Source organism: Paracoccus lutimaris (genome assembly GCF_003337565.1).
In the GTDB taxonomy this organism is placed as follows: Bacteria; Pseudomonadota; Alphaproteobacteria; order Rhodobacterales; family Rhodobacteraceae; genus Paracoccus; species Paracoccus lutimaris.
Genome location: NZ_QPJL01000004.1, coordinates 1 through 54,876 on the forward strand (window position 1 = coordinate 1; position 54,876 = coordinate 54,876).

Sequence of the window (54,876 nt, forward strand, 5' to 3'; positions counted from 1 at the left end):
CCCCAGCTGGTTCAAGCCGGGGCAAGGTTGCACATGGGTCAATTCTCAATGACAATTTCCGCTGTTGCCGGGTCAAATCTCAGTGGCAATCAACAGCCGAGGCGGCTTCGATGGAGGTGATGAGGAGCCAGGCCGAGGCCAGCGAGAAGTTCCTTGCCGCCGAAGAAGCGCAGAACGCCAAGACGGCCGAGCGCCTGCAGCTTGAGCGCGAAATTGAAAGCGTGCGGCGCAGGGCAGCCGACAGCGGCGCGTATCTGACCGAGGCCGAACTGGAAGCGCAGGCGGGCCGCAACCTCGCTGCCGAAGCCGCCCGCAAGCCCTCTGGCGCTGCTCGCGGCGGTGGCCGGTCAAAGGGCGGGGGCGGATCGTCGCGTCAGTCGGATTTCCAGCGCGAGATCGACAGCACCCGCGAGCGGATCGCGCTGTGGGAAACCGAGGCGGCGGCAATGGTCGCGGCGGCGGCCAGCGGGCAGGAATATGGCGACGCGCTGGACTTCGCCCGCAAGCGCGCCGAACTGCTTCACGCGGCGCAGCAGGACGGCAAGACCATCACCCCGGAACTGTCTGCTGAAATCGACAAGCTGGCAGAAGCATATATGACGGCGGGCATGGAAGCCGAGGATGCGGCCGACCGGCTGGACAGGATCAAGGAGCAATCCGAGGCCGGCAAAGAGGCGCTGGAAGACATCTTCGGGGCTGTGCTGGAAGGTGCGGACAGCGCCAAGCAAGCAGTCGCCCGTCTGTTGATGGAGATCGCCAAGATCCAGCTCATGAAGGGCATCATGAGCCTGCCGGGCATGGGCGCTATCAGCGGCGCTATCGGCCGCGCGCTGATTCCCGGCTTTGCGTCAGGTGGCGATCATCGCGGCGGCTTGCGGATCGTAGGCGAGCGCGGCCCGGAACTTGAAGCCACTGGCCCGTCGCGAATCTGGAACGCGGATCAGACCCGGAACCTGTTGGCGGGGCGCCCGACCGGCGCAGGCAGCGGCGCAGCCATGCAAGCCGTCGGGACCACGACGATCAGGCTTGACCTGTCGCCCGACCTTGAGGCCCGCGTGCTGGACAAGGCCAGTGAGCAAAGTGTCCAGATCACCCGGCAGAGCGTCGCGGCCTATGACCGTCAGATGCCGAGCCGGATGCAACAGATTTCAGCACAGCCCCGGAGGCGCTGATGAGGCGGCTACAGAAACAGCTCTGTGCGGCGTTGGAAGGGCGCATGAAAGGCCGCAAGGTTCCGGTGCCCGAGGCCGGCGGCCCGCTTCTCGATGCGTTTCTTGCCCTGTCCCGCGCCCGGTCCTGCGGACCTGTCGGGCCGAACCCGATCAGCTGGCAGGATCTGGCCGCGTTGTCGCAGGTGATGCGGATGCCGATTGAGCCGCGCCACGCCAAAATCATCATGGCACTGGATGAGGTCTGGCTGCAGGAAACCTATCGCGACCGCCGCCAGCCGCCCGAGAGCGTGAAGACCCTGCCGCCGGTATCGCAGCACCCGATCAGTGCGGCCCTTCTGGACGTGATGATGGGATGAAGCATCACCAGGATCAGTTCGAGAAGGCCAATGAAAGGAAGCGGCTGCGGCGCGAGCGGGACGCCCGCCGGGATATGCTTGGGGCCGGCCGATTCGATGCATTGGTGAAGGAACTCGCGGCGGTGATCCGGCTGGCCTTCGAGGCCGGGGCGACCGCTTCACTGTTCGGCCTGGAAGGGCCGTTGCGCGCCGGGATCCGGGCCGACCTCTGCCGGCAAGGCTGGCGCTGGATCGGCGCTGACGACATGGCGCGCGAGATTTTGGCCGAGGCGTTCCGCCGCGTGAACGCTGTCAGGCCGAGCTGGGAAGAAGGACAACAGGAATGGGCCATTCACGCCGGAACCCTGATCGAACGGACCCGCTGCGTTCGCTGTCACAAGCCATTGCCCGAGGGACATTTCAAGTTCTGCAGCAACACCTGCGGAGCATCGCACCATCAGCGGATGGCGACCCGAAAGTGGGCGTCGGACGAAACCGCGGTGAGACTGGCGATCAACTCGATCTGACCGCGCGCTGTCTCTATTGCGGTGAACCTCTGCCTAAGGGGTCTATGATAACCCGCCTATACTGTTCCTCAGAATGCAAGGCTGACGAGTATACCGACCTTGAGCGATTGGCGCGCGGTCAGGAAAGAAAGCCCATGCGCAAACCTAAGGGCATGAGGCAATGCGATCATTGTGGCGGGGCGCTACCAATCGAGAAAGCGCAGCAGGCCCGGTTTTGCAGCGAGTCCTGCCAGATGAAGGCGGCCAATAGGAGGCGCAAGGCGGCGTCACCATTCATGCCCTGTTCCCATTGCGGCAAGCCGTTCGGCGCTGACAGGCCAGGGCGCAGGTTCTGCTGTGCAGAATGCAGCGCCCTTTCACAGCGGCGTCGCAAGGTGGTCAGGTGTGTCCAGTGTGGCAAAGCTTTTCATCAGCATTCCAGCACCGCCCGCTTCTGTTCCGCGTCCTGTGTAGCCAAGCACAAGCACGCAACCGGGGTGTTGCGGCACTTTCCCCGCAAGTTGACGGCGCGTGGCTTCGACCGGCTGCTGGAAAGGCAGCGACCCCGGCGCCCCTACCGGATGCGCCTGACCGCGCAGAGGTTCGATAAGATAGTTGCTGACTGGCTTATGGGGCGGCGCTGAACGAAGGGCGGGCGCTGTTTGCGCTCGATCTCGCCAGTGATAACTTCTACAGTTGCCGTGCTGCGGCTCTGCCAAGATCGGTCGGCCTAAAACCTGTTGCGCCGTGGTGGCGTCGGCTTTCGCCCCTTTCGATCAAACCTAAGTTTATTAGGCTGTCGAACGTCACGGCGCCGATCCCGCTGCCGAGCTTGCCGGGCACCTGAAAGTCCCCTTGAAGGAAATCACTTTCAAAGATGATGTTTTTCAGCGCCTTGATTTGGCGAGCACTCAACTGCATCCTTTCACCCTCTCAACAATTCGGCGGATCATTTCCGGCCGGGACGGCATTGAGTCCAACTTGGCGCGTTCAGTGTCCAGCCAGTCGAGAATGTCTGGCTGAAGGCGAACCATGACCGGCGTGCCCTTGCCTGTGGCGGGTCTGCCGCCGCGGTTTATGGTATCATTTTCTGGTTGTTTGCTCATGAGGTTTATGATACCACATAGGGCGAGCCGGGCAAGTGCTGTAACACAAGTCCGGCCCTAACCGAAACGCTGATCTATGGAGGATCACCGCATGGCTATTCATTGCCATAACACCCCCGGCTTGCCTGACGCCAGCCTGCACATCATCCGTGACATGATCCTGCTGGCGCTGGATGCAACCGAAAACCCGGCGATGACCGAACGCAACCGCATCGAGGCGCGCGCCACTCTGGCCGAGGCTCTGGACGCGATGGAGGGCCGGGCATGATTCCCTCATTCCCCATGACCACGGCCGAACGGATGGCCGCGTTCTGCAAGCGCTACGAGGTTGAACCGTGCAAGCTGCGCTACAGCCGCCGCGCGACCGACAGCATTGTCATGACCGACGAACTGCTGAATTGGCACATAACCAATGGTGCAAGTCTGGACTGGATTTGCCTTGGCAGCGTAAGCCCGATGATGACCGCCTATCGCAATGAGGTGCTGCGGACGAATCGCGATAGGCGCATCCTGCGAGACCTGACACCGGTCGAGCAAGAGGCGTTGACCTTCGTCCTGCGCGCTGTTCTGGACGGCGGCCTGAAATTGCAACCCGCGCTGGATTTGTGGACCGCCGAGTGCACCAAGCGCCACGAAGCCGGGGATGGTATCAGGGGTGAGTGCAACGCCCAAACGTTCCCAGAAGGCCCCGCTGGTTCGCAAGCCTGATGGGGGAACGTAGAGGGGAATGAATCCGGTCTGATCCGAATTTCCCTTTCATATCAACGCATTAAAAATGGATCTGGCGGACAGTGAGGGATTCGAACCCTCGAGACGGTTCCCCGCCTACACACTTTCCAGGCGTGCGCCTTCGACCACTCGGCCAACTGTCCGTGGCGGCCCGTCTAGCGTGGCGGCGCGCGCTGTGCAAGCCGCTGTTCGCTCAAAGCTTCGAAATCCGCTTCTGCAGCTCGGCCAGCTGCCGGCGGATCTCGGTCATGTCCTCGGGCTCCGTGGGCTTCCTGCCGGAACGCGGCGCCGGATTCGCCTCGCCCTGATCGTCGGGCTCGGGGCCGCTGCCGCCGCCGGTCCACCCCGCCGACATCGCCTTCAGAAACATCCTTTGCTGGCGCTGCAACGCCTCAAAGCCCGGCATCGACGACATCGGGTTGGGGAAGGTCGAGAGATTCTCCATCATCTTCGACTGCCCCTCGCGCAGCATCTCGAAGCTGGCGGCCAGGAATTGCGGGACCACCGATTGCGCCTGCGTGGTGTAGCTGCGCACCAGATCGACCAGAACCTCGATCGGCAGCACGCTTTCGCCCCGACCCTCGTGCTCGGCGATGATCTGCAAGAGATATTGCCGCGTCAGGTCGTCCCCGGTCTTCAGATCGACGATGCGGACCTGACGACCAGCGCGGATGAAACCAGCTATGTCGTCCAGAGTGACATAGTCGCTCGTCTCGGTGTTGTAGAGGCGACGACTTGCATAGCGCTTGATCAGAAGCGGGGTCGTGTTTTCGGCTTCAGCCATGGCTCCTCCGGCAATGCATTCGCAGCATGATGGAAAATACATCGCGGAAATGCAAAGAAAATCGCCCGGATGAACAACATCGCTGCAACGGATGCGGCGTCGCAGAAAAGCAGACATGAAAAAGGGGGACGGTTGCCCGTCCCCCTTTTCCGAATTCGACCAGTCCTGAAAATCAGGCTTTGGCGGTCGCCGCGGTCGCCGAGGTGGCAGCGGCGGTGGCTTTTTTCACGGCAGCCTGGGTGTCGCGGGTCGCTTTTTCAGCGGCTTTCTGCGCGTCCGAGGCCAGGTCCTTGCCAGCGGTCAGCATCAGGTCGACGGTGTCCATCTGGACTTTCTTCGCGACTTCAGCGAAGGCGGCCATGTGCTCGGCAGCCATTTCGGCAGCGGCAGTGGTGAAGTCGCTGACGGCTTTGGCGTATTCGGCCGGCTCTTCTTTCGAAGCGGTCAGCTCACCCATGCGGGCGATGGTGTCTTTGGCCCACTGCGACGAGATCTCGGTCGAACGCTCGGCGGCGGCCAGGGCAACCTTGGCCATTTTCTCGCCCAGAGCGGTTTGCGATTTGAAAGCGTCCTGGAACGACGAGGTGTCGACCGGGAATTTCGCCATCACTTCTTGCAGGGTCTTGGTGAAGTCGGGGGTCTTAGCCATTTGCTCTCTCCTTGGTCGGCGCGTAGCTTGAGCACCGGTTTAATTGAACTGACCCCGATATACTTTCTGCGCCGCAGCATTGCAAGAGGCTTTTGCTGCGGCGCAGAAAAATTTCTTCACTGCCTTTCGTGAACATACTCGCCCGGCGCCGGACCGAAGCCTTCGCCCGGATCGCGCGCAGCGACCATCGCGCCCGAGCGCCCGGCCAGCCAGTCGCCCCAGCGCCCCCACCAGCTGCCCTCGTGATGCTGGGCCTGGGCGCGCCAGGCCTGCCAGCCATCCGCGAACCCGGCATCCGAGGTGTAATGGCCGTATTTCTTCTTGCTGGGCGGGTTGATGATGCCGGCGATATGGCCTGATTCGGACAGGATGAAGGTCTTGTCGGCCGCGGCCATGCGGGCAATGCCGCGCCAGCTGTCGGCGGCGGGCGCGATATGGTCGGTTTCGCAGGCAATGGCGCATAGCGGCACATCCACGTCGCGCACATGCAGGCGATACCCCAACGCCTCGAATCCCTCGCCGACGAAGGTGTTCTGCTGGCACAGGCGGCGCAGGTATTCGATCGCCATGCGCCCGGGCAGGTTGGTGCCGTCGCCGTTCCAGAACAGCAGATCGAAGGCAGGCGGTGTTTCCCCCAGCATATAGCTGCGAATCGCCGGCCCCCAGACCAGATCATTGGCGCGCAGGAAACTGAAGGTCCGGGTCATCAGCTGGGCGCTCAGCATCCCGGCCCGCGCCACCTCGCTTTCGATGCCGGACACGAAATCGTCCTGCAGATAGGCGGTGAATTCCCCCTGATCCGAGAAATCCGTCAGCGTGGTGAAGAAGGTGGCCGAGTTCACCCGCTTGTCGCCGCGCTGCTTGAGCAGCGACAGCGTCAGCGACAGCGTGGTGCCGGCGATGCAATAGCCGACCACGTTCAGCTTTTCCTGATCGGTCAGGTCCAGCACCCGGTCCATGACCTCGACATAGGATTTGACGTAATCGTCCATGCCGGTATCGGCATAGCTGGAATCGGGGTTCTTCCACGCCACCACGAACAGCGTATAGCCCTGATCGACAATCCATTTGATCAGGCTGTTTTGCGGCTTCAGGTCCATGATGTAGAACTTGTTGATCCATGGCGGGAAGATCACCAGCGGCAGTTCATGAACCTGTTCGGTGGCGGGCTTGTACTGGATCAGTTCATAAAGGGGCGTCCGGGCAACGACGGTGCCCTCGGTCGTGCCGATATTCTCGCCGACGCGAAAGGCATCGCGATCGGCCAGCGAGACGATCAGATCGCCGCCACTGCCTTCAACGTCGCGGACAAGGTTCTCCAGCCCCTTGACGAGGCTTTCACCCTCGGTCTCCAGCGCCTTTTCCAGCGCGTCCGGGTTGGTGGCCAGAAAATTCGTCGGCGCCATCATATCGATGATCTGGCGGGTAAACCATTCGATCCGGCGGCGGTCCGACATTTCGGGCAGATCCAGCGCGCTGGCCGCGTCCTCCAGCGCCTGCGCATTGATCTGGTATTGCCGCTTGATAAAATTGAAAAAGGGATGGCTTTCCCAAAGCGGGTTCGCGAAGCGGCGGTCCTTGGGGCCTTCGCTGGGCGGCGCCTGCAGCCCGCCCCGCGCCAGAGCCGCCTGCGCCTCGGCGAAATGGCGCAGCGTTTCGCCCCAATAGCTGACCTGATGGCCGATCACCCGCTCGGGCTGCTCGGCCAGCAGCTTCATCCAGGCGGTGGCGGCCGTGGTGAACAGCTCGGCCCCCGGGGCCTCGACGCCCGGGCTGCGCTTGTCGCGCTGTGCCAAGGCGCTGATCAGGCGCTGGGTCAGCGATTCGATGCGCTCGATATTCATCGCCAATTGCTCGGGCAGACGGCTTTCGACACCAAAGGCGGCCTCAGCGAAGGCCGCGCTGCGCCCGCGATCCATGCCGGCCTGCGATTCGGGTGCCGGCGTCGGGATGGGCGCGGGTGTCGGCGCGGGCGCGGGGCTGGACGCGGCTTTGGCCACGCGGCGGCCTGCGGCGGGTGATGCCGCTTTCGTCGGCCGCGCGGGCTTCGTCCCCCCCGTCCCTGCCCCCACCGGGCGCAGCGCGGCATCGGCTGCGTCCAGTTCGGCCGGATCGGGTTTTGCGGCCGGCTTCGCCTTGGCGCTGGTCTTGCGATGGGTGCTGGTCCGGGTATCGCTGCGCGCCGCCGCCCGCGCCCGTGTCGCCGCATTGCGCGACGAGGCCTTGGCAGCGGGTTCGCGCCCGGCCGGCTTGCCCGCCGAGGCCCCCTTGGCCGTCTTGGCCGCAGCATCTGCGGGTTTCGCAGCAGGCTTGGGCGCGGCTTTGGCGGCAGGCTTCGCCTCGTTCGCCTTGGCAACACCGCCCTTGGCCAGGGATGCCCGGCGCGCGGGCTTGGCGGCATCTTTCGGCGGCGTCCCGGGCTTGGCGGCCTTGCCGGCGGCGGTTTCGTCCGCCTTGCGCCGCGCCGGTTTGGCTGGAGTTTCGGCAACAGGCCCGGGCCCAGACTTGTCGTTCTTGCGCGCCATAATTGACATTCCTTCGCTGACCGTAAAAGCATTATGCCCAGCACAACCCACAGGTAAAGCCGTGTCCTGCTCCGGCATGCCCAAAATGAGATAGGCTACAATGGCGACATACAAAGGCTTGAAGGGCATCATCTCCTACGACGCGATGGAGACGATCCGCAACACCAACGAATGGATGGGCGCCAGCGCCCGGGCCCTCGGCTCGTACCCGGCCTTCGCGCTGATCCCCAACCCGATGTTCAAGCTGATGTCCGCCTGGGGCCGGGTGACCGAGCGCAGCTTCGCGCGCATGGTCATCAAGCCGGACTGGGAAATCCCCGCCATCGTCTCCGAGGACGGACAAGACCACATCGTCTATATCGAACCCGAGATCAAACGCCCCTTTGGCGATCTGCTGCATTTCCGCGTCGCCCGCCGCGACCCGATGCCGCGCAAGGTGCTGCTGGTGGCGCCGATGTCGGGCCATTACGCGACGCTGCTGCGCTCGACGGTGACGTCGCTCCTGCCCGATTGCGACGTCTATATCACCGACTGGCACAATGCCCGCGACATCCCGGTCAGCTGCGGCAAGTTCGACATCGAGGATTACACCCAGTATGTGATGGATTTCATCCGTCATCTCGGCCCCGACACCAACGTGATCGCCGTCTGCCAGCCGGCCCCGCTGACGCTGGCCGCGACCGCGCTTCTGGCCGCCGAGGACCCCGAGGCCCAGCCGCGCTCGCTGATCCTGATCGGCGGCCCGATCGACCCCGACGCCGCCGCGACCGAGGTCACCGATTTCGGCAACCGCCTGACCATGGGCGAGCTGGACTACCTGATGATCCAGCAGGTCGGCTTCAAGTTCCGCGGCGCCGGGCGCATGGTCTATCCGGGGCTGGCGCAGCTGTCCTCCTTCATTGCCATGAACGCGGAAACCCATGCGAAAGCCTTCCTCGACAAGATCTTCGCCGAGGCCCGCGGCGAGGGCTCCGAGGGCGACAAGCACAACCGCTTCTATGACGAATATCTGGCGGTCATGGACATGACGGCAGAGTTCTACCTCTCGACGGTCGAGCGCATCTTCAAGGAACGCGAGATCGCCCAGAACCGCTTCACCGTGAACGGCAAGACCGTCGATATCGGCAAGATCACCAATGTCGCGGTGATGACGGTCGAGGGTGGCAATGACGACATCTCGGCCCCGGGCCAATGCGTCGCGGCGCTGGATCTGTGCACGGGCGTGCCGCCGAAGAAAAAGACCCAGCATCTGGAACCCGGCGCCGGCCATTACGGCATCTTTGCGGGCAAAAGCTGGCGGCTGAACATCCGCCCGCTGGTCCTCGACTTCATGGACGAGGCCGCGAACCCCGCCGCCCCCACGCGCCGCCGCCGCAAGGGTCCCCGGCCGATCGATTGCGATCCCAGCGCGGCGGGCGAATTGGACAGCAAGATCGCCGTCTGAGCCCCGGCCCTCTCAAACGCCCAAGGCGCGGTCCGACAGGCCGCGCCTTTTGTCCTTCAGGTCCGTTCCAGCACCTCTTCGACCGCGCTCGCGATCAGGCCCAGGCATTCATCCGTCGAAAAGCGGTGATCGGCGCCCTTGACCAGCAACAGGCGCATGTCCTCACCCTGCGCATGGGCCAGAAGATCGCTCGCCCAGGCGACCGGCACATCCCTATCCGCCGTGCCCTGCAAGAAGCGCACCGGGAACGGCAGGTTCAGCGGCGCCGCCATCACCAGATGGTCGCGCCCGTCCTCGATCAGGCGGCGGGTGATGACATAGGGCTCGCCATAATCGCTGGGTCGCAGGATGCGCCCCTCGCGCATCAGCTTCGCGCGCTCCAGATCGGAAAACCCGGGCCAGAAACCGCGTTCGGTGAAATCGGGGGCCGCCGCCACCGTCACCAGCCCGGCGACACGCTCGGGCAGCGCCCGCGCCAGCAGCAGGCTGATCCAGCCCCCCATGGACGAGCCGACCAGCACCTGCGGCCCCTCGGTCAGCGCCTCGATCGCCACCGCCGCATCCGCAAGCCAGTCGCCGATGCAGCCCGCCTCGAAATTGCCCGAGGATTCGCCATGCCCCGAATAGTCAAAGCGCAGAAAAGCCTGCCCGCGCGCCCGCGCCCAATCCTCCAGAAAGACCGCCTTGGTCCCCTGCATGTCGGATTTGAACCCGCCCAGAAACACCACGCCCGGCCCGTCGCCCGGCAACCGGTTATAGGCGATCCGCCGCCCCAGCGGCCCGTCCAGAAATTCTGTCATTCTTTCATGCCCAAATATCCTGCGGGGGAGTCGCCACAGGCGACGGGGGCGCAAAGCCCCCTTTATCCCTAGCCGCATTGACATTCAGCGGCAATCGGGTCACATCGCCGCCACATAACCCGCAACCGGGCGTTCCGTGGGCGCCAAACCGACGAGGAGGACGCATGTCCCTGATCTCCCTCACCTTCCCCGATGGCAACTCGCGCGACTATCCCGCCGGCATCACCGCCGCCGAGGTCGCAGCCTCCATCGCCCCCAGCCTTGCCAAAGCCGCCATCTCGGCCAACCTTGACGGCGCCCATATCGACCTGCAATGGCCGATCAACGCCTCGGGCAAGATCGCCATCAACACGATGAAGGACAGCGAACCGGCGCTGGAGCTGATCCGCCACGACCTCGCCCATATCATGGCCCGCGCGGTGCAGGAGCTCTGGCCCGACGTCAAGGTCACCATCGGCCCGGTCCGCGATTACGGCTGGTTCTACGACTTCGACCGCGCCGAGCCCTTCACCCCCGAAGACCTCGGCGCCATCGAACAACGCATGAAACAGATCATCGCCGCCCGCGACCCGGTCCGTACCGAGGTCTGGGACCGCGCCCGCGCCCGCGCCCATTACGAGGCCGCGAACGAACCCTTCAAGCTCGAACTCCTCGACCGCATTCCGGGCGATGAGCCGATCCGCATGTATTGGCATGGCGACTGGCAGGACCTCTGCCGCGGCCCGCATCTGCAAAATACCGGTCAGGTCCCCGCCGACGCCTTCAAGCTGACGCATGTCGCCGGCGCCTATTGGCTGGGCGATGCCTCGCGCCCGATGCTGCAGCGCATCTATGGCGTCGCCTTTCGCAATCGCGACGACCTCAAGGCGCATCTGACCATGCTCGAAGAGGCCGCCAAACGCGACCACCGCAAGCTGGGCCGGGAAATGGAGCTGTTCCATTTCCAGGAGGAAGCCCCCGGCATGGTCTTCTGGCATCCGAACGGCTGGTCGATCTATCGCGAGCTGGAGGCCTATATGCGCCGCCGCCTGATCCGCGCCGATTACAAGGAAATCAAGACGCCGCAGGTCGTGGACCGGGTGCTTTGGGAAAAATCCGGCCATTGGGAAAACTACCGCGAGAACATGTTCATCGTCGAAGTCGATGAGGAAGGCGCCAAGGAAAAGCGCATCAACGCGCTGAAGCCGATGAACTGCCCCTGCCATGTCCAGGTCTATAATCAGGGTATCAAATCCTATCGCGACCTGCCGCTGCGCCTTGCCGAATTCGGCTCCTGCCACCGCTACGAGCCTTCGGGCTCGATGCATGGGCTGATGCGGGTGCGCGGCTTCGTTCAGGACGACGCCCATATCTTCTGCACCGAGAACCAGATCGAATCGGAATGCGCGGGCTTCATCGGCCTTCTCTCCTCGGTCTATCGCGATCTGGGCTTCGAGAAATTCGACATCAAGCTGTCGACCCGCCCCGAGACCCGCGTCGGCTCGGACGAGATCTGGGACAAGGCCGAGGCCGCGTTGGCCGCCGCCATCGAACATCTGCGCCTGCCCTATGAGGTCAATCCCGGCGACGGCGCCTTCTACGGCCCGAAACTGGACTTCAAGCTGACCGACGCCATCGGCCGCGAATGGCAATGCGGCACCTTCCAATGCGACTTCAACCTGCCCCAGCGCCTCGAAGCCGAATATGTCGGCGAGGACGGCCACAAGCACATGCCGGTCATGCTGCACCGTGCGGTCCTGGGCAGTTTCGAGCGCTTCATCGGCATCCTGATCGAAAACTATGCCGGCAAGCTGCCGCTCTGGCTGGCGCCGCGTCAGATCGTCGTGGCCTCGATCGTCTCGGGCGCCGACGACTATGTCCATGAGGTGGTGGCGGCGCTGCGCGAAGCCGGCCTGCGCGCCGAAGCCGACACCCGCAACGAAAAGATCAATTACAAGGTCCGCGAGCATTCCGTGGGCAAGGTTCCCGTGATCATGGCCGTCGGCATGAAAGAGGTCGAGGAGCGCAGCGTCTCGATCCGCCGCCTCGACAGGCAAGGCAGCGAAAGCCAGCCGCTCGATGCCGCGACTCGGGCCCTGATCGCCGAGGCCACGCCGCCCGACCTGCACAGGGCCTGAAAATCCCGCAAAAACCAGCAATAATTCGCCGAAACGCCGCAGAAGCTGACCCAAGGTCAACTTTTGCGGCGCTTTGCGGCTTGCGTTTTTTAAGGAATCGTTCATCCTCCCGCGAGCGTGAGCACGACTTTCTACCGCCTCCCTTCACGGGGCAGCCGGACTTGACGGGGAAGGGCTGCACGGCCCGGGCGCAATCTCGCCCCGGGATTACTTGAAGGAGAGACGGTAATGGCTACCGGCACCGTAAAATGGTTCAATGCCACCAAAGGCTATGGCTTCATCGCGCCCGATGACGGCGGCAAGGACGTGTTCGTCCACATCTCGGCGGTCGAGCGCGCCGGTCTGACCGGCCTGAATGACAATCAGAAGATCGCGTATGAGCTGCAGTCGGGCCGCGATGGCCGCAACTCGGCCTCGGATCTGAAACTGCTCTGATCCGCGATTCCCGGAATCTGGAACCGGCCCGCCCCGTCGCGGGCCGTTTTCATTTCTGCCAGCCGTCCCCGCCGCGGCCGCCCCGTTCTTTCATGTCCAAATATCCTGCGGGGGAGTCGCCAAAGGCGACGGGGGCGCAAAGCCCCCTTCTGCGGCCCTACCGCCGGCACGCGGCCACCCTCGTCCCGAAACCGCTAGCGCAGCCCCATATCAGCCAGCGCCCGGGCAATCTCGGCGGGCAGATCGGGTTCGGCCTCGCGGCCCTGCCGCAGGTCGGGCGGCGCATCGCTGCCGGGCAGGTAGCGCCAGCCCTGAAAGGGCCGGCGGGGGACCGCCGCGACACGGATCAGCCCCGGCTCAAGGATGAGCGCGCAGCGGCGGATACCATCCTCGCCAAGCACTTCCTCAAGACCGATGATGCGCTGGCGGGCCTGCATCAGCCCCTTGAATACCCAGTAGATCGAGCCGCCTTCCAGCAGCTCGGCCTCGCGCTTGGGCCACATGCGCGTGACATGACGCGCCGGCCCGCCCTGATAGCGTTGCGCCTGCCAGGCGTCCAGTTCGGCCGGATCGTCGCAGCCGACGCAGAGTTTCATCAGGTTCAGGGACGCGCTCATGCGCCTGATATAGCCCAGCCATCGCCGGGCGCAACCGCGCAGGGGTTGAGTCTTGCCGGTAGCGGGACTAGGTCCGGGGGATCGCTTCCCAGAAAGCCCAGTCAAGCATCATGTCCGACCCGATTTCCCCAGCCGCTGGCAGGCAGCCCCTGCCGGAATTCATCGCCATGCTGGCGCTGATCTTCGCGGTCATCGCCTTTTCCATCGATTCCATGCTGCCGGCGCTGCCGCAGATCGCCGCCGAACTTTCGCCGGACAATGTCAACCGGGCCCAGCTCGTGCTGACCGCCTTTGTCGGCGGCATGGGGCTGGGCCTTCTGCTGGCGGGGCCGGTTTCGGACGCGCTGGGACGCAAGCCGGTCATCATCGCGGGCTTTGCCGTCTATGCGCTGGCCTCGGTGGCCGCGGTCTTTGCCAATTCGCTTGAGCTGCTCCTGGCGGCGCGCTTTGTGCAGGGGCTGGGGGCCGCCGCGCCGCGCATCGTCTCGCTGGCGCTGGTCCGCGACCTGTATCAGGGCCGCGAGATGGCGCGGATCACCAGCTTCGTGATGATGATCTTCATCCTGATCCCGGCCGTCGCGCCCTCGATCGGCGCGGTCATCATCCATTTCGTCGGCTGGCGCGGGGTCTTCGGGTCCTTCGTGGCGCTAGCCCTGACGGGCAGCCTGTGGCTGGGCCTGCGCCGGACCGAAACCCTGCCGCCCGCCGCCCGCCGCCCGCTGAACATGCCCAGCCTTGCCGCCTCGGCACGCGAGGTTCTGGCCAACCCGCAGGTGCGGCTGGTGACCGTGGTGGTCACGCTGGGATTCGGGCAGATGTTCGCATTGCTGAGCTCCGCCCAGCAGCTTTTCGTCGAAACCTATCACACCGGCGACAATTTCCCGCTGTGGTTCGCGGGCATGGCCTTGCTGTCGGGCAGCGGCACGGTGCTGAACGCGCGCTATGTGATGCGTCTGGGCATGCGCCGCATCGTGGCCTCGGCTTACCGGATGCAGGTGGTGGTGTCCGGGGTGATGGCCGTGCTGGTCCTTGGCGACCTGCTGCCCGAAGCACTGCGCTTTCCGGCCTTTTTCATCTGGGCGGTCAGCGTCTTCTTCATGGCCGGCGTAACCTTCGGCAATCTCAATGCCATGGCCTTGCAGCGCATGGGCCATGTGGCGGGAATGGCGGCCTCGGTCGTGGCGGCCGTCTCGACCATCGGCGCGGTGCTGATCGCGGCACCGGTCGGGCTGGCTTACGACGGCACGGCACGGCCGATCATTCTGGCAACGCTGGTCTGCTCAGGCCTCGCATTGTGGCTGATGCGGCGCGTCGAAGAGGTCTGAGCCCTCGGGGCGCCGGCTCGCATCTCCGCAACCGGCGCCGCATGAGGCCGGGACCGGGAACCCGTCGCCCCAAAGGTCACATCTGATGACTATCGCCCTGAAAAATACTAATTTTCAGCTTACCCCTGAGAAACCACCTCAAGGGAAGCTGACCTAGAGCTGCCAGCGCGGCTTGCGCTTGTCAAAGAAGGCCGCGATCCCTTCGGGGGCCTCGTCCCCCTCCCAGACGGCGACCAGCGCGTCGATGCTGGCCTCGATCTCGGTCGGGACGATGGCGGGGCCAAGCCGGCGGGCCAGCGCTTTGGCTGCGGCGACGGCGCCGGGCGCGCAGTCAAGATAGGGCGCGACCTCGGCCTCGATGGCGGCGTCCAATGCGTCCGCATCGGCAAGGCTGGCGATCAGGTTCAGCCGCATCGCCTCATCCGCGCCAAACAGCCGCGCCGACATGAAGACGCGCCGCGCCTTGTCCTCGCCCATGCGGGCCAGCACATAGGGGCCGATGGTGGCGGGGATCAGGCCCAGCCGGGTCTCGGTCAGGCCAAAGCGCGCCTCGGGCACCGAAATCGCCACATCACAGACCGAGATCATCCCGACGCCGCCGCCAAAGGCATTTCCCTGCACCCGGCCAATCAGCGGCTTCGGCAGCGTGTTCAGCGCATTCAGCATCATCGCCAGTTCCCGCGCCCCGGCGCGGCGGGTGGCGGCGTCGGCGCGCATCTGATCCTGCATCCAGCCCAGATCGCCGCCGGCGCAAAAGCTTTTCCCCGCAGCCGCCAGCACGACGACGCGGATGGCGGGATCGCCCGCCAACTGTTCGGCGGCCCGCGTCAGCTCGCGGATCATCTGCGCCGACAGCGCGTTATGCTTGCCCTCGCGCGCCAGCCACAGATGGGCCACGCCGCGGGCATCGGTTTCGATGCGGATCGTTTCATACATGGCGGTCATTCCCCATCATCGGATTTCAAAGACCCAGAACGGGCGCATCGAGCAGGTTTTTCCATCAAGCGTCTGCACGCTGAGGGGCGGGCTTTGCACCCGGTAGCTGCCGGGCAAAAGCTCTGCGCCCGGCAGGCCGATCACCGAGGCAAGGTCCAGAGGAACCGGCAGCGAGCCGCTCATCTCTCCCGCCGTAACCGCACGCTCGGTCGACGCCCCACGCCCGGCAGGTGCCATCGCCTGCCAGCCATTGCCGACGCGGCGTTCAATGCGCCATCCTGCGCCCGCCTCAGGCACCAGGATGCGATAGCTGGCATGGCGACCGGGCAGATAGGGCGAGATCTCCCACCAGACATTTTGCATGCGCGGATCGCGCGCGACATGCGACGGCACCAGCAGCTGCATGGAATAACCGTCGCAATTGCGATAGCCGACGCGGCGCAGACCGGGACGCTCGGCGCGAAACTGTGCGTCCGAGGCGCGCGGCATGGCGCCATTCGCCGCCCCGGATACCGGGGGCGGCACGGGCGTTTGCGCGGCACAGCCCGCCAGCATCAGCAGCAGCAAGACGGCCCGCGCGCTCATGCCGGACCCCGGAGCGCGCGGGCCATATCCGCCGCCTCGGCGATCACCGCCATATCAAGCCCGGTGTCATAGCCCAGCCGGGCCAGATGCGCCGCGACGCGCTCGGTCGCGACATTGCCCTTGGCCCCCGGCGCGTAGGGACAGCCGCCAAGACCGCCCACCGCCGCGTCAAAGACCCGCAAGCCCCGCGCAAGGCTCGCGTCGATATTCTCCAGCGCCCGGCCCGCCGTGTCATGGTAATGCCCGGCAAGTTTTTCCGCCGGCAGTTCGTTCAGCACGGCGCCCAGCATGGCGTCGATGGTCTCGGGCCGGCCCTGCCCGATCGTGTCGCCCAGACTGATTTCATAGCAGCCCATGTCGCGAAGCGCGGCGGCCACGCGGGCGACATTCGCGGGCGGCGTCGGCCCGTCATAGGGGCAGTCGGTGACCACGCTGACATAGCCCCGGACCGGGATGCCATCCGCCTGTGCGGCCTGCGCCACCGGGACAAAGCGTTCCAGACTTTCGGCAATCGTCGCGTTCAGATTGGCCCGGGAAAACCCTTCAGAAGCCGAGGCGAAGATCGCGATCTCATCGGCGCGGGCGGCGCGGGCGCCCTCATAGCCCTTCATGTTCGGGGTCAGGACCGCATAGCTGATGCCGGGGGCGCGGGTGATACCGGCCATGACCTCGGCTGCGTCCCCCATCTGCGGCACCCATTTCGGCGACACGAAGCTAGTGACCTCGATCCGGCGGAAACCGGCGCGGGACAGCAGATCGACCAGCGCGATCTTCTCCGCCGCCGGGATCAGGCGCTTTTCGTTCTGCAGCCCATCGCGCGGACCCATTTCAAAGATTTCAGCGCGGGGCATCGGGCACCTCATAGAAATCGCGGTCATAGATCAGCGCCTCGCCAGGTTGGGGCAGCGCGGCCTGAAAGGCGGGGCGGGCGGCAATGCGCGCGACATAGCCCGCCAGCACCGGACGGGTGTCAAAGCGCACAAAGCGCGCCGCCACCCAGACCGCCCAGCCGACCTGACAATCGACGCCCGAGAAATCGCCCAGAAGCCAGTCGCGGCCATCGCCCAGCCCGGCCTCGATCAGCGTCAGGGCGCGCGACAGCCGCGCCGCCTCAAGCTTCATCACCGTGGCCGAGCGCTGCCAGTCCTCGCGCAGCACGATATGATGCTGGCTGAGATTGGCCAGATGCTGGCCCAGCGTCTCGCCGAAATGCAGCCAGTCCAGCCAGGCGGCACGCTGGGAGGTTCCCGGCGCGCGGGTCAGATGCGGCGCGCGGGTCTCGCACAGCCATTCGGTGATCGCGCCGGATTCGTGCAAGGTGACAGCACCATCCTGCAAGGCCGGCACGCGGCCGACCGGATGGATGCCCACATAGGGCGGCTGACGCATTGAACCGTCAAAGAAATCCAGCGTCCTGACGCGGAAATCGGTGCCGATCTCGTGCAGAAGCCACAGCGCCCGCATCGAGCGCGACTGCGGCACATGCCAAAGCGTCAGCTCAGCCATCCTCCTCCTCCAGCCGGATCAGGGGCGCGCCGGCCTCGACCTGATCGCCGGCGCGGGCCAATACCTCGGCCACGCGCCCGTCACGGGCGGCGGTCAGGGTATGCTCCATCTTCATCGCCTCAAGGATGGCCAGCCGGTCACCCGCCACGACCTCTTGCCCCGATTCGACAAAGACCGCCTTCACAAGCCCGGGCATCGGCGACAGCGTCAGCCCGCCGCCGGTCTCATCCCCGCCGCGCGCCAGAGGGTCCAGCGGCACCAGCGTCAGCGAGCGGCCGCCAAAGACGCTGGTTCCTGCCGCGTGATTGACGATGCGCGAGCGGCGCGGGCTGCCATCGACCCACCAGCGTCCGCCCTCATAGCCGATCTGATGCGGGGTGCCGTCCAGCGTCACCCGCGCGGTGCCGGGGCCAAGGACCTCAAGCACCGCCTCGCCCCCCTCCCAAGAGATGGTGCGCCTGAGGGGCTGCCACAGGGTGACACCGCCCCGAATCATCGGATCGTCCAAGCCAGCCAGCCCCAGCACCGCCAAGGCCTTGGCGCGGGGATCGGGCTCGGACGCCTTGACCAAGGCATCAAGGTCGCGGGCGATCAGGCCGGTATCGACCTCGCCCTTGCCGAACCCCTCATGACGGGTCAGGGCAATCAGGAAATCGACATTGGTGACCGAGCCTGCGACCTCGGTATCGACCAGCGCCGATTCCAGCTCACGCAAGGCGATGGCGCGGGTGGCGCCATGGGTGACGATCTTGGCGATCATCGGGTCGTACCAGGGGCTGATCGTATCGCCGGGCCGCACGCCGGTCTCGACTCGGGCGTGATCGGGGAATTTCAGATGCGCCAGCGTGCCGGTGGCGGGCAGAAAGCCTGCGGGCACGTCCTCGGCGTAAAGCCGCGCCTCGAAGGCATGGCCGTTGATGGTCAGATCCTCTTGCCGGGCGGGCAAGGACTCGCCGCTGGCGACGCGAAGCTGCCATTCGACCAAATCGACGCCGGTGATCAGCTCCGTGACCGGATGTTCGACCTGAAGGCGGGTATTCATCTCCATGAACCAGAAGCCGTCGGCGCGCAGGCCATCGCGGCCATCGACGATGAATTCGATGGTGCCCGCGCCCGAGTAATTGATCGCCTCGGCGGCGCGGACGGCGGCTGCGCCCATGGCGGCGCGCATTTCGGGGGTCATGCCGGGGGCCGGGGCCTCCTCGATCACCTTCTGGTGGCGGCGCTGCAGCGAACAGTCGCGTTCGAACAGATGCACGGCGCGGCTGCCATCGCCAAAGACCTGCACCTCGATATGGCGGGGCTGCTGGATATATTTCTCGATCAGCACTGCGGGGTTGCCAAAGGCGGTCGCGGCCTCGCCCTGCGCAGATTGCAGGGCGGCGGCGAAATCGCGGTTGTGTTCGACCAGCCGCATCCCCTTGCCACCGCCGCCCGCCACGGCCTTGATCAGCACCGGATAGCCGATCTGATCGGCCTGCCGGGCAAGGTGGTCGGGGTCCTGGTTTTCGCCGTGATAGCCGGGCACGACCGGAACACCCGCCTGTTCCATCAGGGCTTTTGCCGCATCCTTGAGACCCATTTTGCGGATGGCGCTTGCCGAGGGGCCGATAAAGATCAGCCCCGCCGCCGCGACCGCATCGACGAAATCGGGGTTTTCGGACAGGAAACCATATCCCGGATGGATGGCTTGCGCGCCGGTGTCCAGCGCCGCCCGGATGATCGCATCGCCGCGCAGGTAGCTGTCGCGGGGCGCGGGGCCGCCGATATGGACAGCCTCGTCAGCCATGGCGACGTGGCGCGCGCCGCGATCGGCGTCGGAATAGACCGCGACCGTGCGCAGGCCCAGCTTGCGGGCCGTGTCGATGACGCGGCAGGCGATTTCGCCGCGATTGGCGATCAGGATTTTCTGAAACATGGCGGTCCCTTTCGCTGGCGGCAGCCGGGGGCTTCGCGCCCCCGGACCCCCGCGGGATATTTGGACATGGAAGAGTTCATGCAGGCCTGCCGGGACAGCGCGGTCATGTCAGCACCTCGACAAGCCGGAAGCGTTCGCAGACCAGTTCCATCTGCGGATCATAGCCGCCATTGCGGATGAAAAAGGCGATATGACCCCGTTTCCATTCCTCGAAATCGCCTTCGCGCTCGGCAAGGGCGAAATCCTCGGGCACGTCGCAGAAACGCCGGATGGTGACCTCGACCGTTTCGATGACAAGCGCAGGCTTGCCGTCCCAATCCAGCGCCACATCGCGCCGCCCGACCGCTGGCATCGGCTCGCCCGCCTCGAAATCACGCAGGGCACCACAGGTTGCGGTCTTGGCACCCGAACGCACCAAGGCCAGCGGCCGGTCACACAACTCGCGTGAATCGCCGAATTTGAAACCGACCTGCTCCATCTTCCATGGCGAAATATCCCCGCCGGAGGCACCTGTCATCGCCAACCTCACATCCGGAAGACGCCAAAGCGCGTCGGTTCAATCGGTGCATTCAGGCTGGCGCGCAGACTGAGCGCCAGCACGTCGCGGGTCTTGCGCGGATCGATGATGCCGTCATCCCAAAGCCGGGCCGAGGCGTAAAGCGGGTGGCTTTGGCGTTCGAACATCTCGATGGTGGGGCGCTTGAACTCGGCCTCTTCATCGGGCGACCATGTGCCGCCCGCACGCTCGATCCCGTCACGGCGGACGGTGGCCAGAACCCCTGCGGCCTGTTCGCCGCCCATGACCGAGATGCGGGAATTGGGCCATGTCCACAGGAAGCGCGGGCCATAGGCGCGGCCCGACATGCCGTAATTGCCGGCCCCGAAGCTGCCGCCGACCAGCATGGTGATCTTGGGCACATTGGTCGTTGCCACCGCCGTCACCATCTTGGCGCCGTGGCGCGCGATGCCTTCGTTTTCGTATTTGCGCCCGACCATGAAGCCGGTGACGTTTTGCAGGAAAACCAGCGGGATATTGCGCTGCGAGCAAAGCTCGATGAAATGCGCGCCCTTTTGCGCCGCCTCGGAAAAGATCACGCCGTTATTGGCGATGATGCCGACGGGACAGCCCTCGACATGAGCAAAGCCGGTGACCAGCGTTTCGCCGAAACGGGCCTTGAACTCGTCAAAGCGCGAGCCATCGACGGTGCGGGCGATGACCTCGCGGATGTCATAGGGCGTGCGCAGATCTGCAGGAACGACACCGAGGATTTCCTCGGGGTCATAGGCGGGGGCCTCGGGCGATTGCCAGACCACGGTTTGCGGCGGGCGGCGGTTCAGACCGGCGATGGCGCGGCGGGCAAGGGCCAGGGCGTGGGCGTCGTCCTCGGCCAGATAATCGGCCACGCCGGACAGGCGCGTGTGGACATCGCCGCCGCCCAGATCCTCGGCGCTGACCACCTCGCCGGTCGCGGCCTTCACAAGCGGCGGGCCGGCCAGAAAGATCGTGCCCTGATTGCGCACGATGATGGTCACATCCGACATGGCCGGCACATAGGCGCCGCCCGCCGTGCAGGAGCCCATGACCACGGCGATCTGCGGGATGCCGCGCGCCGACATCTGCGCCTGATTGTAGAAGATGCGGCCGAAATGGTCGCGGTCGGGAAAGACCTCGTCCTGATTGGGCAGGTTCGCGCCGCCGCTATCGACCAGATAGATGCAGGGCAGGTCGCATTCCTGGGCGATTTCCTGCGCGCGCAGGTGCTTTTTCACCGTCATCGGGTAATAGGTGCCGCCCTTGACCGTCGCGTCATTGGCGACGACCATTACGTCAAGCCCATGGACCCGGCCGATCCCGGCAATCACCCCCGCTCCGGGGGCGGCGTCGTCATACATGCCATAGGCCGCGGTCGCACCGATCTCCAGAAACGGGCTGCCCGGATCCAGAAGGTTCGCGACCCGCTCACGCGGGGGCATCTTGCCGCGCGAGGTGTGCCGCTCGATCGCCTTGGCGCCGCCACCGGCGGCCGCAGCCAATGCCGCATCGCGCGCCGTGGCCAGCATCTGAAGATGCGCCTCGCGATTGGCGCGGAACGTGTCGGAGGACGGCAGCGCCGCAGATGTCAGTTTCATGTCCAGTCCTTTCGTCCAGCCGATTTCGCTCTTGCACGCCCCGCCGCAAAGCCTGCGCGGGACGCGCAAGGCCGTCCCATGCGCGCATCCCTGCGCCAAGTTGCCGCAGCCCCTGACCAGAGCCGCCATGGTTGACCCAGATCAAAGTGGAAAATCCCGAAAAGGCGTCTGGTCCCGCCGTAAATCAAGACAAGGGGAATGCCATGAAACGCCATATTCTGATCGCGACGGCGCTGATCTCGGGGCTGGCCTGCACCACGCCGGTCCTTGCCCAATCGCAGGGTGAATGGACGCTGGGCTTCGGGCTGGCCAATGTGAACCCGAAGTCGGACAATGGCGATCTGGCCGGCGGTGCCGTGCCGACCGATATCGACGACAGCACCCGGCCCACGATCACGTTCGAATATTTCATCCGCGACAATCTGGGCATCGAGGTTCTGGCCGCCCTGCCCTTCAGCCATTCGATCGAATCGAACGGGGTCGAGATCGGCAAGGTCAAGCAATTGCCGCCGGTCGTCTCGCTGCAATATCACTTTGACGCCACGCCGCAATTCAAGCCCTTCGTCGGCCTGGGTGTGAACTTTACCGGCTTTTATGACGCCGATGCGCGCGGCCCGCTGGCCGGCAGCGACCTGCGGGTCAAGAACAGCTGGGGTCTGGCCGCGCATGTCGGCGGCGACTACTGGATTTCCGAGAAAGCCGCGATCCGCGCCGATCTGCGCTGGATCGACATCGATGCCGATGTCGAGCTGAACGGCGAAAACATCGGTGAGGTCGAGATCGACCCGGTCGTCGTCGGCGTCAGCTATGTGATGAAGTTCTAAGGCGCACCTTCCCGGAGCTTGCTGCTTTGGACGCGATCTTTCCGGCCTGCCAGCACAGCCGGAACCGGGGCGCCCCGATGGGCGCCCTTTCTTATTGGCGAAAGCGCCGCCTGCGATGGCGGGGGCCGGGTTCATCCCTCATTCCCCTTGCCCAGGATACCCAGACGCTGCGCCTGTGCGGCGGTGAGCTCGCGCAGGCAGCCCTCATAGGCGATCCCGGCCATGGTGCCGCCGGCATAGGGCGTCACGGCATAGGCGCAGCTGGCATCGCGGAATTCGATCCAGGCGCGCTGCATCTGCTGCAAGACCGGCGCCGAGGGCGCATAGGGGCTGTCGGGTTCCAGTTCCCGGTCAAAAGCCTCGGCCTGGACCAGCAGCGCCGCATAGCGGTCGTTCAACAGCTTGTCCCAGGCCGTGGTCTCGGCAACCAGGCAGGCGGTCATGCCCAGCGTGGTCATGCCCTCGGGGCTGGCCAGACAGGCATCGGTCAGTTTCTGGGCGCATGAGGCACGCGCGGTATCCTCGCCCGGCGCGGCCATGCAGGTGGCAAGGCCCGCGGCATCGCCCGGCACCCCCTCTTGCGCCAGCGCCGGTGCCGCCAGCAGAAGCAAAGCGGCCAGCGCCCGCATCAGGCCAGGTCCATCAACTGGCGGCCGATCAGCATGCGGCGGATCTCGCTGGTGCCGGCGCCGATCTCCATCAGCTTGGCGTCGCGGAACAGCCGCGAAACCACCGAGTCGTTCAGGAAACCCGCGCCACCCAGCGCCTGCACGGCCTGATGCGCCTGCACCATCGCCTGTTCGCTGGCGTAAAGCACCGCGCCCGCCGCATCCTGCCGCGTGACCTTGCCCGCGTCGCAGGCTTTGGCGACCTCATAGACATAGGCTCGGGCGGTGTTCAGCGCGACATACATGTCGGCAATCTTGCCCTGCATCAGCTGGAAGGACCCGATGGCCTGACCGAACTGCTTGCGGTCGCGGACATAGGGCATCACCTCGTCCAGACAGGCGGCCATGATGCCGGTGCCGATGCCCGATAGCACCAGCCGTTCGTAATCCAGCCCCGACATCAGCACGCGCACGCCCTTGCCCTCGGCGCCCAGCACGTTCTCGAACGGGATCTCGCAGTTTTCAAAGATCAGTTCGCCGGTATTCGAGCCCCGCATCCCCAGCTTGTCGAAATGCGGGCTGGTCGAGAACCCCTTGGTCCCGCGCTCGACGATAAAGGCGGTGATGCCCTTGCTGCCGGCCTCGGGGTCGGTCTTGGCATAGACGACCAGCGTATCGGCGTCGGGGGCATTGGTGATCCAGTATTTGTTGCCGTTCAGGATATAGCGGTCGTTCCGCTTCTCGGCCCGCAGCTTCATGCTGACCACGTCGCTGCCCGCGCCCTCCTCAGACATGGCCAGCGCGCCGACCGCGGTCCCGGCACAGAGACCCGGCAGGTATTTCGCCTTCTGCTCGGCGGTGCCGTTCAGCTTGATCTGGTTCACGCACAGGTTCGAATGCGCGCCATAGGACAGGCTGATCGAGGCACTGGCCCGGGCGATTTCCTCGACCGCGATGGTATGCGCGAGATAGCCCATGCCCGAGCCGCCGAACTCTTCGGAGACGGTGATCCCCAAAAGGCCCATCTCGCCCAGTTCGGTCCACAGCTCGTTCGGAAAGGCATTGTCGCGGTCGGTCTGCGCGGCCAGCGGCTTGACGCGTTCCTGTGCCCAGCGATGCACCATGTCGCGCAGCGCATTCACGTCCTCGCCCAGATCGAACTCCATCCCTGCGGTAAACATCGCCACGCTCCTCCGATTTATTGAACATTTGTTCATTTAACGCGCTTATGCCCGAATCCCGGGGCCAGCGTCAAGCCCCGGGGCAAGGCCATCCGCCTCTTTCCCGCATCCTGACCTGCACCGCCCGAGTCGGGCAAGCCGCGCCTTCGTTGACAAGGCGCAAGGCGCGGGCCATCCATGCCCCAGCCCGCAGGACCGCCAATGACCCCTACCACCCCGACTGACCGCCTGCTGATCCTGCGCCACGCACCGCTGGCGCGACCGGGCCTTGCCGGGCGGCACGACGTGGATGCCGATTGCAGCGACCGCGCGGCGCTGGACTGGGCGGCGCGGGCCTTGCGGGGGGCCGGGGCGATCTGGGCCAGCCCGGCCCGGCGCTGCCGCCAGACCTGCGCGGCGCTGGGGATTTCCCCCGAATATCACCCCGCCCTGTGGGAACAGGATTTCGGCCAGTGGGAGGAACCGGGCGCCGTGATCCCCGACCTTGGCCCCCTGCCCGCCGCCGAGTTGGCCGCGCATCGCCCCCCCGGCGGCGAAAGCTTTCTGGACATGGCCGCGCGGGTGCAGCCGCTGCTGGCCGAGGCGCAGGGCACGACCGCGATCATCGCCCATGCCGGCACCGCGCGGGCAGCGCTCGCCATGGTGATCGGCCCCGCAGCGCTGTCCTTTTCCATCGCACCGCTGTCCCTGACCGTCCTGACCCGCACCCCCGGCGGCTGGTCGGTCGAGGCCGTCAACCGGGTCGCGCCATGATCCTGTCGCAAGGCACGCTGACCGTGGCACTGGTGGCGCTGGCGCTGGATGCGCTGATCGGCTGGCCCGACGGGCTTTATCGCCGCATCTCGCATCCGGTGGTCTGGCTGGGGCGGTTGATAGCGGCGCTGGACCGGCGCTGGAACCAGGGCGGGCACCGGGTCCTGCGCGGGGCGCTGGCGGCGCTGGTCACCATCGCGGCGGCGGGGGTCCCGGCGATCCTGCTGACGCAGGCGCTGATGCCGCTGCCCCTTGGCCCGGTCCTGCTCGGCGTGCTGGCTTGGCCTCTGGTCGCCACCCGCTCGCTTTACGATCACGTTGCCGCCGTCGCCCGCCCCCTGGCCGCAGGCGACATGCCCGGCGCGAAAGCCGCTGTCGCCATGATCGTCGGCCGCGATCTGGAAGACCGCCCCGAACCCATCGCCCGCGCCGCACTGGAAAGCCTCGCTGAGAATGCCTCGGACGGGGTGGTGGCGCCGGTCCTCTGGGCGGCCATTGCCGGGCTGCCCGGCATCGCCGCCTATAAGGCCATCAACACGCTGGATTCGATGATCGGCCATATGAGCCCGCGCCACGCGCTGTTCGGGCGCTTTGCGGCGCGGCTGGACGATCTGGTGAACCTGCCCGCCTCGCGCCTGACCGGGCTTTTGTTCATCGCCGCCGGCTGGTCACGCGCCGCATGGGCGGTGATGCGCCGCGATGCCCGCCGCCACCGTTCGCCCAATGCCGGCTGGCCCGAGGCCGCGATGGCCGGCGCGCTGGGGGTGCGGCTCTCGGGGCCGCGCAGCTATGCGGGCGTGGAAACGCCCGAACCCTGGCTGAACGAGGGCGCCCGCGATCCGGGCGCGAGCGATCTTATGCGCGGGCTTGCGCTCTATCGCCGGGCGATGGTGCTGCTGGGACTTGGCCTTGCCGTGTTGCTGGCGTTTTAGCCCCAGTCAAAGAAATCCGCCGGCGCCCGCCCGCGCAGCTCATTGGCCAGATCGGTGCCCATCGCCGCCCCGTCCGAGGCCGGCCCGCTGCGTTCGCCCGCGATCACCTCGCTGCCATCGGGGCGCAGGATCTCGCCCCGCAGATGCAGCCGGTCGCCGTCAAGCTCGGCCAGCCCGGCGATGGGGGTCTGGCAGGATCCGTCCAGCCGCTTGAGAAAGGCGCGCTCGGCCGCCATGCGCAGCGCGCTGTCGCGATTGGCAATCGCGGCCAGCATCGCACCGATGCGCGCATCATCGGCGCGCCGCTCGACCCCGATGCAGCCCTGAGCGACGGCGGGCAGCATCTCATCGGCTTCGACCGCGCCCCGCGCCACATGTTGCATGCCCAGACGCGAGAGCCCCGCCATGGCCAGAAAAGTCGCGACCGCAACGCCATCTTCCAGCTTTTTCAGGCGCGTCTGGACGTTTCCGCGAAACTCGACCAATTGCAGATCGGGCCGGCGCTGCGCCAGTTGCGCCCGCCTGCGCAGGCTGGACGAGCCGACGACCGCGCCTTGCGGCAATCCCGAGATGCTGCCGAAATGCGGGCTGACAAAAGCGTCGCGCACATCCTCGCGCGGCAGATAGCAGTCGATGACCAGCCCCTCGGGCTGGATCGTCGGCATGTCCTTCATCGAATGCACGGCGATGTCGATCTCGCCCGCCGTCAGCGCATCCTCGATCTCGCGGGTGAACAGGCCCTTGCCGCCGATCTCTTTCAGCGGGCGGTCCAGCACGCGGTCACCGGTGGTCTTGATGACCACGATCTCGAATGCATTTTCGGGCAGGCCATGGGCGGCCATCAGCCGCGCGCGGGTCTCATGCGCCTGCGCAAGCGCCAAGGCCGAGCCGCGCGTGCCGATGCGAAGGGGGGTCTGGGGGTCAGGCATCTGGGTCATGCGATGGACTTAGCGCCCGCCCTTGGCCTTGACAACGGGAACCTGCGCGCCATGAAGGGCGCCAAGAGGTGAGACATGTCACAAAAACCGATCCTTCGCGCCCTTTCGGGCGAGCGCCTGCCCGTTCCACCCGTGTGGATGATGCGTCAGGCGGGGCGTTACCTGCCCGAATACCGCGCGACCCGCGCTCAGGCCGGCGACTTTTTGTCGCTGTGCTACACGCCCGATCTGGCGGCCGAGGTGACGCTGCAACCGATCCGCCGCTATGCATTCGACGCGGCGATTCTCTTTGCCGACATCCTGCTGGTGCCGCAGGCGCTCGGTGCCGACCTGTGGTTCGTGACCGGCGAGGGGCCGCGGCTGTCCACGATCAGCGATGCTGCGGGCGTGGCCGCGCTGAAGCCCGTGGACGCGATCCACGAGGTCCTGAACCCGGTCTATGAAACCGTCCGCATCCTCGCCCGCGAATTGCCGCCCGAGGTGACGCTGATCGGTTTCGCCGGCGCCCCTTGGACGGTCGCGACCTATATGATCGCCGGGCGCGGCACCCCCGATCAAGGCCCCGCCCATGCGATGAAGGCAGCCGACCGCGCCGCCTTCTCCGCCCTGATCGAACGCATCACCGACGCAACCATCGAATACCTGTCCGCCCAGATTCAGGCCGGGGCCGAGGTGGTCAAACTTTTCGACAGCTGGGCCGGCTCGCTGAAAGGTCAGGATTTCGACGATTTCGCGCTGGCCCCCGCCAAGCGCATCATTGCCGCGATCAAGGGCCGCCATCCCGGCATCCCCGTCATCGCCTTCCCGCGCGAGGCCGGCCCCCGCTATGCCGGTTTCGCCCGCGCCACCGGCGCCGATTGCGTGGCGCTGGACAATTCTGTCAGCGCCGAATGGGCGGCGGCCGAGGTGCAAAAGGACGGCTGCGTGCAGGGCAATCTGGACCCCTCGTTGCTGGTCACCGGCGGCGCGGCGCTTGAGGCCGAGACCCGCCGCATCGTTCAGGCCTTTTCGAACGGCCCGCATATCTTCAACCTCGGCCATGGCATCACCCCCGAGGCCGACCCCGAGAACGTGACCCGGATGCTCGCGGCCATTCGCGGCTGAGGGGCGCAGTCGATGGGCTGGATCCTTGCCACGCTGATCGCGGCAGCGGCCCAGACCGGCCGCAATGCCGCGCAACGCCGCTTGACGGCGGAACTGGGCACGATGGGCGCGACCGCCGTGCGGTTCCTGTTTGGCCTGCCCTTTGCCGCGCTTGCCCTTGTCGGCCTGGCCATGCTGACCCGCCTGCCCACACCCGACGCCAGCGTGCTGGGCTGGGCGGCACTGGGGGCCGTCTCGCAGATCGCGGCGACGGCGCTGATGCTGCTCACGATGAAAAGCCGGGGTTTCGGCGTCACCACCGCGCTGATCAAGACCGAGCCGGTGACGCTGGCGCTGATCGGCGCGGTGCTCCTGGCCGAACCCCTTGGCCCCGCCCGCATGGGCGCCATCGCCACAGCCACGCTGGGCGTGTTGCTGATGTCGGGCACCGACTGGCGCCGGGGCGGCTGGGCCGCTGCCGCGCTTGGCATCGCGGCGGGCGCGCTTTTCGGCCTTTCGGCCATCGGCTTTCGCGGCGCCATCCTAGCCCTGCCCCATGGCGACAGCGTCACCCGCGCCGCCACGGTCCTGACCCTCAGCCTTGCCCTGCAAAGCGCGATCATGCTGGTCTGGCTTTCGGTCGCGGATCGCGCCGCGCTGGCCGGAATCGTCCGCCACTGGCGCGGCTCGCTGGGCGCGGGCGCGCTGGGGGCGCTTGCCTCGCTCTTCTGGTTCATCGGTTTTGCGCTGACGGCCGCCGCCAATGTCCGCACCTTGGCGCTGGTCGAGGTGGTGATGGCGCAGCTCGTCTCAGGCCGGGTCTTTCGCGAAGGCGCAAGCCCCCGCCAGCTAGCCGGCATGGGCCTGATCGTCCTTGGCGTCGCGAGCCTGATCGCGCTCAGTGCCCGGTAAGCACCGGCGCCATCGAGACGACCAGCAGAACCGCCATCACCCGGTTGAACAGCCGCAGCCGCCCCGGCTCTTGCAAGACGCCCCGCAGCCCCCGCCCCATCGCCGCCCAGATCGCGACTGAAGGCAGGTTCACCAGCGTAAAGATCAGCGCCACCATCAGCGCGCCGCCCGCCCCGGCGGAATAGGCCGACAGCGCGCCCAGCCCCATCATCCAGGCCTTGGGATTGATCCACTGAAACGCGCAGGCGGCCAGAAAGCCCATCGGCCGCGCCCCGGCATAGCCCGTCCCGATCGGGGCCGAGGCATGGGCGATCTTCCAGGCCAGCCACAGCATATAACCCATGCTGATCCATTTCATCGCCTCGGCCAACCGCGGCGAGCCGGCGATCAGCCGGTCCACCCCCAGCCCCAGCAGCGCCACCATGGCCCCGAATCCCAGCGCCACACCCAGCATATGCGGCAGCGTCCGGCGCAGGCCGAAATTCGCCCCCGAGGCCATCAGCATGACATTGTTCGGCCCCGGCGTGACCGAGGTGACAAAGGCAAAGGCTGTCAGCGCCATCAGAATTTGCTGCGACATTGCGTGTTTCCCATCAGATGCCGCAATGCTATTGCTGAATGAACGCAATTTCAGACCATTTTTTCGAATGACAGCGCCAACACAACAACCAGATCTTGATATCGACCCCATATCCGCGCGGATCTTGCGCATCCTTGCGAGGAATGGCCGCATCCCGAATCAACAGCTCGCCGCCGAGGTGGGCCTCTCGCCCTCGGCCTGCCTGCGCCGGGTGCAGGAACTTGAGCGGCGCGGCGCCATCCAGGGCTACCGCGCCTCCATCGCGCCTGCCGCCCGTGCGGCGGGCTTCACCGCCTATGTGACCATCGGCCTGTCGCGCCACACCAACGAGGCCCAGCGCGCCTTCGAGCACGCCTGCCTTGCCGCGCCGCAGGTCCGCGAATGCCACAACATCACCGGCTCGGTCGAATACCTGCTGCGGGTCGAGGTCCGCGACCTCGAAGCCTATCGCCGCTTCCATATCGAGGTTCTGGGCGCATTCCCGCAGATCGCCACCATCACCACCCATGTGGTCATGGGCTCACCCAAGGACGACCGCGCCTGATTTCTTCTTCATCCAAATATCCATGCCGCCCGCGCGCCAAGGCGATGGGGCTTCCCCCCTCGCGCCCGCCGGGCTAACAGGGTCGCATGACCCTTCCCACCCTTTCCCCCGATCAGGCCGAAGCCTGGGACGCGCTGGCCGCCCTGCTGGAAGATGCCGGCATCGACCTGATCTCCGAGGAAATCGCCCCGCCCCAACCCGGCAAGGGCCGCGTCATGGCGGTGATCGGCAAGGCCGGCTCGGGCAAGACGCTGCTGCTGGCGGAGCTGACCAAGGCGCTGCGCGCAGCAGGCATCGACATCGTCTCGGGCGATTATGAAAGCAAGCGGCGCAAGGACCGCCGCACGGTCGCAATCCTTGCCCCCACCAACAAGGCGGCGTTCGTGCTGCGCATGCGCGGCGTCCCGGCGACGACGATCCACCGCATCCTTTATACCCCGGTCTATGATCCCGAATACGAGCGCATCGCCGACTGGCTGACCGGGCTGGGTGACCGCCCGGCGGTCGATGGGCTGATGGAGGGGCTGACCGAGGCCGCGCTGGACCGCGCGAAGGCTTTTTACGACCAGCATGCCTCGATCCCCGGCGCGCTGGCGGCGGCGGGTCTGCGCGGCTCGGATTTCATCCGCGGCTGGAAACGGCGCGAGGACGGCCTCGATATCGGCCTGATCGACGAGGCCTCGATGCTGGACGAACGCCAGTTCGAGGATCTGCGCGAAATCTTCCCGGTCCTGATCCTGTTTGGCGACCCCGCGCAGCTTGCCCCGGTGGGCCAGTCGGGCGAGATGGTCTTTGACCGGCTGGCCGCGCCGCAACGGCTGGTCCTGAACCGCATCCACCGCCAGCAGGATGACAGCCCGATCCTTGACCTTGCGCATGCGCTGTCGGACCCGGCGCTGGAATTCGACACGTTCGAGCGCATGATCCGCGAGGCGGCAAGCCGCGACCCGCGCGTGATCTGGGCCGAGCGAGTCGAGTCGGACCTGATGGCCGAAAGCCCGGTTCTGGTCTGGCGCAACGTGACCCGCATCAAGCTGATCCAGGCCTTCCGCTCGGCCTATGGCGCGCCGGGCGATGCGCTGATGCCGGGCGAGCCGCTGATCTGCGACGGGCTGGAACTGCCCCTGAAACACCGCAAGAAACGCATCGACCTTGAGGCGCGCGGCCTGATCAAGGGCGCGCAGGTGATCTATCTGGGGCCGGGGCGCAAGCCGGGCTTTTCGCGCCTGCATGTCGTCGGCGCCGAGGAACCGCGTTTTTCCGCCGCCTCGATCATCAAGATCGAGATGCCCGATGTCGAGGAACCCTTCATCCCCTACGCCGCGCGCATGGGGGCGACCTTCCTGCATGGCGCGGCGGTGACGATCCACAAGGCGCAGGGCAGCCAATGGCCTGACGTGCAGGTCTTTGGCCCCGATATTTCCGCCGCCGCATGGTCGGGCCGCTCCGAGGCCGGGATCGCGCTGTGGAAACGGCTGGCCTATGTCGCCATCACCCGCGCGCAGGAACGCCTGCATTGGGTGGTGAAATCGCGCCTTGCGCGGCCCTCGGCCCCCTTGGGGATCGACCATCTGGACGCGCCCGCCGCCACGCTGCAACTGGCCGCCGAAACCGAGGTCTGAGGTTCGGGGACCTAGCCCCGGTCCAGCGACTTGCGGCCGGGGCGCAGCTGGTTCATGCGCAGCTCCAGCGCCTCGATCAGCGCCTCGCGCGGGATGCCGGTTTCCTGCGACAGCCGCAGCAGGCCGAAATGCACCCGGGCGATTTCCTGATAATAGCGGGTGAAATGATAGTTGATCGTCGCCCCCGCCACCGCGCCCAGAACCGGCACGGTCTGCGCCGCCAGCTTCTGCGCCATCGAGGCAGAGAGCCTGGGCGCCACCCGCGCGATCAGCGCCTGCACCGTATGGCCGGTGACGGTCATGCGCGCGGTCAAAAGCCCCAGATCCGCGCCCTCATCCTCGGACAGGGGGCCGGCCGAGGCAAAGACATGCAGCGCCTCGCGCCGGGCCTGATCGGCATCGGGGTCAAAGCCATGTTCGGCGGCGATATCCATGATCGCCCGCAACAGCAGCGTGATGGTGACCGGCAGTTCCAGCATGGCGCCGCCGATCCCGGCAAGCCCGCCCACCGCGCCCGAGGTGGTCGACAAAAGCCGGTTGAACATGTCGCCCCGGTCGCGCAGCACGCCCCGCGACCTTGAGGCCGCATCAAAGGCGCGGTTCAGCGCCGCCAGCGTCAGCTTGTCCATACGCCCGCGCACCGGCGCGGGCAGCTTTTCCAGCAGCCCCTCGGCCTTGCCGCCGACGGTATTGAGCAGCTCCATGGCGATGCCGCCCGCCGCCAGATAGCGGCGCGCCAGCCGGTCGATCTCGGCATGGACGGTGGGGTCGGTGATCGGGGGCAGGATCGACTGCCGCGGGGAGATCTGGCTTTGCTCGGTCATCGTAAGAATAGCATGGGGTCGCGGATCGCCTGCCGCAAGGGCGCCGGGCCGAGAAAAGCGCGCCTCCGCTCATCCTGCCCTCCGCCGGCTTCCAGCCAGGCGACGATTGCAGCCGATCCCGCCCGCACGGACGGCCTTCGCGCGCTAATGCCAGCAGCTCTGCTTTGAAGTCTGGCCGATGCCGGGGTTCAGGCTGTTTGTCGGGTCCAGCCCGCGATAGAAATCGGCAAGCTGGGGCTTGGCCTTGTAAAGATGGCCGACATTGTGTTCGGCCGGGTATTCGGCCCCGCGCTGGTCCAGCAGCGCCCACATTTCATGCTCCAGCGCGATGGGGTCATGGCCCTTTTTCACCACATAATCCTGATGGAAGACGTGGCAGAAGAAATGCCCGTAATACAGCTTGTGCTGGATGCGGGATTCGATCTCCGGCGGCAGGGTTTCAACCCAGTCGCGGTCATTGCGGCGCAGCGCGATGTCCAGCGCCATGATGTCCTCGACCTCGCGGGCATGGATGGCGCGGTAGCGGTTGGCGGCGCCCGCGACAGCAAAGCGGTGCAGAAAGGCGGCCTTGCCCTCCTCCGGGGTGCATTCGAAATAGCCCCCCGTGGCCGAGGGCATGATCTGCGCCAGAAATCCCCGCGCCTCGGCAATGCCCGCGCCGCCCATGCGCAAAAGCAGGTGGTGCTCATAGCGGTCGCGGAACTCGTCCATGCGCTTGGGCAGGTGATGGGGCATCAGCCGCGCCATGCCCTGCGCGATCCGGTCCGAAATCGTCGTGCCCATGCCGAAACGCTCGGTCAGCGCGTCGACGCGGGATTTCGCCGAAAACAGCGCCGGCATCCGGTCGGTTCCCAGCTTCTGGATGAACAGGAACGTGTCCTTGCCGTAGCGCGCGGCAATGTCATAGGCGTCGCGGTGGATATATTCGCCGGCAATCGGCAGGCTTTCGAACTGGCCGAGGATATGGCGGCGGATCGTGGTCAGCTCGGCCGGGTCATTGGTGCCGATGTAGAAGACCGCCGTGTCCGGCTCGGCCTCGAACGTGTCCAGCCGCACGGCAAAGACCGCAAGCTTGCCGGCGCAGCCCGCGACCTCGCGCAGCCGGCGCGGATCGGCGTTGAAGCGCGCCGGGCTTTCGGCGTCGATCTGGCGGACATGGTCGTGATATTCGCGGTCCGAGGCCCAGGCATCGGTCGGCGCGGGCTGGGGCAGATCGCCCCGTTCGACCCGGGTCAGGATCGCCTCGGGGTCATCGCCCAGATCAAGACCCAGATTGTTGACCAGGGCCACGCTGCCATCGCCCCGCACCTCGGCGTAAAGGCTGAGTTCGGTATAGGCGGGGCCCCGCCGGATCAGCGCGCCGCCCGAATTGTTGCACACGCCCCCCAGAACCGAGGCGCCGATGCAGGACGAGCCGATCACCGAATGCGGCTCGCGCCCCAAGGGGCGCAGGGTCTTTTCCAGCGCGTCCAGCGTCGCGCCGGGCAGGCAGACGACCTGTTCGCCCTGCCCCAGCTTGTGGATGCCGCTCAGGCGCATGACGCTGATCAGCACGATTTCGCGGTCATAGTCATCACCCCATGGCGTCGAGCCGCCGGTCAGCCCGGTATTGGCGGCCTGCAGGATCACCGCCCGGCCAGAGGCCACGGCCGCGTTCAGCGCCCGCCACATCTCGACCAGCGAGCCGGGACGGACCACGGCGGCCACCGGGCCGCTGCCAAAGCGGATGCCGCGCGTATAGCGGCGCGTCGCGCGCTCGGCGGTCAGGACATTGCCCGCACCGACAATCTGCGAAAGCGTGGCCAGAAGCTGGGGGCGCGGCGACATTGCGGCTTGGGGCAGGTCGGTCATGGCAGTCCTTTCGCGCAAGAGGGATGGCGGCAACCGGGCGGGCAACGGCGGCAATATCCGGGCATCGCGGCGGAGGCTATGGTGCCAGCCTAGCCTTTGCCCGCAACCCTGCCAAGCCCCCGATCACAGCTCCTTGCGGATGCGGCGCTCGATCTCCTCGGCCTTGGCCAGCGCGTCCAGATGGTCATTGGCATGTGAAATGATGGCATCGGCAATTGCGGTGGCGGTGGCGACGAACAGACCCAGCCCGCACAGCACATAGACGATGGTGATGATCTTGCCCGGATCGGTCTTGGGCACGATGTCGCCATAGCCGATAGTGGCAATGGTGATGACCGAGAAATAGATCGAATCGAGCCAGCGCCAGCCCTCGACATGATGAAAGGCGGTCGAGGCCAGCCCGATCAGCGTCGCCGTCAGCAGCAGCAGCAGCCGCACCCGCGCGCTGGTGAAAGCCGCCCGCAAGCCCAGCCCAAGTTCAATAAATGCGTGCATCGTCTTCCTCATAAACACTGACATTCTCCGCCAGCAACACCGCGAACGGGCGGGTCGAGGCGAAACTGCCCATGACAATGGCGATGATCGAGGTCAAGGGGATAGCAAGGATCGCCCCCGACACCCCCCAGATCGAGGACCAGAGCGCCAGCGCCACCAGGACCACAAAGGGCGACATGTTCACCTTGCGCCCGACCATGCGCGGCTCAAGCGCATTGCCGACCCATATCTGCGTCAGGGCCAGCAGCCCCGCCAGCGCCAGCGTCCGCTCGACCGAGCCGAACTGCGCCATGCTGAGCACGACCGGAAACATCACCCCCAGGATCGAGCCGACATAGGGGATATAGTTCAAAAGCGCGATCAGGATGGCCCAGAACAGCGCGAAATCGACGCCAAAGGCCCAAAGCACCGCATAGGACAACAGCCCCAGGATCGCGTTGATCAGCGTCTTGACCGCCAGATAGTCGCTGATGGCGCGGTTGGTCTGCATGATGATGCGGCTGGCGCGGATGCCGCTTTCCCCCGGCAGGGCGACGGCGACCTTATGGGCGAAGCCGTTGCGCTCGCCCATCAGAAAGACCGCATAGACCACCACCATGAAGATCAGCCCCGCCGCCGCGCTGATCGAGCCCAGAAGCATGCCCGCCACCTGCTGCACGCGCAGCGTGCCGAACGTGTCGGACCAGAGCCGGTGCCAGTCCGGATCCCCCTTGATCCCGGCCAGCGCCGTCAGCTGCGCGACCAGTCCCGAGACGTTCTTCTGATAATCGGGCAGGCGCGGGCGGATCTGCTCGGCGGTGGCGACCATGACCCCGCCCAGCCACATCACCGCCAGCAGGAAGGCAGCCAGCACCAGCGCCCGGCGCAGCCATTCCGGCAGGCGCCGGCAGCCGGGCAGCCGCCCGACCGCGTCACTGGCGGCGATCAGCACATAGACCGAGATCACCGCCACCACGATGGGCAACAGCAGCGCCTTGCCGATGACCAGAAACAGCCCGATCAGCGCCACCAATGCCAGTCCCAGAACCACCGTCAGCAATCCGCGCAGCGGATCGGCCCGGCCTTCAGCCATTGGCACGGCGGTGCATGGCCAGAAGGACCAGCGCCAGACCGCTGGCCAGAAGCTCAATCCCCAGCAGGATGCCGAAATTCAGGTTCAGCCCGAACAGCACCACCAGCCCGATCAGCGCCGAGACCGCGCCCGTGCCCATCACCAGCGGGAAATTCGGCGCGCCCTTCATCGCGCGCCCGGCCCAAAGCTTGGCCGCACCCGAGGCGATCAGCAAAAGCCCGATCAGCATCTGCATCAGCCAGCCGTCCCCAAAGGGGCCGAACAGCAGCGACAGGCCCAGAAACAGGCAGGCCGCCGCGATCAGCCCGGCGCGCAGCCGCGCCGAGGTGGTCTCGGATTTCCAGGCCGCCCAGCCCTGAAAGCCAGCGACGATCAACAGTGCCCAGCCCGCCAGCGTGGTCGTCGCCACACTGGCCGAGGCCGGGTTGATCAGCGCCAGCAGCCCGCCCACAAGCGCAGCAAGGCCGGCGGCCATCATCGGAAGCCATGCGGTCATCACGCCACCTCGGGTTCAGATTTGCGCGCCAGCGACAGCACGATCAGCGACACGCCGTTCGAGATCAGCTCGACCGCCAGATAGACACCCAGCACCAGTGCCGCCGATTGCGGGAAATTCGACATGATCATCGCCCCCAGAAGCAGCGAGACCGCGCCCGACAGGATCAGCACCCAGCGCAGCTGCGCGAAATCGGAACGGAACGCCAGCAGCAGGCGCAGGACGCCCATGACGAGCAGCCCGATGGCCACCACGAAGGTCAGCGACACGATGCCCGCCAGCGGATTGACGATCAGATCAATGCCCAGGATCAGGATGATCAACCCGATCAGCAGCGACAGGATGCGCCCTCCCCAGCCCTGATCCCCAAAGGCTGAAACCATCGTCATGATCCCCACGGCCACGAACATCCAGCCAGCCAGAAGCTCGGCGGTCAGCGTCGCAGCCAATGGATTGGCCAGCGCGAAAAAACCGCCGAAAAGCGAAATCAGGCCCGCAATCATCCACAAAAACCAATATCTCATGCCTTGTCTCCGTTGGCTGTCCAGCCCTGCCCGCTTGAGGATGCAGGCGCGCGGCCTGCATCGTCACTCGGGCGAGCTGCGCGAAAGTTAACACGGAAAGGGCGAATTTGATCGGGAATCTGGGGGGCGCTACGCGCGCCACCGGGGCGACGTGACAAATCCGCACAAGTGCGCACAAGCGTCTGAGCTTGACCAGATTTTCAAGGAGATCTCAAATAGAGATTTGGTGCGGTCGAGAAGACTCGAACTTCCACTCCGGTTAAGGAACAGCGACCTCAACGCTGCGCGTCTACCAATTCCGCCACGACCGCATCCGTAGCAAGGCCGCCTTCTAGAGGGTTCAACGGCAGATGAAAAGGGTGATTTTATCCGCCGTCGCGATTTTCGGAACGTCCTGTCACTCGGCCGCGACGGCTGGTGCGGGCGTGTAGTTCAAGACCGGCGCCAGCCAGCGTTCGGCGTCGTGCAAGGACATGCCCTTGCGTTCGGCATAGTCCAGAACCTGATCGTGCTCGACCTTGGCCACGCCGAAATAATAGGCCTCGGGATGACCGATATAAAGGCCGGAAACCGACGAGCCGGGCCACATTGCCATCGACTCGGTCAGTTCGACCCCGGTCGCAGATGTGGCATCCAGAAGCTTGAAAAGGGTGTCCTTTTCGGTGTGGTCCGGCTGCGCGGGATAGCCGGGCGCGGGGCGGATGCCCTTGTAGGGCTCGGCCACCAGTTCTTCGGCGCTAAAGCTTTCGTCCGAATAGCCCCAATAGGTCTTGCGCGCGCGCTCATGCATCATCTCGGCCAGCGCCTCGGCAAAGCGGTCGGCAAGCGCCTGCACCAGAATGGCCGAGAAATCGTCATGCGCCGCCTTGAAACGCTCGGCGATCGCCTGCTCTTCGCCGCCCGCAGTGACGACAAAGCCGCCGACATAGTCGCGCTTGCCCTCGGGGGCCACGAAATCGGCCATGGCGACATTGGGGCGACCGTCGCGCTTGGCGACCTGCTGGCGCAGCGTGTGCAGCGTGGCAAGTTCCACGCCCCGGCTTTCGTCGGTGTAAAGCCGGATGTCATCGCCCACGCGATTCGCCGGCCAGAAGCCGATGACGGCACGCGGCGTGAACCACTTCTCGTCGATAATGCGCTTCAGCATGGCCTGCGCGTCGGCGAAAAGGTGGCGGGCGACCTCGCCCTGCTTTTCATCCTCAAGAATGCGCGGATAGACGCCCCTCAGCTCCCATGTCTGGAAGAAGGGGGTCCAGTCGATATAGCGCGCGATCTCGGCCAGATCGAAATCGTCGATCACGCGGGGGCCGAGGAATTGCGGCGCTTTCGCCTCGAACCCGGTCCAGTCGATCTGCATGGCATTGTCGCGGGCCGAGGCCAGCGGCAGGCGCTTCTTGTCGTTCTCGGCCAGGGCATATTTGTTCGCCACGTCCAGATATTCGGCGCGGATCGTATCGGTATAGGCCGTCTTCTGGCCCGACAGCAGATTGCCGACCACGCCCACGGCGCGACTGGCATCGGTGACATAGACGGTCTGCCCCTTGGCATAGCGCGGGTTGATCTTGACCGCCGTATGGATGCGGCTTGTCGTGGCGCCGCCGATCAGCAGCGGAATGTCAAAGCCCTCACGCTCCATCTCGGATGCGACATGCACCATCTCGTCCAGCGAGGGCGTGATCAGGCCCGACAGGCCGATGATATCGACATTCTCGGCCTTGGCGACTTCAAGGATCTTGGTCGCCGGGACCATGACGCCCAGATCGATGATCTCATAGTTGTTGCAGGCCAGAACGACGCCGACGATGTTCTTGCCGATATCGTGGACATCGCCCTTGACCGTCGCCATCAGCACCTTGCCGGCACTGGTCGAACCGCCCTGCCCGGCCTTTTCCTCCTCCATGAAAGGCAGAAGATGCGCCACGGCCTGTTTCATCACCCGTGCCGACTTCACTACCTGCGGCAGGAACATCTTGCCCGAGCCGAACAGGTCGCCCACCACGTTCATCCCGTCCATCAGCGGACCTTCGATGACATGCAGCGGGCGTTCGGCGGCAAGCCGCGCCTCTTCGGTGTCTTCGTCGATATATTCGGTGATGCCGTTGACCAGCGCATGTTCCAGCCGCTTGTTCACCGGCCATTCGCGCCAGGTCAGGTCCTTTTCGCGGGCCTTCGCGCCGCCCTCGCCCCGGAAGCGGCTGGCGATTTCCAGCATGTTTTCCGTCGCCGTGCCGCCCTTGGCGGGCTTGCGGTTCAGGACGACATCCTCGCATGCCTCGCGCAGGTCGGGGGCGATCTGGTCATAGACGGCCAGCTGCCCGGCATTGACGATGCCCATGTCCATCCCCGCCTGAATGGCGTGATACAGGAATACGGCATGCATCGCCTCGCGCACCGGCTCATTGCCGCGGAAGCTGAAGGACAGGTTCGAAACCCCGCCCGAGATATGGACATGCGGCAAGGACTGCGTGATGCGCCGGGTCGCGCCAATGAAATCGACGCCGTAATTGTCGTGCTCCTCGATCCCAGTCGCCACGGCGAAGATATTGGGATCAAAGATGATATCCTCGGGCGGGAAGCCGACCCGATTGACCAGAATGTCATAGGCGCGGGCACAGATTTCCACCTTGCGGTTTTCGGTATCGGCCTGTCCGGTTTCGTCAAAGGCCATGACCACGACGGCCGCACCATAGCGGCGGCACAGCGTGGCCTGTTTCAGGAACGCCTCCTCGCCCTCTTTCAGGCTGATCGAGTTCACCACCGGCTTGCCTTGCACGCATTTCAGCCCGGCCTCGATCACCTCCCATTTGGAACTGTCGATCATCACAGGCACACGGGCGATATCGGGTTCGGCCGCGATCAGGTTCAGATAGTCGATCATCGCCTGCTTGGAATCGATCAGGCCCTCATCCATGTTCACGTCGATGATCTGGGCGCCGTTTTCGACCTGATCGCGGGCCACATCCAGTGCCGCCGCATAATCGCCATTGGTGATCAGCTTGCGGAACTTGGCAGAGCCGGTGACGTTCGTGCGCTCTCCGACGTTCACAAAGGGGATGTCGTCAGTCTTGACGAAAGGCTCCAGCCCCGAAAGGCGCAGGCGCGGCTGGACATCCGGAATCACACGGGGCGGAATATCGGCGACGGCACGGGCAATCGCCGCGATATGGTCGGGGGTCGAGCCGCAGCAGCCGCCGACCACATTCACCAACCCCTCACGGGCGAAATCGGCGACCTGACGGGCCATGTCCTCGGGCGTTTCGTCATACTGGCCCATCTCATTGGGCAGGCCGGCATTGGGATAGGCGCAGATCAGCGTATCCGCGACCGAGGAAAGCTCGGCCAGATGCGGGCGCATGGCGGCGGCACCAAGGGCACAGTTCAGCCCGATGGTCACCGGGGCTGCGTGGCGCAGCGAATACCAGAAGGCCGAGGGCGTCTGCCCCGACAGCGTGCGCCCCGAAAGGTCCGTGATCGTGCCCGAAATCATCACCGGCAGGCGCAGATTCTTTTCGGCAAACACCTCTTCGCAGGCAAAAACCGCCGCCTTGGCGTTCAGCGTGTCAAAGATCGTCTCGATCAGGATCAGGTCGGCGCCGCCATCCATCAAGCCGCGGATCTGTTCGGCATAGGCCTGACGCAATTGATCAAAGGTCACAGCGCGATAGCCGGGATTGTTCACGTCCGGGCTGATCGAGGCAGTGCGGTTCGTCGGCCCAAGCGCGCCGGCGACAAAACGCGGGCGGCCGTCCTCGGCCGTGGCGCGATCCAGCGCCTGACGCACCAGTTTCGCGCCATAGAAGTTCAGGTCATAGACCGCCCCCTCCATCCCGTAATCGGCCTGCGCGATGGTGGTCGAGGAAAACGTGTTCGTTTCCACGATATCCGCGCCGGCTTTCGCATAGCGGTAATGGATGTCCTCGATCGCCTTGGGCTGGGTCAGGATCAACAGGTCGTTGTTGCCCTTTTGCGGATGCTCGCCCGGTTTCGGGGGATGGCAGCCGCAGCCGCAACCGCCGCCATGGCCGGTGAAGTCCCCTTCGTCAAAGCCCAGCTGCTGGATCTGCGTGCCCATCGCCCCGTCAAGGATCAGGATGCGTTCGCGCGCGGCGGCACGGATTTGGTCGAAAACGGGCGAAAGGGGCAGAGACATGGCTAACGGTCCGGGCTATGTGGAATTCGTCTTTATAGCGACGCCATATCACATAGTGAACCTCAACATCCGCACAATGATCATGCAGCAGATTCATGTTCTGCTGTGCCTCTTGCGGCGCAGCCGGTTTGACGCCAAATGACGGCCATGACCGAATGGATCACCGCCCCCGGACTGACCGATTACGCCGAAGCCGTCGCCTTCATGGAGGCGCGGGCCGCCGCCATCTTCGCCGGCGAGGCCGATGAGCTGATCTGGCTGGTCGAGCATCCGCCGCTTTACACCGCCGGCACCAGCGCCCAGACGCAGGACCTGCTCGAGGCGCGCTTTCCCGTCCATGCCAGCGGGCGCGGCGGGCAATATACCTATCACGGGCCGGGCCAGCGCGTCATCTATGTCATGCTGGACCTGAACCGGCGCGGCCGCGACGTGCGCGCATTCGTCAAATCGCTTGAGGATTGGGTGATCGACGCGCTGGCCGAATTCACCCTCAAGGGCGAGATTCGCGACGGCCGTGTCGGCGTCTGGATCGCGCGCCCCGACAAGGCCCCCCTGCCAGATGGCTCGATGCGCGAGGACAAGATCGCCGCCATCGGCGTCAAGCTGCGCAAATGGGTCAGCTTTCACGGCATTTCGGTCAATGTCGAACCCGATCTGAGCCATTATGCCGGCATCGTGCCCTGCGGGATTTCTGGCCACGGCGTCACCAGTCTGGTAGATTTGGGACGCCCGGTCGGGCTTGGCGATCTGGACGTGGCGCTGCGCCGCACGTTCCTGCGGCACTTTCCCGATCTGCGGACCTGACTTTAGTCAAGTCGGACCGGGATATTTCGCGATATGGGCAATTGTGCGACCTTTTGCCTGTGTTCGCGGGGTCTGCCCCATGTTAGCCCTCGGAGTGCAAACGGGAGAGGTCCCGTTCGATACGAAGAGAAACCCAGAGGAACAGCGATGAAACCCAGCGTGATCGCCACTTTCGCCGCCCTGACTTTCGCCCTGCCCGCCATGGCGCAGGACGCCGGGGACCCGGTCAAGGGCCAGAAAGAGTTCAACAAATGCAAGGCCTGCCATATGGTCAAGGCGCCTGACGGCACCGATGTCGTCAAGGGCGGCAAGACCGGCCCGAACCTTTACGGCGTCGTCGGCCGCAAGGCCGGCACCGAGGAAGGCTTCAAATATTCCGACGCGCTGATCAAGCTGGGCGAAGCCGGCGAGGTCTGGACCGTCGAGGATCTGGAGCATTACATCACCGACCCGAACAGCTATGTTGAGGAAAAGGTCGGCGACAAGACGCTGAAAACCAAGATGACCTTCAAGCTGGCCAAGAATCAGGCCGACGTGATCGCCTTCCTGGCCGCGAACTCGCCCGCGCCGTAAAAAGCGCGCCGCAGGGCGTCACGGACCGGCTGCCGGAGCCTGTTTCCGGCGGACGGAACCCTCCGGCCCGGACGCGGCCCCGGACGCAGCGTTGCCAAAGCGACACCCCATGCCCCCGATGCGCGCAAAAGCGGTCGGGGGCATATTTTTTCCACCCTGCGGCGCATTGCCCCATGTAGGATTGTGCTCTAGAACCGGAACGGAGTCCGCCGGCTTAAAGAGTCGGCCAGCCGAATGTCTAGGGAGTCCACGCATGGCAGACGCAGCCGTTCACGGCCACGGTGACCATCATGACACCCGCGGGTTCTTTACCCGCTGGTTCATGTCCACCAACCACAAGGATATCGGGATCCTGTATCTGTTCACGGCCGGTCTGGTCGGGCTGATCTCGGTCTGCTTCACCGTCTACATGCGGATGGAGCTGCAGCATCCCGGCGTGCAGTTCATGTGCCTCGAGGGCGCGCGCTTCATCGCCGACGCCTCGGCGGAATGTACCCCGAACGGCCATCTGTGGAACGTGATGATCACCTATCACGGCGTCCTGATGATGTTCTTCGTCGTCATCCCGGCGCTGTTCGGCGGTTTCGGCAACTATTTCATGCCGCTGCATATCGGTGCGCCGGACATGGCCTTCCCGCGGCTGAACAACCTTTCCTACTGGATGTATGTCTGCGGCGTGGCGCTTGGCGTGGCCTCGCTGCTGGCGCCGGGCGGTTCGGATCAGGCGGGCTCGGGCGTGGGCTGGGTGCTTTACCCGCCGCTTTCGACCACCGAGGCCGGCTATTCGATGGATCTGGCGATCTTCGCCGTCCACGTCTCGGGTGCTTCGTCCATTCTGGGCGCGATCAACATCATCACCACCTTCCTGAACATGCGCGCCCCCGGCATGACGCTGTTCAAGGTGCCGCTGTTCGCCTGGTCGGTCTTCATCACCGCATGGCTGATCCTGCTGAGCCTGCCGGTTCTGGCCGGCGCCATCACCATGCTGCTGATGGACCGCAACTTCGGCACGCATTTCTTTGATCCCGCCGGCGGCGGCGACCCGATCCTGTATCAGCACATCCTGTGGTTTTTCGGTCACCCCGAGGTCTATATCATCGTGCTGCCGGGCTTTGGCATCATCAGCCATGTCATCTCGACCTTTGCCCGCAAGCCGGTCTTCGGCTATCTGCCGATGGTTCTGGCCATGGCCGCGATCGGTGTTCTGGGCTTCGTCGTCTGGGCGCACCACATGTACACCGTCGGCATGTCGCTGACCCAGCAAAGCTATTTCATGCTGGCCACCATGACCATTGCCGTGCCCACCGGCATCAAGGTGTTCTCGTGGATCGCCACCATGTGGGGCGGCTCGATCGAGTTCAAGACGCCGATGCTCTGGGCCTTCGGCTTCCTGTTCCTGTTCACCGTCGGCGGCGTGACCGGCGTCGTGGTCAGCCAGGCGCCGCTGGACCGGGTCTATCACGACACCTATTACGTCGTCGCCCACTTCCACTATGTGATGTCGCTGGGCGCGGTCTTCGCGATCTTTGCCGGGGTCTATTACTGGATCGGCAAGATGTCGGGCCGCCAATATCCCGAATGGGCCGGCAAGCTGCATTTCTGGATGATGTTCGTCGGCTCGAACCTGATCTTCTTCCCGCAGCACTTCCTGGGCCGTCAGGGCATGCCGCGCCGCTATATCGACTATCCGGTCGAGTTCTCTTACTGGAACAATATCAGCTCGCTGGGCGCCTATCTGTCCTTCGCCTCGTTCCTGTTCTTCATCGGCATCGTGTTCTACACGCTGTTTGCCGGCAAGCGCGTGGGCGTGCCCAACTACTGGAACGAGCATGCCGATACGCTGGAATGGACCCTGCCCTCGCCCCCGCCGGAGCACACGTTCGAGCAGCTCCCCAAGCGTGAGGACTGGGACCACGCCCGTCACTGATCCCCATGCCCTATGCATGGCATGACGATACGGCCCCGGAGGAATCCGGGGCCGTTTCATATCGGCTTGAGGTCTGGCCCTATCGCTCGCTGCCGCGCCGGGGCTTTGTCTGGGTGATCGGGCTTAGCGCTGTCGGGCTGGGCCTGCCGCTGCTGGCGGTGGTGGGCTCGCCGGTGCTGTGGGGGCTTTTGCCCTTTGCGGCGCTGGCGGTCTGGGGGCTGTGGCATGCGATCAGCCACAGCAACCGGCACGCCGCCTCGACGCATGAGACGCTGGTCCTGACCCCGCAGGGGCTGACCCTGACCCGCCGCGATCCGGGGCGCGCGGACCGCATCTGGCAGACCAACCCCTATTGGGTACGCGCGGGCCTGCGCGCCAATGGCCCGGTCGAGGACTATCTGGTCCTGACGGATGGCCGCCGCGAGATCGAGCTGGGCGCCTTTCTGGCCCCCGAGGAACGGATCACCTTGCGTGACGAGCTGGACCGGCATCTGGCCCGGCTGCGCTGAGAATGACGAAAGGCCCGGCGCAAGGCCGGGCCTTCCTCGCATCGCGGGCCGGGTGGTGGATCAGCCGTCGACGCGGATCCGGGCGTTGGTCGGATCAAAGGGGCTGTCCTCGGCGACTTCGGCATCCCAGAACTCGCGGAACATGCGGACTTTCAGCTTGGTGCCCGGCGTGGCCAGATCGGGACGGACATAGCCCATGCCGATCTGCTTGCCGAAGGCCGCCGACCAGCCGCCCGAGGTCAGACGCCCGACGCGGGTGCCGTCCGCGAACAGCCCCTCACGTCCCCATGGATCGGCATCGGCTGGCCCGTCGATCAGCAAAGTCACGCATTTCGAACGAATGCCCTTGTCCAGCATCGCCTGCTTGCCACGGAAATCCTTGTCCAGATCGACGAAACGGTCCAGCCCGGCCTCAAGCGGGGTCGCGTCCCGACCCAGTTCGGTGCCAAAGGCGCGATAGGATTTTTCCTGACGCAGCCAGTTCTGCGCCCGCGCCCCGACCAGTTTCAGCCCGTGCTTTTCGCCGGCCTTGATCAGCAGGTCCCAAAGATAGCGGCCGAACTCGATCGGGTAATGCAATTCCCAACCCAGTTCGCCGGTATAGGCGACGCGGATGGCGCGGACCGGGCACATGCCCAGCTCGATATTGCGCATCGACAGCCACGGGAAGCGCTTGTTGCCCAGAGCCGTCGCCGGGTCGGCATCGCGCACGATCTCTTGCAGGATGGCGCGGCTGTTCGGGCCGGCCAGCGCATAGACGCCCCATTGCGTGGTGATGTCCTGCACGGTGATCGCACCGAATTCGGCCTGCTTGTCCTCGACCAGTTTGCGCAGGTTGTCGCCGTCGTAATCCGCCCATGCCCCGGCCGAGATCAGGTAATAGTCATCCTCCGCCAGACGGACGATGGTGTATTCGGTGCGCGTCGTGCCGGTTTCGGTCAGCGCATAGGTCAGGTTGATGCGCCCGACCTTGGGCAGCTTGTTGGTCGTGAACCAGTCAAGGAACGCGGTCGCGCCCGGCCCCGACACGCGATGCTTGGCGAATGCACTGGCGTCGATCAGACCGGCGGTATTGCGGATCGCCTCGGCCTCGGATCTGGCATATTGCCACCAGCCGCCGCGACGGAAGCTGCGGGCGGCGTGATCGTCGAAACCCACGGGCGCATAATAGTTCGGACGCTCCCAGCCGTTCACCTGCCCCATCTGCGCGCCCGCCGCGATCTGGCGATCATAGGCGGGGGCGGTACGCAGCGGCCGGCAGGCCTCGCGCTCTTCATCGGGATGGTGCAGCACGAAGACATGCTCATAGCATTCCTCGTTCTTTTTCGCCGCATATTCGGTGGTCATCCAGCCGCCGAAACGGCGGGGATCAAGCGACGCCATGTCGATCTCGGCCTCGCCCGCCGTCATCATCTGGGCAAGGTAATGGCCGACGCCGCCGGCGGCGGTGATGCCAAAGGAAAAGCCCTCGGCCAGCCACATGTTGCGCAGGCCCGGCGCCGGGCCGACCAGCGGGTTGCCGTCGGGCGTGTAGCAGATCGGGCCGTTGAAATCGTCCTTGAGCCCCACGGTTTCCGAGGTCGGAATCCGGTGGATCATCGACATGTATTCTTCCTCGATCCGCTCCAGATCCAGCGGGAACAGGTCGGCGCGGAAGGATTCCGGCACATCGTAAAGGAAGCGCGCCGGGGCATTGCGCTCATAGGGGCCAAGGATCCAGCCGCCGCGTTCCTCGCGAACATACCATTTCGCGTCGGCGTCACGCAGGACCGGGTGTTCGGGGTTGCCGGCCGCGCGCCATGCGACCAGCGCCGGGTCGGGCTCGGTGACGATATACTGATGCTCGACCGGGATCGCGGGGATCTTGATGCCCAGAAGCCGCGCCGTGCGCTGCGCGTGGTTGCCGGTGGCGGTCACGACATGTTCGGCATGGATGTCGAACACCTCGCCCGAGGGAACGAGGTTGCCGCCCTTTTCCACCATGCGTTCACAGGTGACGACCCATTCCGCGCCGGTCCAGCGATAGGCATTGACCTGAATCCGACGCTCGATGGTGGCACCCGCCATGCGCGCGCCCTTGGCCATGGCCTGGGTCACGTCGGCGGGGTTGATATAGCCGTCGGTGGGGTGAAACAGCGCGCCTTTCAGATCCTCGGTGCGGACCAGCGGCCAGCGCTCCTTGATCTGGGCGGGCGTCAGGAATTCATGCTCGATGCCGATGGTTTCGGCGGTGGCGGAATAAAGCTGGTATTCGTCCATCCGCGCATCGGTCTGGGCCATGCGCAGATTGCCGCAGCGGGTGAAACCAGCGTTCAGCCCGGTCTCGGCCTCAAGCCCGGCATAAAGCTTGACCGAATAGTCATGGATATGGCCGGTCGCGTAACCCATGTTGAACAAAGGCAAAAGTCCGGCCGCGTGCCAGGTCGAGCCCGCCGTCAGCTCGTCACGTTCGACCAGCATCGTGTCCCAGCCGGCTTTGGCCAGATGATAGGCGATGCCGCAACCAACGGCGCCGCCGCCCACCACCAGGGCCTTCACATGGGTCTTCATTGGGCCTTCCCTCCTGTCGCACGCGCTTTTCCCTCTCTGTGCCAGAAGCCGCGCCGCGCCGGATCATGCAGACGACATGAAACGGCACGAAAACGACATCGCCGCAGGAATGCGCAAATCTCAGTGATTCTGCTGGTCAAAATCGGCAAAGCGCGCCAGCCGCGAGAACAGCAGCGATGACAGGATCAGCAGCGCCAGCGCCCCGAAGATAATGGAAAACGCCAGATGTTCGGCGGCGAAACCGATCAGGCCGGGTGCCAGCAGGATCCCCGAATAGCCCAGCGTCGTCGCCACCGACATGCCGATCCCCGGCGCGATTCCCGGCAGGTTTCCGGCCGCCGAAAAGGCGATGGGCACCAGGTTCGAGATGCCCAGCCCGGCCAGCCCAAAGCCCAGGATCGCCAGCGCGGGCGTCGGCGCCAGTGCCGCCAGCCCCAGCCCCAGCGCGCCCACCATCGCGCCGATGCGCAGCGTGCGCACCGCGCCCAGCCGCTGGCGGATGCCGTCACCCATGAAGCGCATCACCGCCATGGCGCCGGCGCAGGCGGCAAAGCCAAAGCCCGAAAGCGACAGGCTGGCGCCCAGATCGCGGCGCAGATAGACGGCCGCCCAGTCGATGATCGCGCCCTCGGGGATCATTGAGCACAGCGACATCAGCCCGATCAGATATGGCAGGGGCGAACGCGGCAGGCGCAGCGGCTCTGCCTTGGCCTGACCCTCGGTCGCGCCATCGACCAGAACCCGGGGCAGGACCAGCAGCAGAATCGCGGCAAAGACCAGCGTGACCAGAACGGAGTGACCGATCTCGCCCAGATAATAGAGCGCGACGCCGCCCGCGCCCGCGCCGGCCAGCCCGCCCAGGCTCCAGAAGCCGTGGCAAGAGGACATGATGGCGCGGCGACGGGCGCGCTCGACCGCGACGGCATTGGCGTTCATCGCCACATCCATGCCGCCCATGAAGCCGCCAAACAGATAGATTGCAACGGCGACCGACCACAGCCCCGGCATCAGCGAGATCAGCAGCAGCGTCGGCGTCGCCAGTACGGCGGCCACCTGCACCGCCCGCGCCGAGCCCAGGCGCGTCACCATGGCGCCAAAGATCGGCATCATGCTGACCGCGCCCAGCCCCAGCACCAGAACCAGAAGCCCGGCCACGCTTTCGCTGATTTGCAGGCGCTGCATCAGCACCGGCAGCTTGGGCGCCCAGCTGCCCATCAGGATACCATTGGCGATGAACAGCCCCGAGACCGCCCAACGCGCACCGATGACGCCGCTGTCGCGCGGCACCGGACCCGCCGCCTGCGTCACAGCATGCTCGGCAGGACAAGGTCCGGCGGCGGCAGGCCGTCGGCGAAGGTGCGGATATTGTAGATCACCTTTTCCCCCATCTCGATGCGGCCCTCGATCGTGGCCGAGCCCATATGCGGCAGCAGGACGACATTGGGCAGGGCGCGCAGGCGCGGATTGATGTCATGCCCGTGTTCAAAGACATCAAGGCCGGCGCCCGCGATCTCGCCCGCGCGCAGCATCCGGGTCAGGGCGTTTTCGTCGATGATCTCGCCGCGCGAGGTGTTGATGACCACCGCCGAAGGCTTCAGCAGCTTGAGCCGCCGCGCGTTCAGCAGATGGAAGGTCGCCGGCGTATGCGGCGCATTGACCGAGACGATGTCCACCCGCGCCAGCATCTGGTCGAGGCTTTCCCACCAGGTCGCGTGCAATTCGTTCTCGACCTCGGGGCGCAGGCGGTGGCGGTTGTGGTAATGGACCTTGATGCCGAAGGCGTTGGCGCGCCGCGCCACCGCCTGCCCGATCCGGCCCATGCCCAGAATGCCCAGTTGCTTGCCGCCCAGACGTCCGCCCAGATGCGAGATCGGCGACCAGCCCTTCCAGCCGCCGGCCTGCATTTCGGCCATACCCTCGGGGATGCGGCGGGTGACGGCAAGGATCAGCGCCAGCGTCATGTCGGCCGTGTCCTCGGCCACCACGCCGGGGGTATTGCTGATCAGGATGCCGCGCTGGCGGGCGGCATGCACGTCAAGGTGATCGACACCGGCGCCATAGCTGGCGATCAGCTTCAGCTTGCCGCCAAAGGCCGCGGCCTTGGCCAGCATCTCGGCGTCGATGCGGTCGGTCACCGTCGGCACCAGCACGTCATAGCCGCGCATCGCCTCAAGCAGCGCGTCGCGGTCAAGCTTGTTGTCTTCGGGGTTCAGGGTAACGTCGAAAAGCTCGGCCATCCGGGCCTCGATTTTCGCGGGCAGCTGCCGGGTCACGAAAACTTTAAGGCGCGGACGGGTCTGATCGGTCACGGGACCAGCGTGCATGGTCGCTCCTCTCTTCCAAAGCCGGGTGGCTTTTGGCAAAGTGCCTCCGATAGGGGGCGGGCACAAGACCCCCGCAATTGCAGGACAGGCAGATGAAGACAGGACAGGCTTGGCCGGGTGCCATCGCATTCGCCGTGGCGGCGTCGCTGGCCATGGGCACGGCATCGGCGCAAAGCACCGATCCGGGCGAGAACCTTGACGCCAGTGGCGTTCCCGAGGTCTCGGCCGATGCGCAGATCAGCCGCCATCAGGACGGCCAGCGCGACCCCAATCGCGGGCCGGTCACCAACCTGCCCCTGCCCCGCTATGTCAGCCTGAAAGGCAGCGAGGGCAATGCCCGGCGCGGCCCCAGCCTGTCGCATCGCATCGACTGGGTGTTTCGCCATGCCGGCATGCCCTTGCGCGTCACCGCCGAATTCGGCCATTGGCGCCGGGTCGAGGATCAGGACGGCGCCGGCGGCTGGGTGCATTATTCGCTGCTGTCGGGCGTGCGCACCGCCATCGTGCAAAAGGACATGCTTGAGCTGATGGCCAAGCCCGAGCCGCGCGCGAATGTGGTGGCGCGGGCCGAGGCCGGGGCGATCGTGCGGCTGCATGAATGCAATCCCGACTGGTGCCGCGTTTCGGGCGGTGGCGAAAAGGGCTGGGTGCCCAAGACGACGATCTGGGGCGCGGACCCGGACGAGATCCGCGACTGACCCCCGCCACACGCGCTGCCCTGCCGCCCGCATCGCGATCAGGCGTCAAGCCGCGCCTTGCGGATCACCACATGGCCCAGTGAAACCCGCATCCATTCAAAGCGCGAGGCACGCGGCGTTCCGGTCCCGAGGCTGGGATGGGTCATGTCCGCCGCGCCGCATTCGTCGATCAGCTCCTTGACGAAACCGACCATGCCGCGGTCATGGCCGTGAAACCGCCGCCGGACGAGGTTCCAGCGCATCCAGCCGGTCAGCTTGCGCAGCGGATAGACGGCCCGCACGCCGGCATTGGCATGCATGCGGTCCAGGATCCGCTCGTGCCAGGACAGGTCGGCGATCTCGGGGCTGAAATGCTTGCCATCGGGATATTCCGGCCAGTAGCCCGTCCCCCAGTCCTCGATGAAATAGTATCCGCCGGCCTTCAAGTGATGGTCGAACAGGTGCCAGAACGAGATGCGCGCCAGCTGCCCGACATGCGCGGCATCGTCGATGATCACGTCGAAGCCCTCGGGGGCGCGTTCGGCCGCGACGCGGTCCAGAAGCGCGCGGTCCTGCTGTTCGCCGACATAGCATTCGACCCGGCCGCTGTCGAAGCTGACCGGACAGGGATTGATGTCCAGCCCGGTGATCCGGGCATGAGGCAGCCACTTTTCCCAGTATTTCAGCGAATCACCGTTTGCCACGCCCAGCTCGAGAAAGTTCAGCGGACGGTCGCGCATCGGACCAAGATAGCGCTCGTAATTCGCGAAGTAATGCGCGAGTCCCATCTTGTCGATCGGGATATCCGCGATGGTCTTGATTGAACCGCTGTCAAACTCCATCGGTGCCCCCTTCGGTCACTGACGTAATCGCTAAAATATGCGGAGTTCATGAACAAGTTCAGGTTAATTCAGGTCAGAGTCCTCAATCAAGCCTTGTGCGACATACCGGACCTGACGGTTTAGTCTGGTTTGGATAGCATCCTTGGCCATCTGGTAGATCATACCACAAAAACAACAGGACCGCCCGAGGGCGGTCCTGAAAAATCGTCTGGCGCGGCCCTGTCACATGGTCTGGCCAACCAGCGAGTCGGTGCTGGCCGGGGCCTTCATGCACAGGAAATAGGTCAGCGTCAGCGAATCCTCGGTCACCCGCAGCGTGCCATCGGAGCGGGTCTGCAGGTCGATGACGCGGTTGCCGGCAGAGCCGGAATCGCCTTCGCAGGACAGGGTCACGCGGGTCTGGCTGGGCTGGCGCTCGGACCTGACCACGGTGCAGTTTTCCCGCGGAAACAGGAACTTGCGCCCGTCGACCACCAGCGATTTGTCGCTGGCCGCCTGCCCGCATTCCGAACGCAGCAGGTTATAGACGCCATTCAGCGCGTTGTCCTGCGCCATCGGCCCGGGGGTATTCTGGGGCACGAGCGGCGCGGTCAGCGTCTCGACCGCGCTACAGGCGGCAATGGCAAGGACGGTCGTGGCGGCAAGGGCAAGAACAGGTCTGGTTGCGGTCATTTCGATCTCCCTCTGGTCATGAAGCCTCGGCCAACAGGCCGCGTCCTTTCAACAACGCGTGAACACCGGGCTTTCGTTCCCTGAATTTCAGCCAAAGTTCATCCGCAGGCAGAGAATCGCCTTTCGACAGGATCCATTCCTCAAGCCGGGCGGCGGTTTCGGGGTCAAAGGCATCGCCCTTTTCCATGAAAGCCTCGAAGGCGTCGGCATCCATGACCTCGGACCACATGTAGCTGTAATAGCCCGAGGAATAGCCGTCGCCCGAAAACACATGCGCGAAATGCGGCGTGGCATGGCGCATGGGAACGGCCGCCGGCGCACCCAGTTCCGCCAGCACCTCGGCCTGCCGCGCCATCGGGTCGGCGGGCGGCTCGCCGCGGTGAAAGGCCAGATCGACCAGCGCGCTTTCCAGATATTCGGTGGTGGCAAAGCCCTGCCCGGCATTGCTGGCCGCCAGAATCCGGTCGCGCAGCGCGGCGGGCATGGCCGCGCCGGTTTCCGCATGGCGGGCATGGCGGTCCAGCACCTCGGGCTGGTCCAGCCAATGCTCGAAAAGCTGGCTGGGCAGCTCGACGAAATCGCGCGCCACCGAGGTCCCCGAGATCGAGGGCCAGGTCACATCCGACAGGATATTGTGCAGCGCATGGCCGAACTCGTGAAAGAGCGTGCGCGCATCGTCCCATGACAGAAAGCTGGGCGCGCCCTTTTCCTCGGGCGGGGTGAAGTTGCAGACATTGATGACGATGGGGCGTTGGCCCGCGCCGATCCTGTGCTGGGATTGCAGGGTCGAACACCACGCCCCCGACCGCTTGCTGGGCCGGGCATAGTAATCGCCCAGAAACACGGCAAGGCGCTGACCGTCGCGGGTCACCTCCCATGCGCGGGTCTCGGGCGACCAGAGCGCGGCGTCGAATTCACGCATCTCCAGCCCGAAAAGCCGGTTGGCGGTGTCGAAAACCGCACCGATCATCGCCTCGAGGGTCAGGTAGGGCTTGACTTCCGCCTCATCCAGATCGTGTTCGGCCTTGCGCTGGCGTTCGGCGTAATAGCGCCAGTCCCAGGGCTCCAGCGCGCCGTTCACGCCGTCCTCGTGCAGCATTTCGGTCAGCCGCGCGGCATCCTGATCGGCGCGGGCTTTCGCATAGGTCCAGACCTCAGAGAGCAGCGCCTCGACATTTTCGGCATTGCCGGCCACTTCCGGCTCCAGCTTGTAGCTAGCGAAGTCCGCATAGCCCAGAAGCTGCGCGCGTTCATGACGCAGGCGCAAAATCTCGGCGGCGATGGGGCGGTTGTCGGTTTTCGCGCCCCCCGCACCCGAGCCATCCCCCCGCGCCGTCCAGGCCCGCCACGCGGTTTCGCGCAAGGCCCGGTCCTCGGCATATTCCAGGAACGGCACGATCAACGAGCGGTTCAGCGTCACGATCTGCCCCGAAAGCCCGCGCTCGCGCGCCGCCGCCCGCATGGAGCGGATCAGCCAGTCGGGCAATCCCGCCAGCTGGTCATCGGCAATGGCCATGGTAAAGTCGCGCTCATCCGTCAGCACGTTCTGCGCGAAATCGGTCGACAGCACCGCAAGGCGTTCGCGGATCGCGGCCATGCGGTCGCGAGCCTCGCCGGTCAGACCGGCGCCGGCGCGGCGCAGCCCGCGCAGGGTCAGCTCGGTCAGGCGCCGATCCTGGGGGGCGAGTTCGTCCATGTCCTGCATGATCGCCTCGACCCGATCAAACAGCCGCGGGTCCATGCTGACCTTGCTGCCATGGGCAGCCAGGCGCGGGGCGATCTGGCGCTGCAACTCTTCGCGCGCGGGGGTCGAATCGACGCCGGTCAGGGTGAAGAAGATCGCGCATAGCCGGTTCAGCGGGTCCTCGGCGGTTTCCAGCGCGGCGACGGTATTTTCAAAGCTGGGCGGTTCGGGGTTGGCGGCGATGGCCTCGACCGCGTCCTCGGCCTGCTTCAGGCAGGTGTCAAAGGCCGGGGCGAAATCGGTGTCACGGATCAGGTCAAATCGCGGCAGTCCCAGCGGACCGGTCCATTGGATGAGTTCGGGGTTCATGCGGCATCCTTTCGGTTGTCCGCGAGTCTTTCACCCCTGCGCGAAATGTCCAGAGCCGCAGACCGGGCAATCGCCCCGTCGCGCAATTTTCATCAGCCGGTTTTCGCCGTAAAGCCCGTCAAAGATCAGCATCCGCCCGCGCAGGGGCTCGCCTGCCCCGGCGATGATCTTGATCGCCTCAAGCGCCATCATGGACCCGATGACGCCGGGCAGCGGGCCGACGACTCCCGCCTCGACGCAGGCGGGGGCAAGGCCCGGCGCCGGGGCCTGCGGGAAAATGCAGCTCATGCAGGGGGCGCCGCGCTTGGGGTCCCAGACGGTCACCTGCCCCTCCCATTGCGCGATGGCGCCGGCGACCAGCGGCACGCCCGCCGCCACGCAGGCCGCGTTGATCGCCTGCCGGGCGGTAAAACTGTCGGTGCCGTCGATGACCAGATCCTGTTCGGCGATCAGCGCCGCGTCCTCGGCGGTGATGCGGCGCGCGAGCGCGGTCACCTCGATATGCGGGTTCAGCGCCAGCATGGCGGCGCGCGCCGCCTGCGCCTTGGGCTGGCCGTCATCCTTGCTGCGAAAGATCACCTGCCGTTGCAGGTTTGACAAGCTGACCCGGTCGTCATCGGCAACCGTGATCCGCCCCACCCCGGCGGCGGCGAGATACTGGCAGACCGGCGCGCCAAGCCCGCCCGCGCCGACGACCAGCACGCGGGCGCGGCGCAGGGCCGCCTGCCCCGGCCCGCCAAGTTCGCGCAAGACGATGTGGCGGGCATAGCGGTCCAGTTCGGCCGGCTGCATCACTTGCGCCGATGCGGGCTGGGGCGCGGGCTTCGCGGCCGCGCTCAGCGGCACAAGTCCCGGGGCACGATCGGGCAAGGGCATGGCATGGGCGTGCAGGGCGGCCACAAGCGCCTCGGCCCCGAACAGCAGGGCGATCACCAGC

53 protein-coding genes and 2 tRNA genes (1 of these 55 only partly in view) are annotated in these 54,876 nt (G+C 65.6%); 22 read left to right on the forward strand and 33 right to left on the reverse strand.

Translation table 11 applies throughout. The annotated features are described in order from the left end of the window. The first annotated feature begins 110 nt into the window (after nucleotides 1-110). The 3 genes from DFP89_RS05100 to DFP89_RS05110 are packed head-to-tail and all read left to right on the forward strand — an operon-like array spanning nucleotide 111 to nucleotide 2,034. A complete protein-coding gene (locus DFP89_RS05100; protein WP_114348327.1) occupies nucleotides 111-1,172 on the forward strand; it encodes a hypothetical protein in 1,062 nt (353 codons plus the stop codon). Nucleotides 1,173-1,216: 44 nt separating this feature from the next. Continuing rightward, nucleotides 1,217-1,528 (forward strand): phage tail assembly chaperone, encoded by a 312-nt coding sequence (locus DFP89_RS05105; protein WP_114348328.1) that lies wholly within the window; start codon nucleotides 1,217-1,219, stop codon nucleotides 1,526-1,528. Beyond that, on the forward strand, nucleotides 1,525-2,034 hold the full coding sequence (locus DFP89_RS05110) for a hypothetical protein (RefSeq protein ID WP_114348329.1): 510 nt from the start codon (nucleotides 1,525-1,527) through the stop codon (nucleotides 2,032-2,034). Before DFP89_RS05105 ends, DFP89_RS05110 begins: the two co-directional genes overlap by 4 nt. Nucleotides 2,035-2,703: 669 nt before the next feature. Here DFP89_RS05110 and DFP89_RS05115 read toward each other — a convergent pair. Next, nucleotides 2,704-2,934 (reverse strand): hypothetical protein, encoded by a 231-nt coding sequence (locus tag DFP89_RS05115; RefSeq protein WP_114348330.1) that lies wholly within the window; start codon nucleotides 2,932-2,934, stop codon nucleotides 2,704-2,706. A gap of 276 nt (nucleotides 2,935-3,210) precedes the next feature. On the opposite strand from DFP89_RS05115, the gene DFP89_RS20265 reads away from it, so the two are divergent. Both DFP89_RS20265 and DFP89_RS05125 read left to right on the forward strand, forming a co-directional pair. Continuing rightward, nucleotides 3,211-3,387, forward strand: coding sequence for a hypothetical protein (locus DFP89_RS20265; protein ID WP_181870255.1), 177 nt, complete (start codon nucleotides 3,211-3,213; stop codon nucleotides 3,385-3,387). After that, the gene (locus DFP89_RS05125; protein WP_181870256.1) at nucleotides 3,384-3,827 is read left to right on the forward strand and encodes a hypothetical protein; all 444 of its coding nucleotides are present in this window, start codon (nucleotides 3,384-3,386) and stop codon (nucleotides 3,825-3,827) included. Before DFP89_RS20265 ends, DFP89_RS05125 begins: the two co-directional genes overlap by 4 nt. A gap of 74 nt (nucleotides 3,828-3,901) precedes the next feature. On the opposite strand, the gene DFP89_RS05130 is transcribed toward DFP89_RS05125, so the two are convergent. From DFP89_RS05130 to phaC, 4 genes are all read right to left on the reverse strand, one after another. Further along, nucleotides 3,902-3,991: transfer RNA gene (locus DFP89_RS05130), tRNA-Ser, on the reverse strand. Nucleotides 3,992-4,041: 50 nt separating this feature from the next. Then, complete coding sequence (gene phaR / locus DFP89_RS05135; protein WP_114348333.1) at nucleotides 4,042-4,632, reverse strand: polyhydroxyalkanoate synthesis repressor PhaR; 591 nt, start codon at nucleotides 4,630-4,632, stop codon at nucleotides 4,042-4,044. A gap of 172 nt (nucleotides 4,633-4,804) precedes the next feature. Continuing rightward, nucleotides 4,805-5,281: a phasin family protein gene (locus tag DFP89_RS05140; protein ID WP_114348334.1), complete on the reverse strand. Its 477-nt coding sequence runs from the start codon at nucleotides 5,279-5,281 to the stop codon at nucleotides 4,805-4,807. A gap of 116 nt (nucleotides 5,282-5,397) precedes the next feature. After that, nucleotides 5,398-7,125: a class I poly(R)-hydroxyalkanoic acid synthase gene (gene phaC, locus DFP89_RS05145; protein WP_425452639.1), complete on the reverse strand. Its 1,728-nt coding sequence runs from the start codon at nucleotides 7,123-7,125 to the stop codon at nucleotides 5,398-5,400. A gap of 781 nt (nucleotides 7,126-7,906) precedes the next feature. Between phaC and phaZ the strand changes: the two genes are divergently transcribed. Beyond that, on the forward strand, nucleotides 7,907-9,250 hold the full coding sequence (gene phaZ / locus DFP89_RS05150) for a polyhydroxyalkanoate depolymerase (protein ID WP_114348335.1): 1,344 nt from the start codon (nucleotides 7,907-7,909) through the stop codon (nucleotides 9,248-9,250). Between the two features lie 56 nt (nucleotides 9,251-9,306). On the opposite strand, the gene DFP89_RS05155 is transcribed toward phaZ, so the two are convergent. Next, nucleotides 9,307-10,050, reverse strand: coding sequence for an alpha/beta hydrolase (locus tag DFP89_RS05155; RefSeq protein ID WP_114348336.1), 744 nt, complete (start codon nucleotides 10,048-10,050; stop codon nucleotides 9,307-9,309). Between the two features lie 164 nt (nucleotides 10,051-10,214). On the opposite strand from DFP89_RS05155, the gene thrS reads away from it, so the two are divergent. Continuing rightward, entirely contained in the window at nucleotides 10,215-12,167 is a 1,953-nt protein-coding gene (gene thrS / locus DFP89_RS05160) for a threonine--tRNA ligase (protein WP_114348337.1), read from the forward strand. Nucleotides 12,168-12,395: 228 nt separating this feature from the next. Further along, nucleotides 12,396-12,602, forward strand: coding sequence for a cold-shock protein (locus DFP89_RS05165; protein WP_114348338.1), 207 nt, complete (start codon nucleotides 12,396-12,398; stop codon nucleotides 12,600-12,602). Between the two features lie 194 nt (nucleotides 12,603-12,796). On the opposite strand, the gene DFP89_RS05170 is transcribed toward DFP89_RS05165, so the two are convergent. Continuing rightward, nucleotides 12,797-13,219, reverse strand: coding sequence for a DUF1489 family protein (locus DFP89_RS05170; RefSeq protein ID WP_114348339.1), 423 nt, complete (start codon nucleotides 13,217-13,219; stop codon nucleotides 12,797-12,799). Between the two features lie 110 nt (nucleotides 13,220-13,329). On the opposite strand from DFP89_RS05170, the gene DFP89_RS05175 reads away from it, so the two are divergent. Continuing rightward, nucleotides 13,330-14,544, forward strand: a complete 1,215-nt coding sequence (locus DFP89_RS05175; protein WP_114348340.1) for a multidrug effflux MFS transporter — start codon at nucleotides 13,330-13,332, stop codon at nucleotides 14,542-14,544. A gap of 153 nt (nucleotides 14,545-14,697) precedes the next feature. On the opposite strand, the gene DFP89_RS05180 is transcribed toward DFP89_RS05175, so the two are convergent. The 7 genes from DFP89_RS05180 to DFP89_RS05210 all read right to left on the reverse strand — a co-directional run bounded on the left by DFP89_RS05180 (nucleotide 14,698) and on the right by DFP89_RS05210 (nucleotide 21,619). Further along, on the reverse strand, nucleotides 14,698-15,480 hold the full coding sequence (locus DFP89_RS05180; RefSeq protein ID WP_114348527.1) for a crotonase/enoyl-CoA hydratase family protein: 783 nt from the start codon (nucleotides 15,478-15,480) through the stop codon (nucleotides 14,698-14,700). Between the two features lie 15 nt (nucleotides 15,481-15,495). After that, the gene (locus tag DFP89_RS05185; RefSeq protein WP_114348341.1) at nucleotides 15,496-16,065 is read right to left on the reverse strand and encodes a hypothetical protein; all 570 of its coding nucleotides are present in this window, start codon (nucleotides 16,063-16,065) and stop codon (nucleotides 15,496-15,498) included. Then, on the reverse strand, nucleotides 16,062-16,916 hold the full coding sequence (locus DFP89_RS05190) for a hydroxymethylglutaryl-CoA lyase (RefSeq protein WP_114348342.1): 855 nt from the start codon (nucleotides 16,914-16,916) through the stop codon (nucleotides 16,062-16,064). The genes DFP89_RS05185 and DFP89_RS05190 overlap by 4 nt, the downstream gene beginning before the upstream one ends. Beyond that, on the reverse strand, nucleotides 16,903-17,571 hold the full coding sequence (locus DFP89_RS05195; protein ID WP_114348343.1) for a glutathione S-transferase family protein: 669 nt from the start codon (nucleotides 17,569-17,571) through the stop codon (nucleotides 16,903-16,905). Before DFP89_RS05195 ends, DFP89_RS05190 begins: the two co-directional genes overlap by 14 nt. Next, nucleotides 17,564-19,489 (reverse strand): acetyl-CoA carboxylase biotin carboxylase subunit, encoded by a 1,926-nt coding sequence (locus tag DFP89_RS05200; protein WP_114348344.1) that lies wholly within the window; start codon nucleotides 19,487-19,489, stop codon nucleotides 17,564-17,566. Before DFP89_RS05200 ends, DFP89_RS05195 begins: the two co-directional genes overlap by 8 nt. A gap of 103 nt (nucleotides 19,490-19,592) precedes the next feature. Further along, the gene (locus DFP89_RS05205; protein WP_342770936.1) at nucleotides 19,593-20,006 is read right to left on the reverse strand and encodes an ASCH domain-containing protein; all 414 of its coding nucleotides are present in this window, start codon (nucleotides 20,004-20,006) and stop codon (nucleotides 19,593-19,595) included. An 8-nt stretch (nucleotides 20,007-20,014) separates the two neighbouring features. Continuing rightward, a complete protein-coding gene (locus tag DFP89_RS05210) occupies nucleotides 20,015-21,619 on the reverse strand; it encodes a carboxyl transferase domain-containing protein (protein WP_114348346.1) in 1,605 nt (534 codons plus the stop codon). A gap of 203 nt (nucleotides 21,620-21,822) precedes the next feature. Here DFP89_RS05210 and DFP89_RS05215 point away from each other — a divergent pair, with 203 nt between their 5' ends. Next, on the forward strand, nucleotides 21,823-22,443 hold the full coding sequence (locus DFP89_RS05215) for an OmpW/AlkL family protein (RefSeq protein WP_114348347.1): 621 nt from the start codon (nucleotides 21,823-21,825) through the stop codon (nucleotides 22,441-22,443). Nucleotides 22,444-22,574: 131 nt separating this feature from the next. On the opposite strand, the gene DFP89_RS05220 is transcribed toward DFP89_RS05215, so the two are convergent. Both DFP89_RS05220 and DFP89_RS05225 read right to left on the reverse strand, forming a co-directional pair. Next, nucleotides 22,575-23,072, reverse strand: a complete 498-nt coding sequence (locus tag DFP89_RS05220) for a lysozyme inhibitor LprI family protein (protein ID WP_114348348.1) — start codon at nucleotides 23,070-23,072, stop codon at nucleotides 22,575-22,577. Then, entirely contained in the window at nucleotides 23,072-24,232 is a 1,161-nt protein-coding gene (locus DFP89_RS05225) for an isovaleryl-CoA dehydrogenase (protein WP_114348349.1), read from the reverse strand. The genes DFP89_RS05220 and DFP89_RS05225 overlap by 1 nt, the downstream gene beginning before the upstream one ends. Before the next feature lie 201 nt (nucleotides 24,233-24,433). Here DFP89_RS05225 and DFP89_RS05230 point away from each other — a divergent pair, with 201 nt between their 5' ends. Further along, a complete protein-coding gene (locus tag DFP89_RS05230) occupies nucleotides 24,434-24,985 on the forward strand; it encodes a histidine phosphatase family protein (protein ID WP_114348350.1) in 552 nt (183 codons plus the stop codon). Then, nucleotides 24,982-25,917, forward strand: coding sequence for an adenosylcobinamide-phosphate synthase CbiB (gene cbiB, locus DFP89_RS05235; protein WP_114348351.1), 936 nt, complete (start codon nucleotides 24,982-24,984; stop codon nucleotides 25,915-25,917). The genes DFP89_RS05230 and cbiB overlap by 4 nt, the downstream gene beginning before the upstream one ends. Here the strand turns inward: cbiB and hemC are convergent. Then, on the reverse strand, nucleotides 25,914-26,846 hold the full coding sequence (gene hemC, locus DFP89_RS05240; RefSeq protein WP_425452637.1) for a hydroxymethylbilane synthase: 933 nt from the start codon (nucleotides 26,844-26,846) through the stop codon (nucleotides 25,914-25,916). The genes cbiB and hemC overlap by 4 nt on opposite strands. A gap of 84 nt (nucleotides 26,847-26,930) precedes the next feature. Here hemC and hemE point away from each other — a divergent pair, with 84 nt between their 5' ends. Continuing rightward, a complete protein-coding gene (gene hemE, locus DFP89_RS05245) occupies nucleotides 26,931-27,959 on the forward strand; it encodes a uroporphyrinogen decarboxylase (protein WP_114348353.1) in 1,029 nt (342 codons plus the stop codon). Between the two features lie 12 nt (nucleotides 27,960-27,971). After that, on the forward strand, nucleotides 27,972-28,850 hold the full coding sequence (locus tag DFP89_RS05250; RefSeq protein ID WP_114348354.1) for an EamA family transporter: 879 nt from the start codon (nucleotides 27,972-27,974) through the stop codon (nucleotides 28,848-28,850). On the opposite strand, the gene DFP89_RS05255 is transcribed toward DFP89_RS05250, so the two are convergent. Further along, nucleotides 28,837-29,430 carry a LysE family translocator gene (locus DFP89_RS05255; protein ID WP_114348355.1) on the reverse strand — a complete coding sequence of 198 codons (594 nt, stop codon included), beginning with the start codon at nucleotides 29,428-29,430 and terminating at the stop codon, nucleotides 28,837-28,839. The two genes, DFP89_RS05250 and DFP89_RS05255, sit on opposite strands and share 14 nt — an antisense overlap. 67 nt (nucleotides 29,431-29,497) lie before the next feature. Here DFP89_RS05255 and DFP89_RS05260 point away from each other — a divergent pair, with 67 nt between their 5' ends. After that, a complete protein-coding gene (locus DFP89_RS05260; protein ID WP_114348356.1) occupies nucleotides 29,498-29,974 on the forward strand; it encodes an Lrp/AsnC family transcriptional regulator in 477 nt (158 codons plus the stop codon). Nucleotides 29,975-30,060: 86 nt separating this feature from the next. Then, complete coding sequence (locus DFP89_RS05265; protein WP_114348357.1) at nucleotides 30,061-31,596, forward strand: ATP-dependent DNA helicase; 1,536 nt, start codon at nucleotides 30,061-30,063, stop codon at nucleotides 31,594-31,596. Nucleotides 31,597-31,607: 11 nt separating this feature from the next. Here DFP89_RS05265 and DFP89_RS05270 read toward each other — a convergent pair whose 3' ends face one another. From DFP89_RS05270 to metH, 8 genes are all read right to left on the reverse strand, one after another. Further along, on the reverse strand, nucleotides 31,608-32,420 hold the full coding sequence (locus DFP89_RS05270; RefSeq protein ID WP_114348358.1) for an EcsC family protein: 813 nt from the start codon (nucleotides 32,418-32,420) through the stop codon (nucleotides 31,608-31,610). Between the two features lie 144 nt (nucleotides 32,421-32,564). Continuing rightward, nucleotides 32,565-34,271: a D-lactate dehydrogenase gene (gene dld, locus DFP89_RS05275; protein WP_114348359.1), complete on the reverse strand. Its 1,707-nt coding sequence runs from the start codon at nucleotides 34,269-34,271 to the stop codon at nucleotides 32,565-32,567. A 123-nt stretch (nucleotides 34,272-34,394) separates the two neighbouring features. Further along, entirely contained in the window at nucleotides 34,395-34,766 is a 372-nt protein-coding gene (locus DFP89_RS05280) for a potassium channel family protein (protein WP_114348361.1), read from the reverse strand. Continuing rightward, a complete protein-coding gene (locus DFP89_RS05285) occupies nucleotides 34,750-35,838 on the reverse strand; it encodes an AI-2E family transporter (RefSeq protein WP_114348362.1) in 1,089 nt (362 codons plus the stop codon). Before DFP89_RS05285 ends, DFP89_RS05280 begins: the two co-directional genes overlap by 17 nt. Beyond that, the gene (locus DFP89_RS05290; RefSeq protein WP_114348364.1) at nucleotides 35,831-36,334 is read right to left on the reverse strand and encodes a DUF308 domain-containing protein; all 504 of its coding nucleotides are present in this window, start codon (nucleotides 36,332-36,334) and stop codon (nucleotides 35,831-35,833) included. The genes DFP89_RS05285 and DFP89_RS05290 overlap by 8 nt, the downstream gene beginning before the upstream one ends. Then, nucleotides 36,334-36,858 carry an HdeD family acid-resistance protein gene (locus DFP89_RS05295; RefSeq protein WP_114348365.1) on the reverse strand — a complete coding sequence of 175 codons (525 nt, stop codon included), beginning with the start codon at nucleotides 36,856-36,858 and terminating at the stop codon, nucleotides 36,334-36,336. Before DFP89_RS05295 ends, DFP89_RS05290 begins: the two co-directional genes overlap by 1 nt. A gap of 224 nt (nucleotides 36,859-37,082) precedes the next feature. After that, nucleotides 37,083-37,169, reverse strand: a tRNA-Leu gene (locus tag DFP89_RS05300). An 86-nt stretch (nucleotides 37,170-37,255) separates the two neighbouring features. Then, nucleotides 37,256-41,008, reverse strand: a complete 3,753-nt coding sequence (metH, locus tag DFP89_RS05305) for a methionine synthase (RefSeq protein WP_114348367.1) — start codon at nucleotides 41,006-41,008, stop codon at nucleotides 37,256-37,258. Between metH and DFP89_RS20270 the strand changes: the two genes are divergently transcribed. The 5 genes from DFP89_RS20270 to DFP89_RS05325 all read left to right on the forward strand — a co-directional run bounded on the left by DFP89_RS20270 (nucleotide 41,007) and on the right by DFP89_RS05325 (nucleotide 44,821). Continuing rightward, nucleotides 41,007-41,150, forward strand: coding sequence for a hypothetical protein (locus DFP89_RS20270; protein WP_181870257.1), 144 nt, complete (start codon nucleotides 41,007-41,009; stop codon nucleotides 41,148-41,150). The two genes, metH and DFP89_RS20270, sit on opposite strands and share 2 nt — an antisense overlap. 5 nt (nucleotides 41,151-41,155) lie before the next feature. Further along, on the forward strand, nucleotides 41,156-41,812 hold the full coding sequence (gene lipB / locus DFP89_RS05310) for a lipoyl(octanoyl) transferase LipB (protein ID WP_114348368.1): 657 nt from the start codon (nucleotides 41,156-41,158) through the stop codon (nucleotides 41,810-41,812). 147 nt (nucleotides 41,813-41,959) lie between these two features. Then, nucleotides 41,960-42,385, forward strand: coding sequence for a c-type cytochrome (locus DFP89_RS05315; protein WP_114348370.1), 426 nt, complete (start codon nucleotides 41,960-41,962; stop codon nucleotides 42,383-42,385). 253 nt (nucleotides 42,386-42,638) lie between these two features. After that, on the forward strand, nucleotides 42,639-44,312 hold the full coding sequence (gene ctaD, locus DFP89_RS05320) for a cytochrome c oxidase subunit I (RefSeq protein WP_114348372.1): 1,674 nt from the start codon (nucleotides 42,639-42,641) through the stop codon (nucleotides 44,310-44,312). Between the two features lie 5 nt (nucleotides 44,313-44,317). After that, nucleotides 44,318-44,821 (forward strand): DUF2244 domain-containing protein, encoded by a 504-nt coding sequence (locus tag DFP89_RS05325; RefSeq protein WP_114348373.1) that lies wholly within the window; start codon nucleotides 44,318-44,320, stop codon nucleotides 44,819-44,821. Between the two features lie 60 nt (nucleotides 44,822-44,881). Here DFP89_RS05325 and DFP89_RS05330 read toward each other — a convergent pair whose 3' ends face one another. The 3 genes from DFP89_RS05330 to DFP89_RS05340 form a co-directional block, all read right to left on the reverse strand. Next, nucleotides 44,882-47,371 (reverse strand): GcvT family protein, encoded by a 2,490-nt coding sequence (locus tag DFP89_RS05330; RefSeq protein ID WP_114348374.1) that lies wholly within the window; start codon nucleotides 47,369-47,371, stop codon nucleotides 44,882-44,884. A 120-nt stretch (nucleotides 47,372-47,491) separates the two neighbouring features. After that, nucleotides 47,492-48,658 carry an MFS transporter gene (locus DFP89_RS05335; protein ID WP_245948605.1) on the reverse strand — a complete coding sequence of 389 codons (1,167 nt, stop codon included), beginning with the start codon at nucleotides 48,656-48,658 and terminating at the stop codon, nucleotides 47,492-47,494. Between the two features lie 17 nt (nucleotides 48,659-48,675). Further along, nucleotides 48,676-49,695: a 2-hydroxyacid dehydrogenase gene (locus DFP89_RS05340; RefSeq protein ID WP_114348375.1), complete on the reverse strand. Its 1,020-nt coding sequence runs from the start codon at nucleotides 49,693-49,695 to the stop codon at nucleotides 48,676-48,678. 92 nt (nucleotides 49,696-49,787) lie between these two features. Between DFP89_RS05340 and DFP89_RS05345 the strand changes: the two genes are divergently transcribed. Further along, nucleotides 49,788-50,393 (forward strand): SH3 domain-containing protein, encoded by a 606-nt coding sequence (locus DFP89_RS05345; RefSeq protein WP_114348376.1) that lies wholly within the window; start codon nucleotides 49,788-49,790, stop codon nucleotides 50,391-50,393. A gap of 38 nt (nucleotides 50,394-50,431) precedes the next feature. Here DFP89_RS05345 and DFP89_RS05350 read toward each other — a convergent pair whose 3' ends face one another. The 4 genes from DFP89_RS05350 to DFP89_RS05365 all read right to left on the reverse strand — a co-directional run. Next, complete coding sequence (locus DFP89_RS05350) at nucleotides 50,432-51,214, reverse strand: class I SAM-dependent methyltransferase (RefSeq protein WP_114348377.1); 783 nt, start codon at nucleotides 51,212-51,214, stop codon at nucleotides 50,432-50,434. Nucleotides 51,215-51,436: 222 nt separating this feature from the next. Beyond that, a complete protein-coding gene (locus DFP89_RS05355; protein WP_114348379.1) occupies nucleotides 51,437-51,886 on the reverse strand; it encodes a hypothetical protein in 450 nt (149 codons plus the stop codon). Nucleotides 51,887-51,902: 16 nt separating this feature from the next. Next, entirely contained in the window at nucleotides 51,903-53,939 is a 2,037-nt protein-coding gene (locus DFP89_RS05360; protein WP_114348380.1) for a M3 family metallopeptidase, read from the reverse strand. A gap of 30 nt (nucleotides 53,940-53,969) precedes the next feature. After that, on the reverse strand, nucleotides 53,970-54,876 hold the 3' portion of the coding sequence (locus tag DFP89_RS05365; RefSeq protein ID WP_114348382.1) for a HesA/MoeB/ThiF family protein. Its footprint extends 230 nt past the window's final position; 907 of the gene's 1,137 nt are visible here — the last part of the coding sequence; its start codon lies beyond the right edge, outside the window; it ends in the stop codon at nucleotides 53,970-53,972.

What these genes read in the sequence shown, in the direction of transcription:
- DFP89_RS05100 (WP_114348327.1), top strand. Translation starts at nt 111, where the DNA reads ATGGAGGTGATGAGGAGCCAGGCCGAGGCCAGCGAGAAGTTCCTTGCC.
- DFP89_RS05105 (WP_114348328.1), top strand. Translation starts at nt 1,217, where the DNA reads ATGAAAGGCCGCAAGGTTCCGGTGCCCGAGGCCGGCGGCCCGCTTCTC.
- DFP89_RS05110 (WP_114348329.1), top strand. Translation starts at nt 1,525, where the DNA reads ATGAAGCATCACCAGGATCAGTTCGAGAAGGCCAATGAAAGGAAGCGG.
- DFP89_RS05115 (WP_114348330.1), bottom strand. Translation starts at nt 2,934, where the DNA reads ATGCAGTTGAGTGCTCGCCAAATCAAGGCGCTGAAAAACATCATCTTT.
- DFP89_RS20265 (WP_181870255.1), top strand. Translation starts at nt 3,211, where the DNA reads ATGGCTATTCATTGCCATAACACCCCCGGCTTGCCTGACGCCAGCCTG.
- DFP89_RS05125 (WP_181870256.1), top strand. Translation starts at nt 3,384, where the DNA reads ATGATTCCCTCATTCCCCATGACCACGGCCGAACGGATGGCCGCGTTC.
- phaR (WP_114348333.1), bottom strand. Translation starts at nt 4,632, where the DNA reads ATGGCTGAAGCCGAAAACACGACCCCGCTTCTGATCAAGCGCTATGCA.
- DFP89_RS05140 (WP_114348334.1), bottom strand. Translation starts at nt 5,281, where the DNA reads ATGGCTAAGACCCCCGACTTCACCAAGACCCTGCAAGAAGTGATGGCG.
- phaC (WP_425452639.1), bottom strand. Translation starts at nt 7,125, where the DNA reads ATGAATATCGAGCGCATCGAATCGCTGACCCAGCGCCTGATCAGCGCC.
- phaZ (WP_114348335.1), top strand. Translation starts at nt 7,907, where the DNA reads ATGGCGACATACAAAGGCTTGAAGGGCATCATCTCCTACGACGCGATG.
- DFP89_RS05155 (WP_114348336.1), bottom strand. Translation starts at nt 10,050, where the DNA reads ATGACAGAATTTCTGGACGGGCCGCTGGGGCGGCGGATCGCCTATAAC.
- thrS (WP_114348337.1), top strand. Translation starts at nt 10,215, where the DNA reads ATGTCCCTGATCTCCCTCACCTTCCCCGATGGCAACTCGCGCGACTAT.
- DFP89_RS05165 (WP_114348338.1), top strand. Translation starts at nt 12,396, where the DNA reads ATGGCTACCGGCACCGTAAAATGGTTCAATGCCACCAAAGGCTATGGC.
- DFP89_RS05170 (WP_114348339.1), bottom strand. Translation starts at nt 13,219, where the DNA reads ATGAGCGCGTCCCTGAACCTGATGAAACTCTGCGTCGGCTGCGACGAT.
- DFP89_RS05175 (WP_114348340.1), top strand. Translation starts at nt 13,330, where the DNA reads ATGTCCGACCCGATTTCCCCAGCCGCTGGCAGGCAGCCCCTGCCGGAA.
- DFP89_RS05180 (WP_114348527.1), bottom strand. Translation starts at nt 15,480, where the DNA reads ATGTATGAAACGATCCGCATCGAAACCGATGCCCGCGGCGTGGCCCAT.
- DFP89_RS05185 (WP_114348341.1), bottom strand. Translation starts at nt 16,065, where the DNA reads ATGAGCGCGCGGGCCGTCTTGCTGCTGCTGATGCTGGCGGGCTGTGCC.
- DFP89_RS05190 (WP_114348342.1), bottom strand. Translation starts at nt 16,916, where the DNA reads ATGCCCCGCGCTGAAATCTTTGAAATGGGTCCGCGCGATGGGCTGCAG.
- DFP89_RS05195 (WP_114348343.1), bottom strand. Translation starts at nt 17,571, where the DNA reads ATGGCTGAGCTGACGCTTTGGCATGTGCCGCAGTCGCGCTCGATGCGG.
- DFP89_RS05200 (WP_114348344.1), bottom strand. Translation starts at nt 19,489, where the DNA reads ATGTTTCAGAAAATCCTGATCGCCAATCGCGGCGAAATCGCCTGCCGC.
- DFP89_RS05205 (WP_342770936.1), bottom strand. Translation starts at nt 20,006, where the DNA reads ATGACAGGTGCCTCCGGCGGGGATATTTCGCCATGGAAGATGGAGCAG.
- DFP89_RS05210 (WP_114348346.1), bottom strand. Translation starts at nt 21,619, where the DNA reads ATGAAACTGACATCTGCGGCGCTGCCGTCCTCCGACACGTTCCGCGCC.
- DFP89_RS05215 (WP_114348347.1), top strand. Translation starts at nt 21,823, where the DNA reads ATGAAACGCCATATTCTGATCGCGACGGCGCTGATCTCGGGGCTGGCC.
- DFP89_RS05220 (WP_114348348.1), bottom strand. Translation starts at nt 23,072, where the DNA reads ATGCGGGCGCTGGCCGCTTTGCTTCTGCTGGCGGCACCGGCGCTGGCG.
- DFP89_RS05225 (WP_114348349.1), bottom strand. Translation starts at nt 24,232, where the DNA reads ATGTTTACCGCAGGGATGGAGTTCGATCTGGGCGAGGACGTGAATGCG.
- DFP89_RS05230 (WP_114348350.1), top strand. Translation starts at nt 24,434, where the DNA reads ATGACCCCTACCACCCCGACTGACCGCCTGCTGATCCTGCGCCACGCA.
- cbiB (WP_114348351.1), top strand. Translation starts at nt 24,982, where the DNA reads ATGATCCTGTCGCAAGGCACGCTGACCGTGGCACTGGTGGCGCTGGCG.
- hemC (WP_425452637.1), bottom strand. Translation starts at nt 26,846, where the DNA reads ATGCCTGACCCCCAGACCCCCCTTCGCATCGGCACGCGCGGCTCGGCC.
- hemE (WP_114348353.1), top strand. Translation starts at nt 26,931, where the DNA reads ATGTCACAAAAACCGATCCTTCGCGCCCTTTCGGGCGAGCGCCTGCCC.
- DFP89_RS05250 (WP_114348354.1), top strand. Translation starts at nt 27,972, where the DNA reads ATGGGCTGGATCCTTGCCACGCTGATCGCGGCAGCGGCCCAGACCGGC.
- DFP89_RS05255 (WP_114348355.1), bottom strand. Translation starts at nt 29,430, where the DNA reads ATGTCGCAGCAAATTCTGATGGCGCTGACAGCCTTTGCCTTTGTCACC.
- DFP89_RS05260 (WP_114348356.1), top strand. Translation starts at nt 29,498, where the DNA reads ATGACAGCGCCAACACAACAACCAGATCTTGATATCGACCCCATATCC.
- DFP89_RS05265 (WP_114348357.1), top strand. Translation starts at nt 30,061, where the DNA reads ATGACCCTTCCCACCCTTTCCCCCGATCAGGCCGAAGCCTGGGACGCG.
- DFP89_RS05270 (WP_114348358.1), bottom strand. Translation starts at nt 32,420, where the DNA reads ATGACCGAGCAAAGCCAGATCTCCCCGCGGCAGTCGATCCTGCCCCCG.
- dld (WP_114348359.1), bottom strand. Translation starts at nt 34,271, where the DNA reads ATGACCGACCTGCCCCAAGCCGCAATGTCGCCGCGCCCCCAGCTTCTG.
- DFP89_RS05280 (WP_114348361.1), bottom strand. Translation starts at nt 34,766, where the DNA reads ATGCACGCATTTATTGAACTTGGGCTGGGCTTGCGGGCGGCTTTCACC.
- DFP89_RS05285 (WP_114348362.1), bottom strand. Translation starts at nt 35,838, where the DNA reads ATGGCTGAAGGCCGGGCCGATCCGCTGCGCGGATTGCTGACGGTGGTT.
- DFP89_RS05290 (WP_114348364.1), bottom strand. Translation starts at nt 36,334, where the DNA reads ATGACCGCATGGCTTCCGATGATGGCCGCCGGCCTTGCTGCGCTTGTG.
- DFP89_RS05295 (WP_114348365.1), bottom strand. Translation starts at nt 36,858, where the DNA reads ATGAGATATTGGTTTTTGTGGATGATTGCGGGCCTGATTTCGCTTTTC.
- DFP89_RS20270 (WP_181870257.1), top strand. Translation starts at nt 41,007, where the DNA reads ATGGCTAACGGTCCGGGCTATGTGGAATTCGTCTTTATAGCGACGCCA.
- metH (WP_114348367.1), bottom strand. Translation starts at nt 41,008, where the DNA reads ATGTCTCTGCCCCTTTCGCCCGTTTTCGACCAAATCCGTGCCGCCGCG.
- lipB (WP_114348368.1), top strand. Translation starts at nt 41,156, where the DNA reads ATGACCGAATGGATCACCGCCCCCGGACTGACCGATTACGCCGAAGCC.
- DFP89_RS05315 (WP_114348370.1), top strand. Translation starts at nt 41,960, where the DNA reads ATGAAACCCAGCGTGATCGCCACTTTCGCCGCCCTGACTTTCGCCCTG.
- ctaD (WP_114348372.1), top strand. Translation starts at nt 42,639, where the DNA reads ATGGCAGACGCAGCCGTTCACGGCCACGGTGACCATCATGACACCCGC.
- DFP89_RS05325 (WP_114348373.1), top strand. Translation starts at nt 44,318, where the DNA reads ATGCCCTATGCATGGCATGACGATACGGCCCCGGAGGAATCCGGGGCC.
- DFP89_RS05330 (WP_114348374.1), bottom strand. Translation starts at nt 47,371, where the DNA reads ATGAAGACCCATGTGAAGGCCCTGGTGGTGGGCGGCGGCGCCGTTGGT.
- DFP89_RS05340 (WP_114348375.1), bottom strand. Translation starts at nt 49,695, where the DNA reads ATGCACGCTGGTCCCGTGACCGATCAGACCCGTCCGCGCCTTAAAGTT.
- DFP89_RS05345 (WP_114348376.1), top strand. Translation starts at nt 49,788, where the DNA reads ATGAAGACAGGACAGGCTTGGCCGGGTGCCATCGCATTCGCCGTGGCG.
- DFP89_RS05350 (WP_114348377.1), bottom strand. Translation starts at nt 51,214, where the DNA reads ATGGAGTTTGACAGCGGTTCAATCAAGACCATCGCGGATATCCCGATC.
- DFP89_RS05355 (WP_114348379.1), bottom strand. Translation starts at nt 51,886, where the DNA reads ATGACCGCAACCAGACCTGTTCTTGCCCTTGCCGCCACGACCGTCCTT.
- DFP89_RS05360 (WP_114348380.1), bottom strand. Translation starts at nt 53,939, where the DNA reads ATGAACCCCGAACTCATCCAATGGACCGGTCCGCTGGGACTGCCGCGA.